This is a genomic window from Streptomyces sp. NPDC021012, from assembly GCF_044333355.1.
GTDB lineage: Bacteria > Actinomycetota > Actinomycetes > Streptomycetales > Streptomycetaceae > Streptomyces.
On sequence record NZ_JBIRQU010000011.1, the window covers coordinates 167,937 to 225,607 of the forward strand.

44 protein-coding genes and 1 other RNA gene (1 of these 45 only partly in view) are annotated in these 57,671 nt (G+C 72.5%); 13 read left to right on the plus strand and 32 right to left on the minus strand.

Annotated elements, in window-relative coordinates:
* The 9 genes from ACH4TP_RS30910 to ACH4TP_RS30950 form a co-directional block, all read right to left on the minus strand.
* Nucleotides 1-2,293 carry the 5' portion of a xanthine dehydrogenase family protein molybdopterin-binding subunit gene (locus ACH4TP_RS30910; protein WP_398188584.1) on the minus strand. 29 nt of this gene lie to the left of the window's left edge, so the window shows 2,293 of its 2,322 coding nt (coding positions 1-2,293); the start codon lies at nucleotides 2,291-2,293; its stop codon lies off the left edge, out of view.
* Nucleotides 2,290-3,690, minus strand: coding sequence for a (2Fe-2S)-binding protein (locus ACH4TP_RS30915; protein ID WP_398188581.1), 1,401 nt, complete (start codon nucleotides 3,688-3,690; stop codon nucleotides 2,290-2,292). The genes ACH4TP_RS30910 and ACH4TP_RS30915 overlap by 4 nt, the downstream gene beginning before the upstream one ends.
* The gene (locus ACH4TP_RS30920; RefSeq protein WP_398439757.1) at nucleotides 3,687-4,562 is read right to left on the minus strand and encodes an FAD binding domain-containing protein; all 876 of its coding nucleotides are present in this window, start codon (nucleotides 4,560-4,562) and stop codon (nucleotides 3,687-3,689) included. Before ACH4TP_RS30920 ends, ACH4TP_RS30915 begins: the two co-directional genes overlap by 4 nt.
* A gap of 248 nt (nucleotides 4,563-4,810) precedes the next feature.
* Nucleotides 4,811-6,445, minus strand: a complete 1,635-nt coding sequence (locus tag ACH4TP_RS30925) for a beta-N-acetylhexosaminidase (protein ID WP_398439758.1) — start codon at nucleotides 6,443-6,445, stop codon at nucleotides 4,811-4,813.
* 4 nt (nucleotides 6,446-6,449) lie between these two features.
* Nucleotides 6,450-7,301, minus strand: coding sequence for a carbohydrate ABC transporter permease (locus ACH4TP_RS30930; protein WP_398188575.1), 852 nt, complete (start codon nucleotides 7,299-7,301; stop codon nucleotides 6,450-6,452).
* Complete coding sequence (locus tag ACH4TP_RS30935) at nucleotides 7,298-8,242, minus strand: carbohydrate ABC transporter permease (protein ID WP_398188572.1); 945 nt, start codon at nucleotides 8,240-8,242, stop codon at nucleotides 7,298-7,300. The genes ACH4TP_RS30930 and ACH4TP_RS30935 overlap by 4 nt, the downstream gene beginning before the upstream one ends.
* 5 nt (nucleotides 8,243-8,247) lie before the next feature.
* Entirely contained in the window at nucleotides 8,248-9,552 is a 1,305-nt protein-coding gene (locus ACH4TP_RS30940; protein WP_398439759.1) for an extracellular solute-binding protein, read from the minus strand.
* A 233-nt stretch (nucleotides 9,553-9,785) separates the two neighbouring features.
* Nucleotides 9,786-10,073 carry a DUF3039 domain-containing protein gene (locus ACH4TP_RS30945; RefSeq protein ID WP_015033918.1) on the minus strand — a complete coding sequence of 96 codons (288 nt, stop codon included), beginning with the start codon at nucleotides 10,071-10,073 and terminating at the stop codon, nucleotides 9,786-9,788.
* A 30-nt stretch (nucleotides 10,074-10,103) separates the two neighbouring features.
* Nucleotides 10,104-10,664, minus strand: coding sequence for a YqgE/AlgH family protein (locus ACH4TP_RS30950; protein ID WP_389237348.1), 561 nt, complete (start codon nucleotides 10,662-10,664; stop codon nucleotides 10,104-10,106).
* Nucleotides 10,665-10,943: 279 nt separating this feature from the next.
* Between ACH4TP_RS30950 and murA the strand changes: the two genes are divergently transcribed.
* Nucleotides 10,944-12,284: a UDP-N-acetylglucosamine 1-carboxyvinyltransferase gene (murA, locus tag ACH4TP_RS30955; protein ID WP_389237346.1), complete on the plus strand. Its 1,341-nt coding sequence runs from the start codon at nucleotides 10,944-10,946 to the stop codon at nucleotides 12,282-12,284.
* A 289-nt stretch (nucleotides 12,285-12,573) separates the two neighbouring features.
* Here the strand turns inward: murA and ACH4TP_RS30960 are convergent, their stop codons facing one another.
* From ACH4TP_RS30960 to ACH4TP_RS30985, 6 genes are all read right to left on the minus strand, one after another.
* Nucleotides 12,574-12,855 (minus strand): HU family DNA-binding protein, encoded by a 282-nt coding sequence (locus tag ACH4TP_RS30960; protein WP_015033921.1) that lies wholly within the window; start codon nucleotides 12,853-12,855, stop codon nucleotides 12,574-12,576.
* A 312-nt stretch (nucleotides 12,856-13,167) separates the two neighbouring features.
* On the minus strand, nucleotides 13,168-14,598 hold the full coding sequence (locus ACH4TP_RS30965) for an NAD-dependent malic enzyme (protein WP_389237344.1): 1,431 nt from the start codon (nucleotides 14,596-14,598) through the stop codon (nucleotides 13,168-13,170).
* Between the two features lie 412 nt (nucleotides 14,599-15,010).
* Nucleotides 15,011-17,338 carry a HelD family protein gene (locus ACH4TP_RS30970; protein WP_389237342.1) on the minus strand — a complete coding sequence of 776 codons (2,328 nt, stop codon included), beginning with the start codon at nucleotides 17,336-17,338 and terminating at the stop codon, nucleotides 15,011-15,013.
* A gap of 84 nt (nucleotides 17,339-17,422) precedes the next feature.
* Complete coding sequence (locus tag ACH4TP_RS30975; protein WP_389237340.1) at nucleotides 17,423-18,571, minus strand: uroporphyrinogen-III synthase; 1,149 nt, start codon at nucleotides 18,569-18,571, stop codon at nucleotides 17,423-17,425.
* A gap of 95 nt (nucleotides 18,572-18,666) precedes the next feature.
* Nucleotides 18,667-20,022: a nitrate/nitrite transporter gene (locus tag ACH4TP_RS30980; RefSeq protein WP_398439760.1), complete on the minus strand. Its 1,356-nt coding sequence runs from the start codon at nucleotides 20,020-20,022 to the stop codon at nucleotides 18,667-18,669.
* Nucleotides 20,023-20,161: 139 nt separating this feature from the next.
* Nucleotides 20,162-21,124 (minus strand): LysR family transcriptional regulator, encoded by a 963-nt coding sequence (locus ACH4TP_RS30985; RefSeq protein ID WP_389237336.1) that lies wholly within the window; start codon nucleotides 21,122-21,124, stop codon nucleotides 20,162-20,164.
* Nucleotides 21,125-21,207: 83 nt separating this feature from the next.
* Between ACH4TP_RS30985 and ACH4TP_RS30990 the strand changes: the two genes are divergently transcribed.
* The gene (locus ACH4TP_RS30990) at nucleotides 21,208-22,458 is read left to right on the plus strand and encodes an MFS transporter (protein ID WP_398439761.1); all 1,251 of its coding nucleotides are present in this window, start codon (nucleotides 21,208-21,210) and stop codon (nucleotides 22,456-22,458) included.
* Here ACH4TP_RS30990 and ACH4TP_RS30995 read toward each other — a convergent pair.
* The 6 genes from ACH4TP_RS30995 to ftsE all read right to left on the minus strand — a co-directional run bounded on the left by ACH4TP_RS30995 (nucleotide 22,455) and on the right by ftsE (nucleotide 27,601).
* On the minus strand, nucleotides 22,455-23,537 hold the full coding sequence (locus ACH4TP_RS30995) for a hypothetical protein (protein ID WP_398439762.1): 1,083 nt from the start codon (nucleotides 23,535-23,537) through the stop codon (nucleotides 22,455-22,457). The genes ACH4TP_RS30990 and ACH4TP_RS30995 overlap by 4 nt on opposite strands.
* Before the next feature lie 140 nt (nucleotides 23,538-23,677).
* Nucleotides 23,678-24,071, minus strand: a transfer-messenger RNA (tmRNA) gene (gene ssrA / locus ACH4TP_RS31000).
* A gap of 80 nt (nucleotides 24,072-24,151) precedes the next feature.
* Complete coding sequence (smpB, locus tag ACH4TP_RS31005) at nucleotides 24,152-24,700, minus strand: SsrA-binding protein SmpB (RefSeq protein WP_389237330.1); 549 nt, start codon at nucleotides 24,698-24,700, stop codon at nucleotides 24,152-24,154.
* A gap of 18 nt (nucleotides 24,701-24,718) precedes the next feature.
* Complete coding sequence (locus ACH4TP_RS31010) at nucleotides 24,719-25,894, minus strand: S41 family peptidase (protein WP_398439763.1); 1,176 nt, start codon at nucleotides 25,892-25,894, stop codon at nucleotides 24,719-24,721.
* Nucleotides 25,895-25,972: 78 nt separating this feature from the next.
* A complete protein-coding gene (ftsX, locus tag ACH4TP_RS31015) occupies nucleotides 25,973-26,890 on the minus strand; it encodes a permease-like cell division protein FtsX (protein ID WP_389237326.1) in 918 nt (305 codons plus the stop codon).
* A gap of 21 nt (nucleotides 26,891-26,911) precedes the next feature.
* On the minus strand, nucleotides 26,912-27,601 hold the full coding sequence (gene ftsE / locus ACH4TP_RS31020; RefSeq protein WP_030692056.1) for a cell division ATP-binding protein FtsE: 690 nt from the start codon (nucleotides 27,599-27,601) through the stop codon (nucleotides 26,912-26,914).
* A gap of 235 nt (nucleotides 27,602-27,836) precedes the next feature.
* Here ftsE and ACH4TP_RS31025 point away from each other — a divergent pair, with 235 nt between their 5' ends.
* Nucleotides 27,837-28,019 (plus strand): hypothetical protein, encoded by a 183-nt coding sequence (locus ACH4TP_RS31025; protein ID WP_352023462.1) that lies wholly within the window; start codon nucleotides 27,837-27,839, stop codon nucleotides 28,017-28,019.
* An 89-nt stretch (nucleotides 28,020-28,108) separates the two neighbouring features.
* Here the strand turns inward: ACH4TP_RS31025 and ACH4TP_RS31030 are convergent, their stop codons facing one another.
* On the minus strand, nucleotides 28,109-28,306 hold the full coding sequence (locus ACH4TP_RS31030) for an LPXTG cell wall anchor domain-containing protein (protein WP_389237324.1): 198 nt from the start codon (nucleotides 28,304-28,306) through the stop codon (nucleotides 28,109-28,111).
* Nucleotides 28,307-28,370: 64 nt separating this feature from the next.
* Here ACH4TP_RS31030 and ACH4TP_RS31035 point away from each other — a divergent pair, with 64 nt between their 5' ends.
* Nucleotides 28,371-29,270 carry a hypothetical protein gene (locus ACH4TP_RS31035; RefSeq protein ID WP_398439764.1) on the plus strand — a complete coding sequence of 300 codons (900 nt, stop codon included), beginning with the start codon at nucleotides 28,371-28,373 and terminating at the stop codon, nucleotides 29,268-29,270.
* Between the two features lie 279 nt (nucleotides 29,271-29,549).
* Here the strand turns inward: ACH4TP_RS31035 and ACH4TP_RS31040 are convergent, their stop codons facing one another.
* The 5 genes from ACH4TP_RS31040 to ACH4TP_RS31060 form a co-directional block, all read right to left on the minus strand.
* The gene (locus tag ACH4TP_RS31040; RefSeq protein ID WP_398439765.1) at nucleotides 29,550-30,056 is read right to left on the minus strand and encodes a hypothetical protein; all 507 of its coding nucleotides are present in this window, start codon (nucleotides 30,054-30,056) and stop codon (nucleotides 29,550-29,552) included.
* Nucleotides 30,057-30,085: 29 nt separating this feature from the next.
* Entirely contained in the window at nucleotides 30,086-30,244 is a 159-nt protein-coding gene (locus tag ACH4TP_RS31045) for a hypothetical protein (protein ID WP_398439766.1), read from the minus strand.
* 158 nt (nucleotides 30,245-30,402) lie between these two features.
* Nucleotides 30,403-31,506 carry a peptide chain release factor 2 gene (gene prfB, locus ACH4TP_RS31050; RefSeq protein ID WP_398188540.1) on the minus strand — a complete coding sequence of 368 codons (1,104 nt, stop codon included), beginning with the start codon at nucleotides 31,504-31,506 and terminating at the stop codon, nucleotides 30,403-30,405.
* A gap of 41 nt (nucleotides 31,507-31,547) precedes the next feature.
* Nucleotides 31,548-32,786, minus strand: a complete 1,239-nt coding sequence (locus ACH4TP_RS31055) for a serine/threonine-protein kinase (protein WP_389237312.1) — start codon at nucleotides 32,784-32,786, stop codon at nucleotides 31,548-31,550.
* A gap of 107 nt (nucleotides 32,787-32,893) precedes the next feature.
* On the minus strand, nucleotides 32,894-34,705 hold the full coding sequence (locus ACH4TP_RS31060) for a protein kinase (RefSeq protein ID WP_398439767.1): 1,812 nt from the start codon (nucleotides 34,703-34,705) through the stop codon (nucleotides 32,894-32,896).
* 496 nt (nucleotides 34,706-35,201) lie between these two features.
* Between ACH4TP_RS31060 and ACH4TP_RS31065 the strand changes: the two genes are divergently transcribed.
* From ACH4TP_RS31065 to ACH4TP_RS31080, 4 genes are all read left to right on the plus strand, one after another.
* Nucleotides 35,202-38,951, plus strand: coding sequence for an FHA domain-containing protein (locus ACH4TP_RS31065; RefSeq protein ID WP_398439768.1), 3,750 nt, complete (start codon nucleotides 35,202-35,204; stop codon nucleotides 38,949-38,951).
* A 121-nt stretch (nucleotides 38,952-39,072) separates the two neighbouring features.
* A complete protein-coding gene (locus ACH4TP_RS31070) occupies nucleotides 39,073-40,407 on the plus strand; it encodes an ABC transporter substrate-binding protein (protein ID WP_398188530.1) in 1,335 nt (444 codons plus the stop codon).
* A gap of 7 nt (nucleotides 40,408-40,414) precedes the next feature.
* On the plus strand, nucleotides 40,415-41,716 hold the full coding sequence (locus ACH4TP_RS31075) for a carbohydrate ABC transporter permease (RefSeq protein WP_398439769.1): 1,302 nt from the start codon (nucleotides 40,415-40,417) through the stop codon (nucleotides 41,714-41,716).
* A complete protein-coding gene (locus ACH4TP_RS31080; protein ID WP_389237302.1) occupies nucleotides 41,713-42,588 on the plus strand; it encodes a carbohydrate ABC transporter permease in 876 nt (291 codons plus the stop codon). The genes ACH4TP_RS31075 and ACH4TP_RS31080 overlap by 4 nt, the downstream gene beginning before the upstream one ends.
* 85 nt (nucleotides 42,589-42,673) lie before the next feature.
* On the opposite strand, the gene ACH4TP_RS31085 is transcribed toward ACH4TP_RS31080, so the two are convergent.
* Nucleotides 42,674-43,273: a TetR/AcrR family transcriptional regulator gene (locus tag ACH4TP_RS31085; RefSeq protein ID WP_389237300.1), complete on the minus strand. Its 600-nt coding sequence runs from the start codon at nucleotides 43,271-43,273 to the stop codon at nucleotides 42,674-42,676.
* A gap of 168 nt (nucleotides 43,274-43,441) precedes the next feature.
* Between ACH4TP_RS31085 and ACH4TP_RS31090 the strand changes: the two genes are divergently transcribed.
* The 3 genes from ACH4TP_RS31090 to ACH4TP_RS31100 are packed head-to-tail and all read left to right on the plus strand — an operon-like array spanning nucleotide 43,442 to nucleotide 46,501.
* Nucleotides 43,442-44,359 carry an ABC transporter permease gene (locus ACH4TP_RS31090; RefSeq protein ID WP_398188524.1) on the plus strand — a complete coding sequence of 306 codons (918 nt, stop codon included), beginning with the start codon at nucleotides 43,442-43,444 and terminating at the stop codon, nucleotides 44,357-44,359.
* Nucleotides 44,352-45,164 (plus strand): ABC transporter ATP-binding protein, encoded by an 813-nt coding sequence (locus ACH4TP_RS31095; RefSeq protein ID WP_398188521.1) that lies wholly within the window; start codon nucleotides 44,352-44,354, stop codon nucleotides 45,162-45,164. Before ACH4TP_RS31090 ends, ACH4TP_RS31095 begins: the two co-directional genes overlap by 8 nt.
* Before the next feature lie 11 nt (nucleotides 45,165-45,175).
* Nucleotides 45,176-46,501 carry a glycosyltransferase 87 family protein gene (locus ACH4TP_RS31100; RefSeq protein ID WP_398439770.1) on the plus strand — a complete coding sequence of 442 codons (1,326 nt, stop codon included), beginning with the start codon at nucleotides 45,176-45,178 and terminating at the stop codon, nucleotides 46,499-46,501.
* Nucleotides 46,502-46,568: 67 nt separating this feature from the next.
* On the opposite strand, the gene ACH4TP_RS31105 is transcribed toward ACH4TP_RS31100, so the two are convergent.
* Nucleotides 46,569-51,536: an NAD-glutamate dehydrogenase gene (locus tag ACH4TP_RS31105; RefSeq protein ID WP_389237292.1), complete on the minus strand. Its 4,968-nt coding sequence runs from the start codon at nucleotides 51,534-51,536 to the stop codon at nucleotides 46,569-46,571.
* 430 nt (nucleotides 51,537-51,966) lie between these two features.
* Between ACH4TP_RS31105 and ACH4TP_RS31110 the strand changes: the two genes are divergently transcribed.
* On the plus strand, nucleotides 51,967-52,521 hold the full coding sequence (locus ACH4TP_RS31110; RefSeq protein ID WP_389237290.1) for a DJ-1/PfpI family protein: 555 nt from the start codon (nucleotides 51,967-51,969) through the stop codon (nucleotides 52,519-52,521).
* 106 nt (nucleotides 52,522-52,627) lie between these two features.
* Here the strand turns inward: ACH4TP_RS31110 and ACH4TP_RS31115 are convergent, their stop codons facing one another.
* Both ACH4TP_RS31115 and ACH4TP_RS31120 read right to left on the minus strand, forming a co-directional pair.
* Nucleotides 52,628-53,284: an HAD family hydrolase gene (locus ACH4TP_RS31115; RefSeq protein WP_398439771.1), complete on the minus strand. Its 657-nt coding sequence runs from the start codon at nucleotides 53,282-53,284 to the stop codon at nucleotides 52,628-52,630.
* Nucleotides 53,285-53,305: 21 nt separating this feature from the next.
* Entirely contained in the window at nucleotides 53,306-53,812 is a 507-nt protein-coding gene (locus tag ACH4TP_RS31120) for a DUF6912 family protein (protein ID WP_389237286.1), read from the minus strand.
* Between the two features lie 349 nt (nucleotides 53,813-54,161).
* Here ACH4TP_RS31120 and ACH4TP_RS31125 point away from each other — a divergent pair, with 349 nt between their 5' ends.
* Nucleotides 54,162-54,611 carry an Rv3235 family protein gene (locus ACH4TP_RS31125; RefSeq protein ID WP_398439780.1) on the plus strand — a complete coding sequence of 150 codons (450 nt, stop codon included), beginning with the start codon at nucleotides 54,162-54,164 and terminating at the stop codon, nucleotides 54,609-54,611.
* 54 nt (nucleotides 54,612-54,665) lie between these two features.
* On the opposite strand, the gene secA is transcribed toward ACH4TP_RS31125, so the two are convergent.
* Nucleotides 54,666-57,476, minus strand: a complete 2,811-nt coding sequence (gene secA, locus ACH4TP_RS31130) for a preprotein translocase subunit SecA (RefSeq protein WP_389237282.1) — start codon at nucleotides 57,474-57,476, stop codon at nucleotides 54,666-54,668.
* Nucleotides 57,477-57,671: the final 195 nt, after the last annotated feature.

The window sequence follows — 57,671 nt, forward strand, 5'->3', positions numbered from 1 at the left end:
GGGGGCGGATCGGGAGGCGGTTGACCGGGCGGCCCGTCGCCGCGCGCACCGCTGAGGCCACTGCGGCGGGTGAGGTGACGACCGGGATCGCGCTCGCGGCCTTGGCGCCGAAGGGGGCGACGACGTCGCGTTCTTCGACGAGTTTCACGATGCGAATGTCCGGGGCGTCCAGGGATGTCGGGAGTGCGTAGCCGGTGAAGTCGGGGTGGCGGACGAGGCCGCGGGTGGTGCGGAGGTTCTCGGTGAGGGCGGCGCCGATGCCCTGGGTGACGCCGGCTTCGATGCGGGCGGTGAGCTGGGCGGGGTTGAGGATGCGGCCGACGTCCTGGGCGACGGCCATCTCCACGACGCGTACGGCGCCGAGTTCGATGTCGACGTCCACGACGGCGCGGATCGCGCAGAAGGCGAGTCCGACGAAGGCGTCGCCCTGGCCGGAGTCGTCGAGGGGCTCGGTGGGGTGGGGGCGGCACTGGGCGGTGGCCCAGAGTTCCTTGCCGTCCATGGCCTCGGTGACCGTGGTGGACAGGACGCCGTCGTAGGAGGTGATCTTGCCGTCGGTGATCTGGAGGAGCTCGGTCGACATGCCGAACTTGTGGGCCAGGGGCTGGAGGAGCTGCGTGCGGACCATCTTCGCGGCACGCTCCACCGCTCCGCCCGAGACCCAGGTGTGGCGGCCGTGGGCGGCCGGGCCCGCCGGCGGCTGGTCGGTGTCGACGGGGGCCACGTGGACCTCGTCGATGCCGAGGGTCTCCTGGACGATCTGGCGGGCGAGGGTGGAGAAGCCCGAACCCGTGTCCACGGCCGAGCAGATGACCGTGGCCACGCCGTCCATGACGCGGACGGTCGCCGTCGAGACCTCGTCCGTGCCCTCCGCACCCAGCATGTGCACCATGCCGAGCGCGTAGCCCACGCCCCGCCGCACCGCGCCGGGTTCGCCCGCGCCCTCGGGGCCGCCGGGGAGGAGCCAGTCGTCCTCCGGGGTGTCCTTGGGGAGGGACGGGAGGGGGAAGTCCCGTACGGCCGCGAGGAGTTCCGCCACCGGGGCCGGGCAGGTGACCGTCTGGCCCGTGGGCAGGATGTCGCCGGTCGCCATGATGTTCCGCATGCGCAGCTCGGCCGGGTCCACGCCCAGCTTCGCGGCCAGCTTGTCCATCTGCGCCTCGTACGCCGCGCACACCTGCATCGCGCCCTCGCCCCGGACATGGCCGGAGGGCGGGTTGTTCGTACGGACGGCCCAGCCTTCCACGAAGGCGTGCGGGACCACGTACGGGCCGCAGGCGAAGGCCACCGCCGCCGCGAGCGACTCGCTCGACGAGTCCGCGTACGCGCCCGCGTCGAGCAGGATCTGCGCCTCCACCTTCACCAACCGCCCCTCCGCGTCCGCGTGGTGGCGGTAGCGCAGCAGGGTCGGGTGGCGGTGGGCGTGGCCGAGGAAGGACTCCTCGCGGGTCGCGGTGAGCTTGACCGGGCAGCCGGTGCGGAGCGCGAGCAGGCCCAGCGGGATCTGGAAGCCCGGGTCCTCGCGGTCGCCCGTCGCGCCCGGGACGCCCGTCACGACCAGCTTGACCTGCTCGGGCGGCAGCCCGAAGCAGGCGGCCGCCAGGTCGCGGTCGGTGTGCGGGTCGGTGGAGGCCGTGTACAGCTCGACGCCCCCGTCGGGGCGCGGCACGGCGAGGCCCGCCTCCGCGCCGATCGGCGCCGGGTCCTGGCGGCCGATCCGGTACAGGCCCTCGACGACGACCTCGCCCGTCGCCTCCGGGTCCCCGAAGCGCAGCGGGATGTGCCGGATCAGGTTCCCGTCGGGGTGCAGCGCCTCGGCCGCGAACGCCTTCTCCGGGTCCGTCACCGGCTCCAGGAGCTCGTACTCGACGGCGATCGCCGCGGCGGCGAGGCGCGCCGTGTCCGGGTGGTCGGCGGCGACGGCCGCGAGGGCCTCGCCGTGGTGCCGGACCAGGTCGGAGGCGAAGACCGGCCGGTCGGCGACCCGCCGCCCGTACGTCGCCGCGCCCGGCACGTCGGCGGCCGTCACCACTGCCCGTACGCCCGGCATGGCCAGCGCCGCGCTCGTGTCGATCGACACGATCCGGGCGTGCGGGTGCGGCGAGCGCAGGATCGCGGCCCAGAGCAGCCCCTCGGCCCACAGGTCGGAGGCGTACGGGAACGTGCCCTCGGTCTTCGCCCGCGCCTCGGCCTGCGGGAGCGAGGTGCCGAGGCCGTGCGCGGCCGGCTCCTGGCCGATGCTCCCGGTGACGTCCAGAGCCGTGGGAACGGCCGTGGTCGCGTCGCTGCTCACGCCATGCCTCCGTCGTGCGGGTGGGGAATCTGGTGCGGAACACGGACCTCGTCGGCGGCCTCGGGCGCGGCGGCCGCGGCACCGGCCTCGCGCTCGGCGACGACGTCCCGTACGGCCTCGAGCACGCCCCGGTAGCCGGAGCAGCGGCAGAGGTTGCCGGCGAGGGCCTGGCGGGTCTCCAGCTCCGTGGGGGCGTGGTTGCCCTCCAGGAGGTCGTGCACGGTCATGCACATGCCGGGGATGCAGAAGCCGCACTGGACGGTGCCGCACTTCGCCATCGCCCGCTGCACGTCCGAGGGCTCGCCGTCGACCGCGAGGCCCTCGACCGTCCGCACCTCGCTCCCGGCGGCGGTCGCCGCGGGCACCAGGCAGGAGGCGACGAGCCGGCCGTCGACCTGCACGTTGCATGCCCCGCACTCGCCCTGCGAGCAGCCGTCCTTGGCCCCGGCGAGACCCAGGCGCTCGCGCAGGACGTAGAGCAGCGACTCCCCGATCCACGAACCGGTCACCGGCCGGTCCGTCCCGTTGACCCGCAGGGTGTACGAGGTGTGGGGGTGCTCGTCGCTGTCCGTGGAGGCCTCGACGAACAGCGGCGCGGGGGCGGGCGGCTCCTCGGCCGGTACGGGGACCGGCGGGACCTCGTCCGACGGCGCGGCCTCCACCTCCGGAGCGAGCTCCGGTACGGGATCCGGTACGGGCTCCGCCGCGGCCTCCGGCTCCTCCGCGACCGCCTCCACGGCCTCGACCGCCTCCACGGCCTCGACGGCCTCCGCCACCGGCTCCACCGGCTCCTCCGGCAGCGCCCACGGCGCCGGCGCGCCGCCCGGCAGCGTCGCCGGGGCCTCCGTGTACGAAGCGGGCGCGGCGGGCGCGGCAGGCACGTCCGGGATCCGCCACTGGCCCGTGGCCCCCGGGTCCGGGTCGACGGCGGCGGGCGCCACGGCCTCGTCGAAGCGCCACTCGGCCGTCGCCTGCGGGTCCGGCTCGGCGTAGTCGAGGTGCTCGACGTGCCCCACGTGCTCGACGTGCTCGATCGGCGCCACGTGCTCCACGCGCTCGATGTGCTCGACCGCGTTCTCGACGTACGCGGGCGGCTGGAAGTGCTCGCCGCTCTCGTACCCCTCGAAGTACTGCGGCTGCTGCGCCTCCGTCGGGACGTGCACCGACCAGGTGCCCGTCGCCGCCGGGTCGGGTGCCGCGGGCGGGGCGAGCGGCTGGAGCGGGGTGATCATCGGCGGCACGTAGCCGTGGCCGGGGGCCTCCAGGGGGATGCCGTCCAGCATGAAGTCGGGCGGCAGCTGGACGAAGGCGGTCGCGTCGCCGTCGTACCCCTCGCTCTGCGGGAGCGGCTCCCAGCCGCCCGTCTGCTGTCCCTGTCCCTTGTGCTCGTCGCTCACGCGAGTGCCCTCCCCAGTGCCCGTCGGGCGAGTGTGGCGACCGTGCGCCTCAGGTGCAGTACGGCCGGCGGCAGCTGTTCGTTGCCCGGCGGATCCGGGATGCAGGCGGCGGCGACGTACTCGCCGAAGGCCGCGAGCGCCTCGGGGGCGAGCCCCCGGTCGTTGTCCCAGTCCACCAGCGAGGCGATCCAGCGCTCGGCCTCCAGCGGGCGCAGCGGCATGGGCGCGACGGCGCCGACCGCGCAGCGCACGCCGCGCCGGGCCGGGTCGAGGACGACGGCGACGGAGGCGGTGGCGCGGGCCGGGCCGGTGCGGCCGGTGGCCTTGAGGAAGACCTGCGGGGCGTGGAGCAGCGGGACGCGGACGAAGCCGACGAGCTCGCCGGGGGCGAGCAGGTCGCGGCCCGCGAGGAGGTGGGAGACGGGGATCTCGCGGGTGCCGAGCGGGCCGAGGACGACGAGGTCGGCCTCCAGGGCTGCGAGGACGGGCAGCGAGTCGCCGGTGGGCGCGGCGGTGACGACGTTGCCGCCGAGGGTGCCCGCGTTGCGGATCTGGGGCGGCCCGGCCGCGCGGCTGGCGGCGGCGAGGGCCGGGATGAGGGCGGCGAAGTCGGGGCGGCCCATGCGCGCGTGCGTGAGGCCCGCGCCGAGGAGGGCGTGGCCGTCCTGGTACTGCCAGCCGCGGATCTCGTTGATGCGGCTCAGGCCGACGAGTCCGGCGGGGCGGAGCTGGCCCTTGTTGACGGCGGCCATGAGGTCGGTGCCGCCGGCGACGGGCACGGCGGCCGGCATGGCGGTGAGCGCCGCGACGGCCTCGTCGAGCGAGGCGGGCAGCGTCACGGACTGCGCCGTCTGTGGTGCGTGCGTGGTCAACCCGCTGCCCCTTCCCGGTGTCCCGGTGGTCCCCGACTGTGCCCGGCCGTCGCGCCTGTGAGCGGCGGTACGACGCGCCTGCGTGTGGGCGTACCGTACGTGCTCACAGGCCGGACGTGGCAACTCTGGCACATCTTCCGAGGAGTCCGGCGCGAGGGTCCGCGAAGGACTGTTCCGTCCGTGACGTCCTCGGTGTGACGGTAACTTCCGTTTCACCACTCCTGGGTGACCGGGCGACGTCGGGTCTCTCACACGTTCGGGGGCGTGCCCTCCAGGGGCCTGCCGAGCACCCCGGGCCGCTGCTGCCAGGGGTGGGGTCCGGCGGGCGGCCGGTAGTCGACGCCGAGGGCGTCCAGGCGCCGGTAGTGGGTGCGCATGCGGCGCTCGAAACCGGCGTGGTCGCGCGCCTCCGGCGCGGGCAGCGCGGACCAGGCGACCTCGGCGAAGGCGGCGAGGCGCGGGAAGACCTGGTAGTCGACGCGGGAGCGGTTCTCCATCACCTCGGTCCAGACGTTGGCCTGGGTTCCCAGGATGTGGGCGGCGGCCTCGGGCGGGAGGCCGGGCGGGACGGGCTCGAAGCGGTAGACGTCCTCCAGGGTGCGGACGTATCCGATGGGCACCGGTTCGTCCTCGCCGGGCGCCTGGCGGTGGTCCAGGTACACGTGCTGCTCGGGGCACATGACGACGTCGTGGCCGGCCTCGGCGGCGGCGATCCCGCCCGCGTACCCCCGCCAGGACGACACGGCCGCCCCGTCGGCGAGGCCGCCCTCCAGGATCTCGTCCCAGCCGATGAGGCGGCGGCCGCGGGCGGCGAGCCAGCGGTCGAAGTGGCGGATGAACCAGGACTGGAGCCCGTCCTCGTCGCCGACCCCGAGCTCCTCGATGCGGGCCTGGGCGGCCGGGGAGGCCTTCCACTGGTCCTTGGGGCACTCGTCGCCGCCGACGTGGACGAAGGTGGACGGGAAGAGGTCGAGGACCTCCTCGAAGACGCCCTCGTAGAAGCGCAGGACGGCCTCGGTGGGGGCGAGGACGTTGGGGTTGACGCCCCAGGTGTCCCAGACGGCGAGGGCGGCGGTGTCGACGACGTCGGTGTTGCCGAGCTCGGGATGGGCGGCGATGGCGGCCTGCGCGTGGCCGGGGAGGTCGATCTCGGGGACGACGGTGATGTGCCGCTCGGCGGCGTACGCGACGATCTCGCGGATGTCGTCCTGGGTGTAGAAGCCGCCGTACGGGGTCTCGGTCCAGAGCGGCGAGGCCCGGTGCCCCCACTTGGTGCGTGCCCGCCACGCGCCGACCTCGGTGAGCTTCGGGTGGCGCTTGATCTCGATGCGCCAGCCCTGGTCGTCGGTGAGGTGGAAGTGGAAGACGTTCAGCTTGTGGGCGGCGAGGAGGTCGAGCAGGCGCAGGACGTCGTCCTTGGGCGTGAAGTGCCGGGAGACGTCGAGGAGGAGGCCGCGCCAGCCGAAGCGGGGCGTGTCCTCGACGGTCGTGTACGGGAGCTCCCAGCGCCCCTCGCCCCGTACGGGCGCCTTGCGGTACGCGTCGGGGCCGAGGAGCTGGCGGAGGGTCTGGGCGCCCCAGAACACGCCGGCGGGCCCGCCGCCCTCGATGAGGACGCCTGTGTCGTCGACCACCAGCCGGTAGCCCTCCGGGCCGCGCGCCGCGGCCTCGCCGACCCTCAACCGGATCGCGTGCGGACCGGCCCCGTCGGCGAGCGGCAGCCCGGTGGCGGCGCCGAGCGCGGTCCGCAGCCAGCGGGCGGTGGACTCGGTGCCGGGTCCGGAGTCGAGGGTGGTCCGCTCGTCGAGCGGGACGCGCCCGGCGCCGTGCCGCTCGACCGCGCGGGGTGCCGGGATCAGGTCCATGGAATCGGCAGGGGTCATCACGTCAGTCCTTCACCGCCCCGCCCAGTCCGGAGACCAGGCGGCGCTGTACGAGTACGAAGAAGACGAGCACCGGGAGGGTCATGACCGTCGATCCGGCCATGATGCCGCCCCAGTCGTTCTCGTCGGGCTTGAAGAAGACGAGCAGTGCCATGGGGAGGGTCGACTGCGAGGTGTCGCTGATGAGGAAGGACTTCGCGAAGAGGAAGTCGTTCCAGGTCGAGATGAACGAGAAGACGCTGGTCGCGACGAGGCCGGGGAGGACCAGCGGGAAGAGGATCCGCCACAGGAAGCGGGCGCGGCTCGCGCCGTCGATCTGTGCCTGCTCCTCCAGCGCCTCGGGGACGGCCCTGACGAAGCCGCGCAGCATCCAGATCGCGAACGGCAGGGAGAAGGCGAGGTGCGGCAGGACCAGCGAGCCGAGGGTGTTGAGGAGCCCGGCGTCGCGCATGAGGAAGAACAGCGGGATGGCCAGTGCCTCGACCGGCACCATCTGGGCGATCAGGAACATGACGAGCAGCGTCGTCCGGAACCGGAAGCGGAACCGGGTGACGGCCGTCGCCGCGAGGAAGGCGATGAGCGCCGAGGCGAGGACGACCGTGCCCGCGACGATCAGCGAGTTGACGAAGTACCGGCCGAACTCCTGCTGGTCGAAGACGCGCCGGAAGGAGTCCAGGGACGGGGAGAGCGTCCACGGCCGGGGGTGCGCGGACTGGATCTCGCCGGCCGGTTTGAGGGCCGAGAGGACCATCCAGTACAGCGGGAAGGCGACGGCGGCCGCGACGAGGAGGGTGACGGCCTCGGCGGCGAGGCGTCCGGGACGCCGTATCCGTATCCGTATCTGCGCAGAAGTCACAGTTCCTCCCCCTGGCGTCGCAGCAGGCGCAGGTGGACCAGCGTCACGGCCAGCAGGATCAGCAGCATGACGACGCCGATCGCCGAGCCCAGGCTGTACTGGGAGGAGGCGAAGGCCTTCTGGTAGGCGTACACGTTGAGGACGAGGTTCTGGCCGGCGATGCCGCCGCCGTTCGTCATCACGTAGATCTGGGTGAAGAGCTTGAAGTCCCAGATGATCGACTGGATCGTCACGACGACGAGGATCGGCCGGAGCACCGGGGCCGTGACCGAGCGCCAGGTCCGCCACTGCGAGGCGCCGTCGAGGGCGGCGGCCTCCAGGACCTCGGACGGGACGGCCCTGATGCCGGCGTACACCGTCACCATCACGAACGGGAACGAGCACCAGACGACTTCGAGGAGGACGAGGGCGAAGGCGCTGTACCGCCCGTACGTCCAGGAGAAGTCGCCGAGCCCGAGCAGCCGGTTGACGGGGCCGAAGTCGGGGTCGAAGAGGAAGACCCAGACGGTGGAGCCGGTGACGGCGGGGGTCGCCCAGGCGCCGAGCGCGGCCAGCATCAGGAGGAGCCGGGGCAGGGCACGCACGCGCGTGAGGAGGACCGCGAGGGAGCAGCCGACGGCGAGGGTGGTGACGACGCAGGCGGCGGCGAAGACCACGGTGGCGAGGAGGACCTGCCGGAACTGGGGGTCGGCGAAGAGGGCCGTGTAGTTGGCGAAGCCCTGGAAGGAGGTGGGTTCGCCGCCGCTGACCTGGGCCTGGGTGTACTCCAGGAAGGAGATCAGGCCGAGCTGGTAGACGGGGTAGACGAGGAGTCCGCCGAGGACGGCGAGGGCGGGCAGCAGGTAGAGCCAGGGGGTCCAGGGGCTGTCCCGCCGGGGGGTGCGGGGGGCCGGCGCGGGCTTCTTCACCGGCGCGGCGGCCCGGACGAGCCGGGTCGTCATGCGGCTCATCCCGCCGCCGCGAACGCCGCGTCCATCTTCTTCGCGGCGTCGCCGGAGGCCGTCGCGACGTCCTTACGGCCGCTGACGACCTCCTGGAACATCGTGGGCAGCACGAGGGAGGCGTCGATCCGGCCCCAACCGGGGGAGGCGGGGACGAACCTGGCGCCCGCGCCGAGGGTGTCGATGAAGGGCTTCACGAAGGGCTGCCGCTGGGCGGCGGCGGTGCGGACGTCGGTGTACGTGGGCAGGAAGCCCATCGCGTCGAACAGCTTGGCCTGGGTGTCCTTGCCGGTCAGGGACTTGAGGAGGTCGACGGCGAGGGTGCGGTGGGAGGTGCTCCTCAGGACGCCGATGTTGTTGCCGCCGGCGAAGGCGGGGGCGATGGAGCCGGGGGTGGTGCCGGGCAGCGGGACGACGGCGTACTTGCCCTTCACGGCTCCGGCCTCGACGGCGGCGTGGCTGAAGTCGCCGCCGATGGCCATGCCGGCCTTGCCGGAGGCGAAGGCGGTGACGGTGGCGTTGCCGCCCATCTGGGCGCACTTGGCGGCCGGGCAGTTGTCGTCGCCGAAGAGCGAGGTGTACGTGGCGATGCCCTTGCGGGCGGCCGCGCTGTCGACGGCGGCCTCGTACGTGTCGCCGTGCGCGGTGGCGAGTTCGCCGCCGGCGGCCCAGACGAAGGGCAGGGCGCCGTAGGTGTAGGCGCCGCCGACGGCGATGCCGTACAGCTCGGGCTTCGCCTTGCGGATCTTCCTGGCCGTGGAGGCGAGTTCGGCCTGGGTCTTGGGGGCGGTGAGGCCGAGTTCCCGGAAGACGTCGGTGCGGTAGTAGAGGGCGCGGACGCCGACGAAGAGCGGGGCGCCGTAGACCTTGCCGCCGACGGTGACGGACTGCCGGGCGGTGGGGTCGGTGTCCTTCGCCTCGTCCCAGGCGGCGAACTCGGCACTGATGTCGGCGAGTCCGCCGTCCTTCACGTATCCGGCGGTGTCGGTGTTGCCGTACTCGACGAGGTCGGGGGCGGACGCGGGGTCGTTGAAGGCGGCCTTGACGCGCTGGGCGCGGGTCTCGACGGGGATGTACTCGACCTCGACCTTCGCGTCCGCGTGCCGCTTCTCGAAGGCGGCGACGGCCTGCTCGACGACCTGTTCCTTGGGCTTGTTGCCCACCTCCTGGAAGAGCCAGACGCGCAGGGTCCCGCTCTTCTCGTCGGCCCCGGCGCCGCCCCCGGACGTCTGGGGCGCGCAGGCGGTGGCGGTGAGGCCGGCGAGCAGGAGTGCGGTGGCCGGGGTGGTGAGGCGAGCGGGCAACTTCATGGCTGAATCCCCTCCGAGCGTGCGCGTTGCAACATGCGCAATGAGCGTTTCGTGCTGCACAACACGCGTGAGGTTAGGCGCGCCCCGAGCGGACCGACAAGAGGTCTCGACCACTTCGGCCGATCCGTGACCCGATCCGTGACCCGCGAAAGCACCCCGTGCAACGCGAAACGGCCCCCGCCGCACGTACCGGAGTACGCGCGACGGGGGCCGCCCCAGACGTCAGGAGCCGCTTACTTGTCCTTGCCGCCCTTGTCCTTGTCGCCGCCGCCCGCGCCCATGGAGTCGTAGATCTCCTTGCACATCGGACAGACCGGGTACTTCTTGGGGTCGCGCCCCGGTACCCAGACCTTTCCGCACAGCGCCACGACGGGCGTGCCGTCGAGGGCGCTCGCCATGATCTTGTCCTTCTGGACGTAGTGGGCGTAGCGCTCGTGGTCGCCGTCACCGTGGGACACCTGCGGCGTCGGCTCGACGAGGGTTCCCGTACCTGCCCCGCGCTCGGGCTCGAGAGTGCTCATAACCGCCAAGGGTACTGAAAGCCCGGGGCGTCAGTTGAGGGACGGGTCGTCGGGGTACGTGGCGATCATCGCGAGTTCGCCGCGCTGCCGTCGCAGCACCTGCCGCCAGAGCGTCTCGGGGCGCGGCGAGGAGACGTCGCCGGGCTCCGACTCGACCACGTACCAGGCGCCGTCGCCGAGCTCGGACTCCAGCTGGCCGGGGCCCCAGCCCGCGTAGCCCGCGAAGATCCGGAGCGAGCCGATCGCCGGTCCGAGCAGCTCGGGCGGGGTCTCCAGGTCGACCAGGCCGATCGCCCCGTACACCCGCCGCCAGCCGAGGGGGCCCTCGTCGCCGGGGATCACGGCGACGCCGAGGGCCGCGTCGAGCGAGACGGGGCCGCCCTGGAAGACGACCCCGGGTTCGCCGGCGAGGGCGGCCCAGGGGGCGAGGATGTCGCCGACGGTCACGGGCGTGGGCCGGTTGAGGACGACGCCGAGCGAGCCCTCGTCGTCGTGGTCGAGCAGCAGGACCACCGCGCGGTCGAAATTCGGGTCCGCCAGCGCGGGGGTGGCCACGAGCAGCCGTCCTGTGAGCGAGGACACCTCGGTCATGCGACACATGATCCCGCATCTTCGGCGTCCGCGGGGGGTTGTCGGGCGGGATCCGGGGAAGCCGGTGACCACCGCAGCTCAGGAGGGCCGGGGTTGCGGCGGCGGGGCGCGTCGCGGGGAGAAGCGGACGGTGACGCTCCGCAAGATCACGGAAACAGAGGGTGTTGTGCCGAATTCATTACATCTGACAGGCCCCCCGAGGCACCCGAAGGGGGTCTCATGGACCCTTACCCTTTTCTCTGGCCACCCGTCGGACCCCCAATTCGGAACGCGAGATACATGACCGGCACAGACGATGTCCTGCTTGTCCACGGCGGAACCCCGCTCGAGGGCGAGATCCGCGTTCGCGGCGCGAAGAACCTCGTGCCCAAGGCGATGGTCGCCGCCCTGCTCGGCAGCGGCCCCAGCCGCCTGCGCAACGTTCCCGACATCCGTGACGTCCGCGTCGTCCGCGGGCTGCTCCAGCTGCACGGAGTGACGGTCCGCCCGGGCGAGGAGCCCGGCGAGCTCGTCCTCGACCCGACGCACGTCGAGTCCGCGAACGTCGCCGACATCGATGCCCACGCCGGTTCGTCGCGCATCCCGATCCTCTTCTGCGGCCCGCTGCTGCACCGCCTCGGCCACGCCTTCATCCCGGGCCTGGGCGGCTGCGACATCGGCGGCCGGCCCATCGACTTCCACTTCGACGTGCTCCGCCAGTTCGGCGCGACCATCGAGAAGCGGGCGGACGGCCAGTACCTGGAGGCCCCGCAGCGTCTTCGCGGTTGCAAGATCCGCCTCCCGTACCCCTCGGTCGGCTCGACCGAGCAGGTGCTGCTGACGGCCGTCCTCGCGGAGGGCGTCACCGAGCTGTCGAACGCGGCCGTGGAGCCCGAGATCGAGGACCTGATCTGCGTCCTGCAGAAGATGGGCGCGATCATCTCCATGGACACCGACCGGACCATCCGGATCACCGGTGTCGACAAGCTCGACGGCTACACCCACCGGGCGATCCCGGACCGCCTGGAGGCGGCCTCCTGGGCGTCGGCGGCGCTGGCCACCGGCGGCAACATCTACGTGCGCGGCGCCCAGCAGCGCTCGATGATGACCTTCCTCAACACGTACCGGAAGGTCGGCGGCGCCTTCGAGATCGACGACGAGGGCATCCGCTTCTGGCACCCGGGCGGCTCGCTGAACGCGATCCACCTGGAGACGGACGTGCACCCCGGCTTCCAGACGGACTGGCAGCAGCCGCTGGTCGTGGCCCTGACGCAGGCCTCCGGCCTCTCCATCGTCCACGAGACGGTGTACGAGTCGCGGCTCGGCTTCACCTCCGCGCTGAACCAGATGGGCGCGCACATCCAGCTGTACCGCGAGTGCCTCGGCGGCTCCGACTGCCGCTTCGGCCAGCGGAACTTCCTGCACTCGGCGGTCGTCTCCGGCCCGACGAAGCTCCAGGGCGCCGACCTGGTCATCCCCGACCTGCGCGGCGGCTTCTCGTACCTGATCGCCGCGCTGGCGGCCCAGGGCACGAGCCGGGTCCACGGCATCGACCTGATCAACCGCGGCTACGAGAACTTCATGGAGAAGCTCGTCGAGCTGGGCGCGAAGGTCGAGCTCCCGGGCAGCGCGCTGGTCTGACCCGGCACTCACGGCCCGCCGGCGACCCCCGCGCCCCCCTGCCGGGGGTCCGGGGGTCGTCCCCCGGGCAAGCACAGCATGGAGAAGCTCGTCGAGCCGGGCGCGAAGGTCGAGCTCCCGGGCAGCGCGCTGGTGTAAGGGCGTCGCGGCGGGCCCGTACGAGCGCGGTACGGGCCCGCACGGACGTCGTACGGCCCGCACGGACGCCGTACAAGGCCCGTTGAGGCGCATACGAAAGGGCGGCCACCCCCTGACAGGGTGGCCGCCCTTTCTGCGCCTCTAGGCAGCCTTACTTGCCCTTGGCGGCTTCCTTGAGCTTCGAGCCCGCGGAGACCTTCACGCTGTAGCCGGCCGGGATGTCGATCGGGTCGCCGGTCTGCGGGTTACGAGCGGTGCGAGCGGCACGGTGGGTGCGCTCGAAGGTCAGGAAGCCGGGGATGGTGACCTTCTCGTCGCCCTTGGCGACGACCTCACCGACGGTCTCGGCGAGAGCGGCCAGCACGGCGTCGGCGTCCTTGCGGGTCACCTCGGCGCGGTCGGCCAGGGCGGCCACCAGCTCACTGCGGTTCATGTTGTTACTCCCGTGTCTTTCTTGCCTGTGAGGCGTGCCACGCGGCGGAAGCCGCGCGATTGGGTACAGCGAAGCCGATGCTGCCAGGGCCCTCGGACAGTCCCCGGACCCGGGTCACATGACAGACCCTCGCGCCCAAACACGCATCCTGCCCCCACCAGCGGCGGGAACGCCAATCCGGCACCCCCGCGGGTCACACGAAAAGCGCCGGAACCCCGTGGTGGTGACGTTCTGTCGACACCGCGGAAACAGCGCGGAGCCGAAAAGCCACCCTAAAGGCGGGTTTACGGCTCCGCGAATCGCGACGCGCCGTCAGCGCCCGCTCGGCGCCACACCGGCACCGGCGGCCTTGGCCGCGTTCCGGACGGCTCCGGCGACCGCGCCGGCGACCTTGTCGTTGAAGACCGACGGGATGATGTAGTTCGGGTTGAGCTCGTCATCGGTGACCACGTCGGCGAGGGCGGAGGCCGCCGCCAGCATCATCTCCGTGTTGACCGTACGGGACTGGGCGTCGAGCAGACCGCGGAAGACGCCGGGGAAGACCAGCACGTTGTTGATCTGGTTCGGGAAGTCCGAGCGGCCGGTGGCGACGACGGCGGCGGTCTGCCGGGCGGCGGCCGGGTCGACCTCCGGGTCGGGGTTCGCGAGCGCGAACACGATGGCGCCCTCCGCCATGGCGGCGACGTCCTCCGCGCCGAGCAGGTTCGGGGCCGAGACGCCGATGAACACGTCGGCGCCGACGACGGCCTCCTTGAGGGTGCCGGTGACGCCCTCGGGGTTGGTGTTGTCGGCGATCCAGCGCAGCGGGGTGCCGGGGGCAGCCTCCACCAGGTCCTCGCGGTCCGCGTGCACGACGCCGTGGATGTCGGCGACGACGGCGTGCTTCACACCCGCCGCGATCAGCAGCTTGAGGATGGCCGTACCGGCGGCGCCGGCACCGGACATGACGACCCGTACGTCGCCGATGCCCTTGCCGACCACGCGCAGCGCGTTGGTGAGGGCGGCGAGGACGACGATGGCGGTGCCGTGCTGGTCGTCGTGGAAGACGGGGATGTCGAGGGCCTCGCGCAGCCGGGCCTCGATCTCGAAGCAGCGGGGCGCGGAGATGTCCTCCAGGTTGATGCCCGCGAAGCCGGGGGCGATGGCCTTGACGATCGCGACGATCTCGTCGGTGTCCTGGGTGTCCAGGCAGATCGGCCAGGCGTCGATGTCGGCGAAGCGCTTGAACAGGGCCGCCTTGCCCTCCATGACCGGCATGGCGGCCATCGGGCCGATGTTGCCGAGGCCGAGGACGGCGGAGCCGTCGGTGACGACCGCGACGGTGTTGCGCTTGATGGTGAGGCGGCGGGCGTCCTCGGGGTTCTCGGCGATCGCCATGCACACGCGGGCGACGCCCGGGGTGTAGATCATCGAGAGGTCGTCACGGTTGCGGATGGGGTGCTTCGACGCCATCTCGATCTTGCCGCCGAGGTGCATCAGGAACGTGCGGTCGGAGACCTTGCCGAGGACGACGCCCTCGATGGTCTTCAGCTGCTGGACGATCTCGTCGGCATGCGCCGTGGAGGTCGCGGCGATCGTGACGTCGATGCGGAGCTTCTCGTGGCCGGAGGCGGTCACGTCGAGGCCGGTGACGGATCCGCCGTGGGACTCCACCGCCGTGGTGAGCTGGGAGACCGCGGTCCCGCTCGCGGGAACCTCCAGCCGGACCGTCATCGAGTACGAGACGCTGGGCGCCGTTGCCATGGCCGAGTTCCTCTGCTTTCCCTAGCTTCGCTGCTACGTCGCCCCGGCTGGTTGCCCTGGCGGCGCCCTCCGATGGTCGCACCTACCCGCCGGTAGCAGGTAATGCGGTCATTTCGTTTTCGGAAAGTACTTTCCACCATACGAGAACCGCTGGGGAAACAGAAGAGGCCCCCGTCACCGGAGGTGACCAGGGGCCTCAACTTCGTACATACATCTAAGTGGCACCGACCCGCCATGCTCGCCTCGCGGCAAGTGGTCCCTCTGAGGGACGAAGGTTGGGCCCGGGGGCTTGGATCGAGCCGGTGCCACGACAAGGCTAACAAACCACCCTGGCTGGTGATTCCAGCGCCACAGGTTGACCTGAAATCGGCGCCGCGGGTCCGGTCGGCCCGGCCCCGCGGCGCCGGCCGACTCAGTCCCGCAGCAGGTCCGGGACCCCCGCCTCGTCCGGCATGTCACGGTCGCCCGCGAGGACCGTGAGCGCCTGGGTGGACCGGGTGAGGGCCACGTACAGCACCCGCAGGCCGGCCGGGGACTCGTCCGCGATCTCGGCGGGAGAGACGACCACCGTGGCGTCGTACTCAAGCCCCTTCGCCTCCAGGGAGCCGAGGGCCACCACCCGGTCGCCGAGGCCGGCGAGCCACCGCGCGGCCTCTTCCCGCCGGTTCATGGCGACGACGACACCGACGGTTCCGTCCACCTCGCCGAGCAGCCGCTCCGCTTCCAAACGTACGGTTTCGGCCAGCTCGCCCTTCTCCGCCACGGGGACGAAGCGGGGCTCGACGCCCGTCGAGCGGACCGCGCGCGGCGACTCCTTGCCCGGCATGGCGAGGGCCAGGACCTTGGCGGCCAGCTCGGCGATCTCGGCCGGGTTCCGGTAGTTCACGGTGAGCTCGAAGCGGCGCCGGGGCCGGGTGCCGAGGGCCTCGTCGCGGGCCTCGGCGGCCTCGTCCGGGTCCGACCAGGAGGACTGCGCCGGGTCGCCGACGACCGTCCAGGTGGCATGCCGGCCGCGTCGCCCGACCATCCGCCACTGCATGGGCGTCAGGTCCTGGGCCTCGTCCACGATCACGTGCGCGTACTCGGTGCGCTCGGCGGCGAGCCGCTCGGCCCGCTCCCGCTGGGTCTCCTCCCGTACGGGCATCAGCTCCTCCAGGCCCGTGAGCTGGTCCAGCGGGTCGTACTCCCGCTTCTTGCGGGGCCGGGCCGGGGCGCCGAGGAGGGTGTTCAGCTCGTCGAGGAGGGCCACGTCGTGGACGGAGAGCTCCCGGCGGCGCAGCGAGCGAGCGAGCCGCCGCACCTCGCCCGGGTTGAGGATCCGGCGGGCCCAGCGGCCGAGCCGCCGCTCGTCGGCCATGGCGTCGAGGACCTGCCGGGGCGTGAGCTCGGGCCACCAGGCGTCGAGGAAGGACAGGAAGGAGTCCTCCGTCGACACGTCCTCGTCGAAGGAGGACCGCAGCTCGGCGGCGAGCTCGGGGTCGCTGTGCCGGCCGGCGGCGCCGGACTTGGCGTACAGCGCGTCGAGGAGGAGCCGGCGGGCGCGGGGCCGGAGCAGGTTGACGGGGGCGGTGCCGCCGAGGACGTTGTGCCGGATGCGGCGGAGCTCGTCGGCCTCCAGCTCCAGGCGCCGCCCGAAGGCGACGACGCGGAGCCGGGTGGGGGTCCCGGTGGAGACGGGCTCCTCCTCCCCGAGCTCGGGCTGTGCCTTGGGGGCGGGGGTCTCCAGGGCGCCCCGGGCGGCCTTCCGCAGCACGTGCACCATGCGGGAGGAGCCCTTGATCCGGGCGACGGCCGGCTCGTCGTAGGCGGTGGCCTCGGCGCCGTCGACGAGCGAGCCGACGGCGCGGATCGCGACCTGGCCCTCCTCGCCGAGGGAGGGCAGGACGCCCTCGGTGTACGAGACGAGGAGCGGGGTCGGCGAGACGATCAGGATGCCGCCCGCGTAGCGCCGCCGGTCCTGGTAGAGCAGGTAGGCGGCCCGGTGCAGGGCCACGGCGGTCTTGCCGGTGCCGGGCCCGCCCTCGACGTACGTGACGGAGGCGGCGGGCGCCCGGATCACCAGGTCCTGCTCGGCCTGGATGGAGGACACGATGTCCCGCATGGTGTGGCTGCGGGCCTGGCCGAGGGCGGCCATCAGGGCGCCGTCGCCGATCACGGGCAGCTCGCGCCCGTCGAGGGTGGCGCGCAGCTCGGGACGCATGAGGTCGTCCTCCACGCCGAGGACCTGGCGGCCCTTGGAGCGGATGACACGACGGCGCACGACGCGGCCGGGCTCGACGGGCGTCGACCGGTAGAACGGCGCGGCGGCGGGCGCGCGCCAGTCGATCACCAGCGGGGCGTAGTCGGAGTCGAGGACGCCGATCCGCCCGATGTGGAGGGTCTCGCCGATGTCGGCGGTGTTGTCGGGACGGATGGCGTCCTCGGCGGGCTCGACGGACGTGTACGCCCCGTCGGGGCCCTTCTTCCCGTCCTTCCCGTACAGCAGGTCGATCCGGCCGAAGAGGAAGTCCTCGAACTCGTTGTTGAGCCGGTTGAGGTGGATGCCGGCCCGGAACACCTGGGCGTCCCGCTCGGCGAGGGCGCCGGGCGTGCCGACCTGGCCCCGCTGGGCGGCGTCGTTCATCAGGAACTCCGCCTCGTGGATCTTCTCCTCCAGACGGCGGTAGACCTGATCCAGATGTTCCTGCTCGACACCGATCTCACGGTCTCTGACCGTGTCCACGGCTTCCTGCGCGGCCACCTACGGCCCCCTTCTCACGTGCACTGGGCAGCCGTCGAGCGTACGCCACGAGGGGGCACCGTGTCAGGCGCGCGTCGACGGGGCTCAGTCGTCGTACTTCTGCTCCGCCCTCGGGTCCACCGCCAGCCGGTATCCCCGCTTCACCACCGTCTGGATCAGCTTCGGCGTCCCGAGGGACGTGCGGAGGCGGGCCATCGCCGTCTCGACGGCGTGTTCGTCGCGCCCGGAGCCGGGCAGGGCGCGCAGGAGGTCGGCGCGGGAGACGACCCAGCCGGGGCGGCGGGCGAGGAGGCCGAGGAGGGCCATTCCGGCGGGCGGGACGGGCCGCAGGGAGCCGTCGACGAGGGCGGCGTGGCCGCGGACCTCGACGCGGTGGCCGGCGACGGGCAGGACCCGGGCGCGGGCGGGCAGCTCCTTGCAGAGGAGCTGGACGAGCGGGCCGAGCCGGAAGCGCTCCGGCTGGTGGGTGTCGATGCCCTCCGCCTGGAGCGGCAGCGCCGTCACGGGCCCCACGCACATCGCGAGCACCTCGTGCCGCAGGGCGGCGACGAGTTCGTCCCGTACGCCCCGCTCCCCCGCCCGGGAGAGCAGCGACGCGGCCGCGGGCGCGCTGGTGAAGGTGACCGCGTCGAGCCCGCGCGAGAGGACCGCGTCGAGGAGCCGGTCGAGCGGCCCGAGGTCCGCGGGCGGCATCCAGCGGTAGACGGGGACGCCGACGACCTCCGCGCCGCCCGCCGTCAGGGCCTCCACGAAGCCCGGCAGCGGCTCCCCGTGCAGCTGGAGCGCGATGCGGCGGCCCGCGACGCCCTCCGCGAGGAGCCGGTCGAGGACCTCGGCCATGGACTCCGAGGAGGGCGACCAGGACTCGGTGAGCCCGGCGGCCCGTACGGCCCCCTTGACCTTCGGGCCCCGGGCGAGGAGCTCGACGCGGCGCAGCACGTCGAGGAGCTCCTCCCCGTACCCCCACCCCTCCGCGGCCTCGATCCAGCCCCGGAAGCCGATCGCCGTGGTGGCGACGACGACGTCCGGGGCGTGGCCGATGAGTTCCTTGGTGGCGGCGAGGAGTTCGGTGTCGTCGGCGAGGGGCACGATCCGCAGGGCGGGCCCGTGGACGACGGCCGCGCCGCGCCGGCGCAGCAGCGCGGTCAGCTCGTCGGCGCGGCGTGCCGCGGTGACGCCGACGGTGAAGCCGGCGAGGGGGCCGTGTTCTTGCTCGTCCCGGGGGTCGTCCATGGGGTCCGAGCCTGACGGGGGCGCGTGACGGTCCGGGTTCGCCCGTATTTCCTGGTCGTTACGGTCCGCGCCGGACGCCGGGGAGGCCACGGGGGTCACACCCGCGCGGCGGCGGGCCGGGGCTCGCGCTCCGTGACCGCCGCGGCGGTCACGGAGGCGGCGGCCGGGCTCCGAAGGTATACCGCCCAGGTGACGGCCATGCAGGCCGCGTAGAAGGCGAGGAAGGCGACGAAGGCGGCGGTGCCGGTGCCGGCGGTCTGGAAGGACTGGCGGAAGGCGAGGTTGATGCCGAGTCCGCCGAGCGCGCCGACGGCGCCGATGAGGCCCATGGCGGCCCCGGAGAGCCGCCGTCCGTAGGCTTCGGCGGCCTCGCCCGCGAGACCGCGGCGGTGGCCCTGGGCGAGGAAGATCGCCGGGATCATCTTGTACGTGGAACCGTTGCCGAGGCCGCTGAGGACGAAGAGGCCGATGAAGCCGACGAGGAAGACGGCGAGGGACTCGATGACGGAGGCGTAGACGACGACGCCGGCCGCGGCGGCCATCGCGGCGAAGGTCCCCAGGGTGATGCGGGCGCCGCCGTGCCGGTCGGCGAGGGTGCCGCCGACGGGCCGGACGAGGGAGCCGAGGAGCGGGCCGATGAAGGTGAGCGATGCGGCCTGGAGCGGGGTGCGGCCGAACTGGGTCTGGAGGACGAGGCCGAAGGCGAAGCTGTAGCCGATGAAGGACCCGAAGGTGCCGGTGTACAGGAAGGCCATGATCCAGGTGTGCCGGGCCCGCACGGCCTCCTTCGCGGCGCCGGTGTCGTTCTTCACGGGGGCGAGGTTGTCCATGAAGAGCGCGGCGCAGACGGCGGCGACGACGATCAGGGGCAGGTAGACGCCGAGCACGATCCTCGGGTGCAGGGCGCCCGCGGTGCCGATGACGAGGAGGCCGACGAGCTGGACGACGGGGACGCCGATGTTGCCGCCGCCCGCGTTGAGGCCGAGCGCCCAGCCCTTCTTCCGGAGCGGGAAGAAGGCGTTGATGTTGGTCATCGAGGAGGCGAAGTTGCCGCCGCCGACGCCGGTGAGCGCGGCGACGAGGACGAAGACGGTGTACGGGGTGCCGGGCCGCGTCACCGCGAGGGCGAGGCCGGTGGGCGCCAGGAGCAGCAGGGCGCTGAGGACCGTCCAGTTGCGGCCGCCGAAGCGGGCGACGGCGAAGGTGTACGGGACGCGGATCAGCGCGCCGGTGAGGGTGGCGGTGGCGATCAGGAAGAACTTCCCTGCCGGGTCGATCCCGTACTGGGGGCCCATGAAGAGGACCATGACGGACCAGAGGCTCCAGACGGAGAAGCCGATGTGCTCGGAGAGCACGGAGAAGAGGAGGTTCCGGCGGGCGATCCGCTCTCCCTTCTCCCGCCAGAAGGTCTCGTCCTCCGGTTCCCAGTGTTCGATCCAGCGGCCACCCATCTCGCACCTCCACGGAGTCGGATCCCTGATGCGACCGACGCTAGGAAGGACGCGTTTCAGGCCGGTGCCGTGAGGTGACGGTGGCGGAACCTTGCTCTCACCCGGAGCGCGCGGCCCCTGTGAGCGCCCCCGTGCGGGCCTATGCGGGCCTGTGCGCGGGCAGGCCGGGCTCCCCCTCGGGCAGCCAGGAGCCGGGGGGCCTGGTGAGCCACCCCTCCCGGGCGCCCAGCTCCTGCGCCGCCCGGCGCAGGGCGTCCAGACCGGGGTGGCGGAGCCCCTTGCGCCACACCAGGCTCACGGGCGAGAGCGGGACGGGGTCGACGAGCGGCCGGGTCACGCAGTCCGGCATGGGCGGGAAGCCGACGACGGCGAGGACCGGGTGGCGATGCTTGGCCATGAGCCGGCGGAACTCCTGGCGGCCGACCGCGAGGGGCGCGGGCGGGGCGATCTCGATGCCCCGCCCGGCGAAGAGGCGGGCGGCGAGGTCGGTCCACTCGGGGGTGCGGTCGTTCCCGGCCCCGGCGTAGATCCGCTCGCCGGCGAGGCGGGCGAGCGGCACCTCGGGCAGGGCGGCGAGCGGGTGGTCCCCGGGGAGGACGACGGCCATCGGCTCGTACCGGACGAACTGGGAGTCGAGCCGGGCCCTGAGCCGGGCGTCGAGCCCTCCGTACCGGCCGAAGGAGGTGTCGATCCGGCCGGCGAGGATCTCCCGTACGGCGCCGGTGAGTCCGCTCTCGTAGCGGGCCATCAGCTCCTGTTCCGGGGCGAGTTCGCGGGCCCGGAGGAGGACGCGCTCGTGGACGAGGTCGGGGCTGTTGAGGTCGACGAGGAGCGGCCGGGGCGCGGCGCGGAAGGCGTCGTCCAGCTCGTCGTGGGCGGCCAGCACCCGGCGGGCGTACGGGAGGAGGCGTTCGCCGTCGGGGGTGAGGGAGACCTGCCGGGTGGTCCGTACGAAGAGCTCGGCGCCCAACTCGCGCTCCAGGCGCCGGATGTCGCGGCTGAGGGCCTGCTGGGCGACGTAGAGGCGGGCGGCGGCGCGGGTGAAGTGCAGCTCTTCGGCGACGGCGGTGAAGGAGCGCAGCAGACGCGGGTCGACGGACATCGTCGCAGTCAACAACACAGGCGCGTGAATCACCACCGAGTAGGTGTTGGACCGCCAGGGCCGTGCCCACCCACCCTTGGTCCATGCCGCAACCGGACCTCACCCTCACCCCGGCGGGCCCGGCCCTCGCCCCCCGCTACCGCGAAACCCCCCGCACGCTCCCCGCCAACCCGTACCTCCGCCTCTTCACCCGCCCCGGCACCCGCGCCTTCACCGCCGGGAACCTGATCGCCCGGCTGCCCATGGGGATGTTCGGCGTGAGCGCCGTGATCATGATCTCGGCGGGGTACGGCTCGTACGCCCTGGCCGGCGCGGTCACCGCCACCGGTCTCGCCGTCGGCTCGGTCACCGGCCCGCTGATCGCCCGGCTCGTCGACCGGTACGGGCAGGCCGGGGTCGCGGTCCCGGCCACCGCCTACGCGGTCCTCGGCCATCTGGTCCTGGTGCTCTGCGTCCACGCGAAGGCCCCGGTCTGGGCGCTCTTCCTCACCGCCGCCCTCACCGCGACCACCCCGAACACGGGCGGGATGTCCCGGGCCCGCTGGGCGCACCTCCTCCGGGACGACCCGGACGCGCTGCACACCGCGAACGCCTTCGAGCAGGCCGCCGACGAGCTCTGCTACATGCTCGGCCCGGTGCTGGCCGCCGTCCTCTGCTCGGCGCTCTTCCCGGAGGCGGGCACGCTCACCGCCGCCGCGCTCTTCCTCGGCGGCGTCCTGCTCTTCGCCGCCCAGCGCTCCACCGAACCCCCGGTCGCCCCCCGCACCTCCTCGGGCTCCCCGCTGCGCGCCCCGGGAATGGCACCGCTGCTCGCGGTCTTCCTCGCCACGGGAGCGGTCTTCGGCGCGATGGAGGTGGTGACCCTGGCGTACGTGGACGGGCCGGTCGCCGGACCGGTCCTCGCCCTCCAGGCGGCCGGCTCCTGCGCGGCGGGCCTCCTCTACGGCCGCGCCCGCCGCGCCGCCCGTCTGCGCACCTGCCTGGCCGCGATGGCCGCCCTGATGTCCCTGCCCCTCCTCGCCGCCTCGACCGGCTCCCTGCCCGCCCTGGCCGCCGGCCTCCTGGTGGCCGGCATGGCGACGGCGCCGACGATGGTGACGGGCATGGGCCTGGTCCAGCGCCTCACACCCGCCTCCCAGCTCAACGAGGGCATGACCCTCGCCGTGACCGCCCTCCTGGCCGGCATCGCCACCGGCTCGGCCACCGGCGGCTGGGCCGCCGACCACGCCCCCTTCGCCTCCTTCGGCTTCCTGATCCCGGTGACGGCGGCGACGACGGCCTTCGCCCTGTGCGCGGCGACCGGGGTGGGCCGCCAGGCACCGCTCAGGTCCTAGCTCTGCCGCAGCGGAGCCATCGGCACCTGCACCCCGTACGCGGTCGCGCCGGCCCCGGCGCCGCCCGCGCAGCCGTTGGGCTCCTGGGTGCCGAGGCCGCGCGTGGAGGGCTTCTCGGCGGCCCAGAACATGTAGCCGAGCAGCCCGGCCGTGGTCCCGGCCCCGTTGGGCGCCGCGTTCCGTACCCAGTCCCCGGTCGCCTTCTGGAGCGAGTTCGCGAAGTCGGTGCACTCGGGCAGCGGACTGCGCCCGTACGCGAGGTAGAGACCGGCCGTGAGTTTGGCGGGGGCGAGCGGGGCGACCGGCGGCGAGAACTGGGACTTGCCGTCGAGGTGCTCCTGCCAGTTCGCGATGTGCGAGCTCGCCGTGGTGGGCCGGGCGGTCACCATCGCGTTGGCGTAGTCGAGCACCGGCTTGTCGGTGCGCAGCCAGTCGGCGGTGGCCTTGCGGTTGATGTCGATGAGCCAGCGGTCACCGGCGGCGGTGTCGATGGTGAGCCGCGCGGCCGGCCTCGTACCGGAGGCGTCGTAGGGGTGGACGGACCGGTAGGCGTCGATGAAGGCCTGGAGCCCGGTGAGGTTCGGGCCGGTGTTCTGCTCGTAGTCGATCTCGATGCCGACCCCGAGGTCGGCGGCGACGGCGGCCGCGTCGAGCCCCAGCTGCGTGGCGTTCTCGGCGAGGGCCGCGTCCCAGGCGTCGGTGTACGTGATCCCGCCGACCGACAGCATCACGCGAATGCCGTGCGAGGTGAAGTACTGGACGATCTCGCGGCTCATGCCGACGGGGACGCCGTTCGCGGTGGTGGCATCGGTGGTGCGGTGCAGCAGCTTCAGCGGGTCGACGAAGCTGAGCACGACCAGGTTGACGGAGGGCCGTCCGTCGCCGCGGTCGATCAGCCAGTGGTTCTCGGCGTCGAACTCGGCGACGTCGCGGACGGTGGACCAGGTGCAGTAGTCGTCCCCGCAGTGCCAGGCTCCGTAGACCTGGACGGGCGCGGGCGCGGCGGCGCCGGCGGGCAGGGTGGCGGGGACGAGGAGGGCGAGGAGCATGAGCAGGACCGCGAGGGGTCTGTGACGCATACGTACCTCCGGGAGTGCCGTGGCGTGGGGGGCGGCGACCGCAGGGTGTCAGGTCCAGACCAAGCCCACAAGAGGGGCGACGGCATGACAAAGGCCCGGCAGTCGCTCGCGCGACCACCGGGCCTGTGCCCACATGGGATGAGTGGAGATGGCGGGAATCGAACCCGCGTCCAACGGTGCGGAATCAGGGCTTCTCCGTGTGCAGTCTGGTACGAGTTTCTCGGCCCTCCGGATCACCCAGACAAGTCCGGAACGGGCTCAGCCACTGTTTGATTTCCCTCCAACCCCCGTGACCGGGGCTGGAGGTTTAGATCCCTAAATGACGCCAGGATCCGGGTCGGGACCACCCCCGGGCTGACGCTCCTCACAGAGGCTTCTTGTCGTTACCTAAAATTAGGCAGCGAGGGCGAAGCGGGAGTTATCGCTCTTGGTGTTGGCGATTATTGGTTGCGACATATGGTTTACGAGATCATTGCCGCTTCCTCGACACGCTTCCCACTGCTTCGACATCCGCTGTCGAAACCGATCATCCCCATGTTGTTTTTTCAAAGGTCGCACCCTCTTGGGGTGCTGGTTCCCATCGTACGCGACCGACGGGTGCCGTCGCCAGCGTATTACCCGCGCTCGGCGGCCTGAGCCGCCCGCTGCTTCCGCCGGGCCGACGCGATCGCGCGGTTCGTCTCGCGCGTGTCCTGCTTCTCCCGCAGGGTCTGGCGCTTGTCGTACTCCTTCTTGCCCTTGGCAAGCGCGATCTCGCACTTCACCCGGCCGTTCAGGAAGTACAGCGAGAGGGGCACGATCGTGTGACCCGTCTCCGACGCCTTCGACTCCAGCTTGTCGATCTCGGCCCGGTGCAGCAGCAGCTTCCGCTTCCGCTTCGCGTGGTGGTTCGTCCAGCTGCCCTGCATGTACTCGGGCACGTGGATGTTGTGCAGCCACGCCTCGTGGCCGTCGATCTGGACGAAGCCGTCGACCAGCGAGGCCCGGCCCATCCGCAGCGACTTCACCTCGGTGCCCATGAGCACCACACCGCACTCGTACGTGTCGATGATGTGGTAGTCGTGGCGCGCCTTCTTGTTCTGCGCGATGAGCTTCCGCTCGGGCGCCTTGTCCGATGCCTTCTTCGCAGGCTTGCCCTGCACGTTCACGAGTCCCTTTGCCATAGTGCGGTCATTTTCGCACTACGAGCCCCCTCCGAGGCCACTCAATACCGTTCTCGCCCGCTCCTCGGCCCGCTCCCCCGCCGCCAGGTCCGGCGTGATGCCCCGGCCGTCGACGGCGTGCCCGGCGGGGGTGCGGTAGTGGCCGACGGTCAGCTCGGCCACGGAACCGTCGGGCAGGGCGCTCGGCATCTGCACCGACCCCTTGCCGAAGGTCCGCGAGCCGACGGTGACCGCCCGGCCCCGGTCCTGGAGGGCGCCCGTGAGCAGCTCGGCCGCACTCATCGTGCCCCCGTCGATCAGCGCCACCAGGGGCCTGCCGGTGTCGCCGCCGCCCTCCGCGTACACGGCCCGCTGCTCGCCGTCCACGTCGTACGTGGCGACCAGCCCGCCGTCGAGGAAGGCGGAGGCGGCCACGGCGGCCTCCTCGACCAGGCCGCCGGAGTTGCCGCGCAGGTCCAGGAGGACCCCGGCGCCGGCCGGGGCGGCCCGCACCGCGTCACGCACGCGCGTGCCCGCGCCCTTCGTGAAGGCGGCGACCCGGATCAGCACGGTCCCGTCGTCGAGGCGGCGGACGGTGACCGGGTCCGTCGCCAGCCGGGCCCGGCGCAGGGTCTGCGTCCAGACGGCCCGGCCGCGCTCGACGCGCAGGCCGACGGCCGAACCGGGCACGCCGTCGCCCCGCAGCAGCGAGACCACCTCGGAGACGGAGAGCCCGTCGACCGACCGCCCGTCGACGGAGACGAGCCGGTCGCCGGCCCGCAGCCCGGCCCGCTCGGCGGGCCCCCCGGGCTGCACCCGCGTCACCCGCACCCCGCCCGCCCCGGAGCGCCCGGCGGAGAGCCCGACCCCGGTGTAGGCGCCGTCGAGGGCCTGCTCGAACTCGGCGTACTCCCTCTTGTCGTACACCGCGCCCCAGCGGTCCCCGCTGCGGCTGACGAACTCCTCCGCCGCCTGCTTGCCCGACTTCCCGTCGGCCATGGCCGCCGCGGCGGCCCGGCTGAGCGCGGCACTGTCGACGGTCGCCCCGCCCGGCGTACGGGCCGGGGCCTGCCGCTGCGCGCCCCCGGACTCCTGCCGGGGCAGCGCGCCGGTGGCGGCCGCGGTGGCGAGGACCCCGGCGAAGACCAACGTCAGAACGGCCCCGCGGACGACTCCGCGGGGCCGGATACAGAAGGGTGCGGGCCCGGCCGGCATGGCGCCCACTCTAGGACAAGGCGATGGCGCCGCACGGGCTTTGCCCGCACGACGCCATCCACCGTCACAGGTGTCTTGTCACACCTTCAGGTACTTGCGCAGCGCGATGAAAGCGGCCACGGCGGGCATGAGCAGTCCGATGACGAGCACCAGCGGCAGCTTCGCGAGGACGGCGTCCCAGCCGATGAAGTTGACCAGCTGCATCTTGTCGGCGAGCGCGATGCCGTGGTCGATCAGGAAGTACCGGCCGACGAGCAGCAGCACGCAGGCGACGCCGCCGCCGAGGAGGCCGGCGAAGGCGGCCTCCATGATGAACGGCATCTGGATGTAGAAGCTGGACGCGCCGACGAGCCGCATGATGCCGGTCTCGCGGCGGCGGCTGAAGGCCGAGACGCGGACGGTGTTGACGATCAGCATCAGCGCGATGACCAGCATCAGGCCCATGACGCCGAGGGCGGCGATGTTCATGCCGTTCATCAGGTCGAAGAGGTTCTGCAGGATGTTCCGCTGGTCCTGGACCGACTCGACGCCGTCGCGGCCGGCGAAGGCCGTGGCGACGACCTTGTACTTCTCCGGGTCCTTGAGCTTGACCCGGAGCGACTCCTGCATCTGGTCCGGCGTCACCACGGAGGCGATGGCGGTGTCGCCGTACTGCTCCTTGTAGTGCTTGAACGCCTCGTCGGCCGTCTCCCGGTGGACGGACTCGACGATGTCCATCTTCTTCAGATCGGCCTCGATCTGGTCGATCTGCTGGTTGGTGACCGCACCCTTGGCGCACTTGCCCGCCGAGGCGGCGTCCGCCTTGTTGCAGAGGAAGATGGAGACGTTGACCTTGTCGTACCAGTAGTCCTTCATCGTGCTGACCTGCTCGCGCATGAGCAGCGCACCGCCGAAGAGGGCGAGCGAGAGGGCCACGGAGACGATGACGGCGAAGGTCATCGTGAGATTGCGCCGGAGACCGACACCGATCTCGGAGAGCACGAACTGAGCGCGCATGGTGTTCTGGATCCCCCGCCGTCAGTGCTGGTAGCCGTAGACGCCGCGCGCCTGGTCGCGGACGAGGCGGCCCTTTTCGAGCTCGATGACGCGCTTGCGCATCTGGTCGACGATGTTCTGGTCGTGGGTCGCCATGACGACGGTGGTCCCTGTCCTGTTGATCCGGTCGAGCAGCTTCATGATGCCGACGGAGGTCTGCGGGTCGAGGTTGCCGGTGGGCTCGTCGGCGATCAGCAGCATCGGCCGGTTGACGAACGCACGGGCGATGGCGACGCGCTGCTGCTCACCGCCGGAGAGCTCGCCCGGCATCCGGTCCTCCTTGCCGCCGAGCCCGACCAGGTCGAGCACCTGCGGCACGGCCTTGCGGATCTCGCCGCGCGGCTTGCCGATGACCTCCTGCGCGAAGGCCACGTTCTCGGCGACGGTCTTGTTGGGCAGCAGGCGGAAGTCCTGGAAGACGGTGCCCAGCTGGCGCCGCATCTGCGGCACCTTCCAGTTGGAGAGCCGGGCCAGGTCCTTGCCGAGGACGTGCACCTGGCCCTGACTGGCGCGCTCCTCACGCAGGAGCAGTCGCAGGAAAGTCGACTTTCCGGAGCCGGAGGAGCCGACGAGGAAGACGAACTCCCCCTTCTCGATCTCCAGGGAGACGTCCCGGAGCGCGGGGCGGCTCTGCTTCGGATAGGACTTGGAGACGTTGTCGAATCGGATCACGGATGCACCACGGTCGGCCGGGAGTAGGTGTGCGTGACCTTACGCGACCGGGGATGGCCCGCGCAGTCGCGGTCCTGGCTTGCGACGTTTATCCTTTTCGCCCCCGGGGGCGGACGGCGGCCGGTCCGCCGGGGCGCGCCGAAACGCCCCGGAGCTGGCACAGTGGTAGGGGGAACGTCCGGGTCCCTCCGGACGTTGTCCTGGTGTGTACCCCAGTGCGGGAGGAGGAGAGCGCATGACCTACGACCGACTGGTGTGCGCCAACTGCGCGGCACCGGTCGCCGAGGGCCGCTGCCCCGTCTGCCGCGCCAACCGGGAGCGGCTGACCCCCCAGGGGCTGTCACCCGCGATGCTGCTGACGCTGGCGATCGCACTGCTGGCCGCGATAGCGCTGCTCGCCGCGATCCAGGCCGCCTGACCGGAGGGCGCACGAAGCCCGCACGAGCCGGAACCACACGAAAGGGCCGGGGAGCGAACGCCCCGGCCCTTCGTCATGCGTCACGCGCCTCAGACGGCGGCGCGACCGCCGCCCACGAGACGCGGCAGCATCCGGAAGCCGATGCCGCCGGCGATCATCGTCGCGGCACCGATGATCAGGAACGAGGTCTCGGCCGCACCGGTCTCGGCGAGCTCCTCCTTCGCCGCACCCTGCTGCACCGGCTGCGAGCCGCCCTGGTTCGGGTCGGCGTTGTTCGGGGTGTCCACGCACTCGGCGCCGTCGAGGTCGACGGTGCAGGTGCCGGCGCCACCGTCGGTGGACGGACCGCCCGTGCTGCCCGACGAGGTCTGCTCGCCGTTCGACGAGGACGACGAGTTGTTGCCCGAGCTCGACGACGAGTCGTTGCCCGAGTTGCCCGAGTTCGAAGACGAGTTGCTACCCGAGCTGTTGCCCGAGTCGTTGCCCGAGTTCGAAGACGAGTTGTTGCCCGAGCTGTTGCCCGAGTTCGAGGACGAGTCGCTCGACGACGAGTTCGAGGACGAGGACGAGGAGTCGCTCGACGAAGAGGACGAGTCGCTCGACGTCGACGAGGAGTCGCTCGAGGAGGAGGACGAGTCGCTCGACGAAGAGGAGGAGTCACTCGACGAGGACGACGAGTCGCTCGACGAGGACGAGGAGTCGCTCGACGTCGACGACGAATCGGCCGACGAAGAGGACGAGTCGCTCGACGAGGAGGACGAGTCGGCCGACGAGGACGAGGAGTCCGTCGACGCCGCGGACGAGTCGCTCGACGAGGACGAGGAGTCCGTCGCCGACGAGGACGAGGAGTCGGCCGAGGACGAGGACGTGTCGCCCGACGACGTGGTGGTCGTCGTGGCGCTGCCGCTGATCTCGCCGAGGCTCGTGTTGCCGGTGTCCTCCTCGCCCTCCAGGATGCCGAGACCCGCGTCCTGGGTCTGGTTGGAGTCGGTTCCGAATCCGCCGACGGCCTGCGCGGCACCGGCCGCCGTCAGGGACGCACCGGCGATGATCACGGCACTGGCCGCGACCCGCACCAGGCGGACTCGCGTCTTGTTGGTCATCTGGCTGCTACCCCCAGTAGCTCATCTCGTCATGGGGCAGCGCTCATGGCCTCGCGCAGCAGGAGCGTGTCACGACTGGACCGGCCCCCGTTCACACGCGTCCCAGAAAAGCGCATGCCAGTACGCCACCCTTCCGAGTTTCCGATGAGGCGTCAAGGCCGTTGCGCGCGCAATGCCCGAAACCTCACGGCTTGACTGCCATGCGGGGATGCAACTGTGACGTAAACCCGGAACTCGCGCCTTCCCGAGAGCAATTGCCGTGTCGACAAAGCGAGGAAACCGCGGGGATTCCACTTGCTCCAGCGAATCAGCCCGCCGTTCGACGGGCGAGCGAAGCCCGTCACTCACCCATGGCGACGCCCTCGATTTCGCTCACCCCGGGCCAGTACGACCCCTCGGGCGTCACAGGGCACGCCCGAGGGACAGTTCACTCCTTGCAGTACGCCTGGGAGTTGATCTCGTCGCGGGTCAGGACCTTGCCCTTGTCCGTCGACCACTCGTCGGCAGCCGGCTTCTTCCCCTTCAGGAGGGAGGGGACGACCCAGTGGTCCCGGCCGTCCTCTTGCTTGCCGCCGGACAGTTCCTTCACCGAGACGTAGAAGCCGTCCTCCGGGAGGCGGGCCTTCAGGGGGCGGGTCTCCTTCGCGAAGTCGGCACTCGTGCCGACTGTGAAAACGCCGCGCTTCGCCTCCTTCGTCTTCGGGCCAGTCGCGCTCCACAGGGTGGTGAAGCCGTTGCCGTCCTCGCCCTCACCGGGCACGTCCACGTAGACGGACGCGCCGGCGATCTCGTTCGTGGCGCACAGCGGGTACGCGACGATCACGTTGCCCGCCCCGTCCAGCCGGAAGCCGAAGTCGATCTGATGGGGGCCGGGGCCGGTCAGGGTGCAGGCCGAGGCGAGGGGGAGGGTGGCGGTCAGGACCGTCAGCAGCACCGCCGCCCTCCTCGTGCGGGGGGCGCCTGTCACGGGAAGCACCCGTCGTAACCGTCCGACCCCGGGTCCGCCGCGATCTCGTAGCCGTTCGTGCACGGGTCCACGCCTTCCATGAGGAAGTACTTCCGGATGCCGACCGTCGTTCCGCCCCGCGCGCAGAGCGGGATGTCCGTCGTGCGGACGACCATGCCACCGTCGGGCAGGCAGGCGCCAGGGCCTGCCACCCTGTGCGTGAGGCATGGCCGGGCCGCGCGTCGGTCTTGTGCCACCCGGCGGTACGACGACGGCGCCGCCCCCGAGCAGGGGCGGCGCCGTCGTACGGGCGGTGGTGGGGCAGGGCTCCCGACTACTTCTCCTGCTGCTTGCGCCAGCGGATGCCCGCCTCCAGGAAGCCGTCGATCTCGCCGTCCAGGACGGACTGCGGGTTGCCGACCTCGAACTCCGTACGGAGGTCCTTGACCATCTGGTACGGGTGGAGCACATACGAACGCATCTGGTTGCCCCAGGAGCTGCCGCTGTCCTTGAGGGCGTCCATCTTGGCGCGCTCCTCCTGGCGCTGGCGCTCCAGGAGCTTGGCCTGGAGGACGTTCATGGCGCTCGCCTTGTTCTGGATCTGGGAGCGCTCGTTCTGGCAGGAGACGACGATGCCGGTCGGGAGGTGCGTGATGCGCACGGCCGAGTCGGTCGTGTTGACGCCCTGGCCGCCGGGGCCGGAGGCGCGGTACACGTCGACGCGCAGGTCCGACTCGTCGATCTCGACGTGGTCGGAGGACTCGACGACCGGGAGGACCTCGACGCCGGCGAACGAGGTCTGGCGACGCCCCTGGTTGTCGAAGGGCGAGATGCGGACGAGGCGGTGGGTGCCCTGCTCGACGGAGAGCGTGCCGTAGGCGTACGGCGACTTCACGACGAAGGTGGTCGACTTGATGCCGGCCTCTTCCGCGTACGAGGTCTCGTAGATCTCCGTCGCGTAGCCGTGGCGCTCCGCCCAGCGCAGGTACATGCGCTGGAGGCGCTCGGCGAAGTCGGAGGCGTCGACGCCGCCGGCCTCGGCCCGGATGTTGACCAGGGCCTCGCGCTCGTCGTACTCGCCGGAGAGGAGGGTGCGGACCTCCATCTCGTCGAGGGCCTTGCGGACGGAGACCAGCTCCGTCTCGGCCTCGGCGAGGGTGTCCGGGTCGTCCATCTCCTCGGCGAGCTCGAAGAGCACCGCGAGGTCGTCGATCCGGCCGCGCAGGGTCTCGGCCTTGCGGACCTCGGCCTGGAGGTGCGAAAGCTTGCTCGTGATCTTCTGCGCCGCCTCCGGGTCGTCCCACAGGGACGGGGCCGCGGCCTGCTCTTCGAGCACGGCGATGTCGGCCCTCAGCTTCTCGAGGTCCAGGACGGCCTCGATCGACCCCATGGTCGAGGAGAGGGACTTCAGCTCTTCGGATACATCGACGACTGCCACGCGTCCAGCGTAACGGCTCCGGGCCTGGAGCCGAACCTCTGCTAGGGGTGGGAGGACTGCTTGGAGTCCTGCGGCGGGGCGTCCCCGTCCCCGGAGGCCGCCAGGTAGCCGCCGGTGCCGAGGGCGCCCGCGATGACGAGCGCCGCGACGGCGAGGGTGATCCGTCTCTTGCGGACCGTGCCGGCCTTGTGGCGGGCCGAGCCGGGGCGGCGGGCCCCGGAGGGGCGCGGGGCGCGGGCGGTGCCGAGGGGGCCGCCGGAGAGCTCGTCGGGGGCCGGGACCCGCATGGAGGTGTGGGTGTCGCGGTGGGAGTCGGCGGAGGCGCCGGGGACGAGCGGGACGGCGGCGCGGCGCGGGCCGGGCTCTCCCGCGCCCGTGCCGGTGGCGTACGCGTCCTCCTCGTACGGCTCCGGGGCCGGCTCCGCGCCGGGCTCGTCGACGTCCAGCGGCGGGATGCCCTTGAGCAGCGGCAGGACGTCGCCGAGGCGGGCGGCGAGCTCGGAGGCGCGCAGCCGGGAGGCGGGGGCCTTGGCGAGGCACTGGACGATCAGCTGCCAGAGCTCCTCGGGGATGCCGGGCAGCGGGACGACGGTCTCGGTGACGTGGCGGCGCAGGACGGCGCCGGGGTGGCCGCCGCCGAACGGGGTGAAGCCGGCGAGCAGCTCGTACAGGACGGTCGCGAGGGCGTAGATGTCGACGGCGGCGCGCGGCGGGAGGCCCTCGACGATCTCGGGGGCGAGGTAGTCGGGGGTGCCGATGATCCGGGTGGCCTTGGTGCGGCCGGGGGTGTCGATCAGCTTGGCGATGCCGAAGTCGGTGAGGAGGGCGGGGTGGGCGCCGCCGGGGCCGAGCGGGCCCTCCATGTCGAGCAGGATGTTCTCCGGCTTGACGTCCCGGTGGACGACGCCGGCCTTGTGGGCGACGGCGAGGGCCTCGGCGACGTCCCTGACGATGGCGACGGCGGCCTCGGGCGCGAGCCGGCGCTCCCGGTCGAGCCGGGTGCGCAGGTCGGTGCCGCGGACGAGGTCCATGACGAGGGCGAGGTCGGTGCCGTCGACGACGAGGTCGCGGACCTTGACCACCCGGGGGTGGTCGAGTCCCAGGAGCGCGGTGCGCTCCTGGACGAAGCGGCCGACGAGCTCCTGGTCGGACGCCAGGTCCTCGCGCAGCAGTTTGACGGCGACGGGTCCTTCGGGTCCCTCGCCGAGCCACACCGTTCCGGCGCTGCCCCGTCCGAGGATCTGGTGGGCGGTGTAGCGGCTGCCGATGTTCCGTGCCAAGACTGCTCCCTCAGCGGCTGCGGTTCTCGACAAAGCTACGCGTCCACGGCCGCCGGTCTCGACCTCCGAGGGGAAATCACCCCTCGGAAGTCGATAAATCGGCAGGGTTACTGTCCCGTACCGCCGGTAGTACCCCCGGAACCGCTGGAATCGAGGAGCGAGGAGACCCAGTCGGTGAACCACGAGATGCCGTCGCCGATGGCCTGCCAGTAGCCCTTGCCCTGGGCGACCCAGTCCTGGAGCGGGGTGAGCTCCCAGATGAGCCAGCCGCCGATCACGAACAGGACGATCATGATCAGGCAGCCCTTGAGGCAGCCGAGACCGGGGATGTGCACCGGGTTGGCGCTGCGCTGGCGCGGCGGGCGCGGCTCGCGCGGCGCCGGGGCCTGGGGCGGCGGCTGCGGCGGCTGGTACTGCTGCTGGGGCTGGGCGTACTGCTGGGGCGGGGGCGGCGGGGGCGCGTACTGCTGAGGCTGCTGCTGGTACGGCGCGGGTCCGGGGCGCTGCGGGGCCGGGCGGGGCTGCTGGTACGGCTGGGGCGGCTGCTGGCCGTACTGCTGCTGGCCGTACGGGCCGGGCCGGGCGTCCTGCGGCGGCTGCTGCGGGCGCTGCGGCTGGCGCTGCGGGCGGCGGCGCAGCGGGTCCTCGCTCGGGTCCAGGTACTGGACCTGCGTCTGCTCGTTGCGGTCGCGGACCTGTCGCAACTGGCTCTGCCAGGGGTGCGGCTCCTCCGGCTGCCCGGTCTGGGGGGCCTGGGGCGGCACGGGGGGCATGACGGCCGTCGGGTCGGCGGCGCCCTGACCGGAACCGGTCGCGGGCAGGACCGCCGTCGGGTCGGCGGCGCCCGCCGGGCCGCCGGTCGGCATGACGCTGGTCGCGGCGGCGGGGTCGTACTGCGGGGGCATCCCGGCGCCCGCGCCCGCACCGGCGGCGCCGGTGGGCAGCACCTGGGTCGGGTCGGCGGCGCCCGGCGCCTGCGCCTCGGGGGTCCCCGGGACCGGCGCGGGAGCCGGGTCCGGGGCGAGGAGCGCGCCGACGCCCTCCGCGGCCTCGATCTGGGCGGGGGTGGCGTGGACGCCGATGCCGGCGGCGACCGCGCGCAGGCCGCGGGCGAGGTTCACGGCGCTCGGCCGTTGCTCCGGGTTCTTGCTGAGGCAGCGCTCTATGACCGTCCACAGGGGTCCGGGCACGGTCGAGGGGCGGCGCGGCTCCTCGCTGAGGTGCCGGTGGAGGACCTCCAGGGCGGTGCCGCCGGCGAACGGGGGCCGGCCGGTGACCAGCTCGTAGAGGAGGATGCCCGCGCCGTAGATGTCGACGGCGGAGGTCTGCGGGCGGCCCTCGGCGGACTCGGGCGCCACGTACGCGGGCGTGCCGACGAACTCGTGGGTGCGGGTCAGGCCCGGGGAGTCCGCGAGGCGCGCGATGCCGAAGTCGGTCAGCATCGGGTGCATCTGGCCGCCCTGCTCGGCGAGCAGGACGTTGGCCGGCTTGAGGTCGCGGTGGACGACGCCGTCGGCGTGGCTGGCGGCGAGCGCGTCGGCGATCTGGGCGGTGAGGAGGGCGGCGGCGACCGGGGTGAGCGGGCCGCTCTCCCGGATGTACCGGTGCAGGTCGGGGCCCTCGACGAGGTCCATGACGAGGGCGAGGACATCGCCCTCGACGACCAGGTCGCGGGTGCGCACGATGTTCGGGTGGGTCAGCCGGAGGAGGACGGACCGCTCGCGCAGGAAGCGCATGACGATGTCCGCGTCGTTGGCCAGCTCCTCCTTGAGGACCTTGATCGCCACGGTCTCGCCGGGCTCGCCGGGCACGGCCGCCTCGGCGCCCGCCGCCTCCCGCTGGCGGGCTCGCCAGACGGTGCCCGTGGCGCCGCGGCCGAGCGGCTCCTCGAGCAGGTACTTGCTGCCGATAGGCCGCACGTCACGCGCTCCCTGCTGATCGTGGTCCTGGGGTGGTTCCGGAGGTGTCCCCGGTGTCCCTGTCCTCTGTTGTGACCCGTCCGGGTGTCCGACCCACTTTAGTGCCGCCGTACGGGTCACAGACCGGTCGTCCACAGGCCGGTTCCGCTGCCGTGCGCGGGCCCCGCCGGGGGCCCGGAGCGAACGGAACCCGTCCGGAACTTGTCCGGAAGAAGACGCTCCACGGGGGTCGACGGTTGCCACGCATGCTCCGAAGACATGCCCAACCAGGCCATTTCTCGTCCACGGCCGACCGTTCAAGATCACTTCTGGCCGACCCGTGGGCGTGTTGTCGGCGGCAGGTGCGAGGATGCCTCCAGCACGTCGTGTCGACGGGGTCGGGAGCCCCCGCGCCGTGCCGACCTGTACCGGGCGACGCGCCCGTGCCGGGTGGGGGGAGACACAGGGCGGTTCCCCCCTGCCGGGCCGGCTCGCGCAGAAGGGACCGCTGACGGCGATGCAGATCCGGCTGACCGTCCTCGCGCCGTACGCCGGCCACGGCACCGGGCGCGCCTGCGACGTGCTCGTCACGGCCCCCGCCGGGACGGCGCTCGCCGCCGTCGCCTCGAACCTCGCCGCCGCCGTCACCGGCCCCGACACCTCCTCCTCGGGCACGACCGTGCTCTACGCGGGCGCGGAGCGGCTCGACGGCCGGCGCTGCGTGCTCGGCGAGCCCCCGCTGGTCGACGGCGCGGTCCTCTCCCTCCAGGTCCCGGGACCGGACGACCGGGCCGACGAGACGGCCTCCGCCCGGCTGCACGTGGTGGCGGGCCCGGACGCGGGCGGGGTGCACCTGCTGCACGGCGGAGCGATCAGAATCGGCCGTTCCGTCGACGCCGACGTGCCGCTCGACGACCCCGACGTCTCCCGCTCCCACTGCACGGTGACCGTCGGCGCGGACGGCCGCGTCACGGTCGCCGACCGCGGCTCCACGAACGGCACGACGCTCGACGGCATGCCCGTCGGCGAGCGCCCGGTCCCGCTCCGCCCGGGCGCGCTGCTGCGCCTCGGCGAGTCCGCCCTCCGCCTGACGGGCCCCGGCGGCGGTGGTGCGGAGGCGGTGGCGACGGCCCCGGACGGCGAGGGCCACCTGCGGGTCGCGCACGCGACGGACCACCTGCCCGAGCGCCCGGGACCGGCGGACGACGCCACCCACGGCGGGGCGCGCGGCATCGCGTACGGCGAGGCCCACGCGCACGCGGGGCACCCCCATGACGGACCCGACGGATACGACGACCACCTCGGCCACGACGGCGACGAGCCGCACGGCGGCCCCCTGGGCGGGGCGCCCGCGGCTCCGGCCGCGCCCGCGCGCGGCGGCAGGCGCGGGCTCGGCGCCTGGGCCCGGCGGCTGGCGGGCGGCCGCGAGGAGCTCCCCACCACCGAGGTCCCCACCTCCCCGGCCACGCACGCCGGCACCCGGCCCGGCCCCGGCGCGCGGGACGGCGCCCCCGGTCCCGTACCGGTCGCCGACACCTGGCCCGACCCGGCCACCGTGCTGCTCACCGCCCTCGGCCCCGGGCCCCGGCTCTGGGAGCGGCCCCAGGACCACCCCGAGGCGCTGGTCGTCCGGCTCGGCACGGCGGACCGCGCCGAGCTGTCCGGCGTGCCGGTCACCGTCGGCCTGCGCGAGGTCGGCTCCCTCGGTCTGGCGGGCCCCGGCGACCGGCTCACCGGGCTCGCGCGCTCGGTCGTGGCCCAGCTCGCCGCCCTGCACTCCCCTTCCGACCTGGAGATCGTCCTCGTCAGCGCCGACCGGAACCGGTCCCTCGAAGAGCGGCGGCGCGCCTGGGGCTGGCTCGGCTGGCTCCCGCACGTCCGCCCGGCCCACGGCCAGGACTGCCGGCTGCTCCTGGCGTACGACCGCGAGCAGGCCCAGGCGCGTACGGCCGAGCTGACCCGGCGGCTCGACGACGGCCCGCTCGGCCCCGGCTGGCCCAGCGCCGACCGCGCGTCCGTCGCCGAGGCCGCGGCCCGACACGACGGGCCGACGACGGTCGTGATCGTCGACGGCGACCCCGGGACGGCGGCCCTGCGCGAGACGGTCGCGCGCCTCGCGGGCGTCGGCGCGGCGGCCGGCATCCACCTCCTCTGCCTCGCCGAGGCGCCCTCCGCGACCCCGGACTCGCCGGTGGCCGCCACGTACGAGGCCGCGTGCTCCGCGTCCCTCGCCTTCCGCGAGTGCGGGGCCGCCGCGCTCCTCAGCGGCGACGTGGCGACGGCGCTGCGGCTGCTCCGGACCTCCGGCGGACGGCTCGCGGGCCACGGCACCGTCGGCGTCGTCGACGCGGTCTCCGTCGCCTGGGCCGAGCGGTTCGGCCGGGCCCTCGCCCCGCTCCGCCCGGAGACGGCGGCCGCCCCGGGCGCCCGGACGTCCGCGCTGCCCCCTTCCTCCCGCCTGCTCGACGAGCTCGGGCTCGCCCGCGCCACGCCCGCGTCCCTGATGGCCCGCTGGGCCTCCGCCGGCGACGGCACGGCCGTCCTGGGCGCGGGTCCGCGCGGCCCCCTGTCCGTGGACCTCACGGCGGAGGGCCCGCACCTGCTGATCGAAGGCCCCGCGGGCAGCGGGCGCACCGAGCTGCTCCGCTCCATCGCCGCCTCCCTCGCAGCGGGCGGCCGTCCCGACCGGCTCGGCCTGCTCCTCGTGGACGGCGCGGGCGGCGAGCGCGGCGAGGGCCTCGCGGCCTGTACGGAGCTGCCGCACGTCACCGAGCACCTCGTCGCCTCTGACCCGGTACGGATGCGGGAGTTCGCGCAGGCGCTGGGCGCCGAGCTGAAGCGCCGGGCGGAGCTCCTGGGCGACGGCAGCTTCGCCGACCGCCGGGGCACGGCGCGCGCCGCCGACCGCCTGATCGGCCAGCGCTCCCCGAGCCCCGCGGAATCCGTCCCCCAGACCACCCGCGCCACCGTCCGCGTCCCCGACACCACCGACCTCACCGACCGCCCCAGCGGCCGCACCCTCCGCACCGGCGACGGCCCCATCGGCGCCCTCCCGACCAGCCGCACCGGCCGGAGCCCGTACGGCGGCGCGGACGACGTCACGGGCCGTTCGAGCGGCCGCGTGCCGTACCCGGGCGCGGACGACGTGACCGGCCGGTCCAGCGGCCGGATCCCCCACCCCGCTGCCGGTGACGTCACCGGCCGCCCCAGCAGCCGCACCCCGTACCCCAGCGCCGACGACCTCAACAGCCGCACCAGCGGCCGCGTCCCCTACCCGGGCGCGGAGGACGTGACGGGCCGTTCGAGCGGCCGCGTGCCGTACCCGGGCGCGGACGACGTCACGGGCCGGTCCAGCGGCCGGATCCCGTACCCCAGCGCCGACGACCTCAACAGCCGCACCAGCGGCCGGATCCCCCACCCCGGTGCGGGTGACGTCGCCGACCGCCCCAGTGGCCGGGTCCGTCGTTCCGGGGACGGGGCGTTCGAGGAGCGGTCCGGGGCGTGGGGGCGGTCCGGTGGGGACGCGTTCCTGGGGGACACGCCCAGTGGGAGGCTGCCGCGGCGGGACGGCGGGGGGCTCGACGAGCGTCCGAGCAGCCGGACCCTCCGGACGCACGAGGGCGAGCTCGCGGAGCACCCGAGCGGCCGTATCCCCCATCCCGCGTCCGAGGACGCCGCCGGGCGGATCCCGCGGCCCGCTTCCGGGGAGCAGGCGCCGGTGCGGGCGGGCGGGCAGCTGCCGCGGCTCGTGGTGCTCGTGGACGACTTCGACGCGCTGGTCGCGCCGGCGCTCGGCGCCCCCGGCCGGCCGGCCGCGGGGTCCGTCGTGCGGGCGCTGGAGGCCGTCGCGCGGTACGGGGAGCGGCTCGGGGTGCACCTGGTGGCGACCTCGGCGCGCCCGGACCGCACGGCGGACACGGAGCTGGCGCACGGGGCGCGGCTGCGGATCGTGCTCGACGCGCCCCCGGTGGCGGCGGGCCCGGACGTGCCGGCGGCCGGGCGGGGCCGTCTCGGGCATCCGGACGGCCGGGTGACCCCGTTCCAGGCGGGCCGCGTCACGGGCCGGATCCCCCGGACGGCGACGCTGCGCCCGACGGTCGTGCCGCTGGAGTGGGAGCGGATGGGCGATCCGCCCACCCGTCGCCCGGTCCGTGAGCTGGGCAACGGTCCGACGGACCTGGCGCTCCTGGCGAGCGCCCTGGACCGGGCGGCGCGCTCGGTCGAGGCGGCTCCGGTGCCCCCGCTGACCCCCGCCTCCCACGCCTGACGGCACGTCACGAGGGCATCACGATCCCCCGTTCGGGGCCGGAGGCGGTATTGCGGGGCCCCGCACCCGGGCGTAGACCTGTCGGACGGACAGCGAAACGCACGGGAGAGACGGGGCAGCGATGCGTACAACTCTTCGTCCACACAAGGGCCTGTTAACGGCGACCGTCCTCGCCCTCGCCCTCGCGGGCTGCGGCGGCGGGTCCGCGGAGGACCCGCGACCCGCGCCCGATCGCGAACTCTCGCTCAAGGGCGAGAAGATCGAGGTCGCCGCCGTGTGGACGGGCCCCGAGCAGGAGAACTTCACGAAGGTCCTGAAGGAGTTCGAGAAGCGCACCGGCGCGACCGTCACCTTCGTGCCCGCGCAGGACCCGATCGTGAACTTCCTGGGCACGAAGATCGCCGGCGGTTCGCCGCCCGACGTGGCGATGCTCCCCCAGGTGGGCGCGATCCAGCAGGCCGCCGCCCAGAAGTGGCTGAAGCCGGTCGGCCCGGAGGCCAGAGCCGCGCTCGCCGCCAACTACTCGCGCGGCTGGCAGGAGCTCGGCGCGGTGGGCGGCACGCAGTACGGGGTGTACTTCAAGGCCGCCAACAAGTCCCTGGTCTGGTACAACTCCGCCGTCTTCGAGAACGCGGGCGCGTCCGAGCCGAAGACCTGGAAGGACTTCCTCGCCACCGCCGAGACGATCTCGGCCTCCGGCGTGACCCCGGTGTCGGTCGGCGGCGCGGACGGCTGGACCCTCACCGACTGGTTCGAGAACGTCTACCTCTCGCAGGCGGGCCCGGCCAAGTACGACCAGCTGGCGAAGCACGCGATCAAGTGGACGGACCCGTCCGTCGCCGCCGCGCTGAAGACCCTCGCCGAGCTCTTCGGGAAGCCGTCGCTGATCGCGGGCGGGTCGTCCGGCGCGCTGCAGACGGAGTACCCGGCCTCGGTCACGCAGACGTTCACGGGCGGCGACCAGCCCAAGGGGGCGATGGTCTTCGAGGGCGACTTCGCCGCCGTCAACATCGCCCAGACGAAGGCGGAGATCGGGAAGGACGCGAAGGTCTTCCCGTTCCCGAAGGTCGGCGACGGCGGCACCTCCCCCGTGGTGACGGCCGGCGACGCGGCCGTGGCCCTGAAGGACACCAAGGGCGCGCAGGCGCTGCTCGCCTTCCTCGCCTCCCCGGACGCGGCGAGGATCTGGGCGGCCGAGGGCGGCTTCCTCTCCCCGAACAAGAACCTGGACCCGGCGGCGTACCCGAACGACGTCCAGCGCGAGATCGCCAAGGCGCTCATCGGCGCCGGTGACGACTTCCGCTTCGACATGTCGGACCAGATGCCGCAGTCCTTCGGCGGGACGCCGGGCAAGGGCGAGTGGAAGGCGCTCCAGGACTTCCTGAAGAACCCGAAGGACGTCGCGGGGACGCAGGCACGCCTGGAGGCGGACGCCGCGAAGGCGTACAAGGGCTGAGGTCGACGTGCCGGCCACCAGGACCAGGCCGAGGACCAGGACCGTGGCGGCGGCGTTCCTGCTGCCCGCCCTGGTCCTCCTCGGCGCGCTCGTCGTCTACCCGATCGGGTACTCCGTCCGGCGCTCGTTCTTCGACCGTACGGACTCGTCCTTCGTCGGCCTCGACAACTACCTCGCGCTGGTCACCGACGACTCGCTCCGCACCGCCGTCCGCAACAACCTGGTCTGGCTGGTGGTGGCCCCGGCGGTCGCCACCGCGCTCGGCCTCGTCTTCGCGGTGCTCACCGAGCGCGTGCGCTGGGGCACGGCGTTCAAGCTGGTCGTCTTCATGCCGATGGCGATCTCGATGCTGGCCGCCGGGATCATCTTCCGGCTCGTGTACGAGCAGGACCCGGACCGCGGGGTCGCCAACGCCGTCTGGGTCGGGGTCCACGACACCTTCGCCGAGGCCTCCGGCTTCCCGCGGGCCAGGCCGCTGCCCGTGCACCCGTTGAAGGCGGCGGGCGGCGGCGCGTACGTGACGAAGGAACCGGTCCACGCGGGCGTGCCCGTGCGGCTCCCGCTGGTCGGGGTGGCTCCGGCGCGGATGCCGGAGGGCGCCCGCCCCGCGCACGCGCCGGCCGCGAAGGACGACGAGATCACCGGTACGGCCTGGCTGGACTTCACCCGGGGCGGCGGCGGGAAGCCGAACGCGGTCGACCCGGGGGAGCTGGGGCTGAAGGGGCTGCGGATCGAGGCCGTACGGGACGGGAAGGTGGTCGCCACGGCCACGGCGGCGGCCGACGGCGGCTTCGCGCTGCCCGCCGACCGCGCCGACGGAGCCGTACTGCGCCTGCCCGCGAGCAACTTCCGGGAGCAGTACGACGGCGTGGAGTGGCTGGGCCCCTCGCTCGTCACCCCGGCGGTGATCGGGGCGTACGTGTGGATGTGGGCCGGGTTCGCGATGGTCCTGATCGGCGCCGGGCTCGCGGCCGTACCGCGTGAGCTCCTGGAGGCGGCGCGGGTGGACGGGGCGAACGAGTGGCAGGTGTTCCGGCGGATCACGGTGCCGCTGCTCGCGCCGGTCCTCGTGGTCGTCCTCGTCACCCTGATGATCAACGTGCTGAAGGTCTTCGACCTGGTCTTCGTCATCGCGCCGGGCTCCTCGCAGGACGACGCGAACGTGCTCGCGCTCCAGCTGTACCGCTCGTCCTTCGGCACGGACGCGGACCTCGGGGTCGGCTCGGCCATCGCGGTCGTCCTGCTCCTTCTCGTGCTGCCGGTGATGGTGGTCAACATCCGCCGCATCCGAAGGGAGTCCCGACGATGACGAGCTCCGACGTCCCGCCGGTGAAGGGCTTCGCGACGAGAGCCGCGGCCCGCGCGGCGTCCGGCGCCGTCCGGGTCCTCCTCCTGCTCGCCGGCCTGTTCTGGCTGCTGCCGACGGTCGGGCTGCTGCTCTCCTCGCTCCGCTCGCCGTCCGACATCGCGGCGAGCGGCTGGTGGGAGGTGTTCGCGGCCCCGGCCCGGCTGACCACCGAGAACTACGCGCACCTCCTCGCGAACCACACGATCACCGGCTCCCTGCTCTCCACCGTGCTGATCACGGTCCCGGCCACCCTGCTCGTCCTCGTCATCGGCTCGCTCGCGGGTTACGCCTTCGCGTGGCTGGAGTTCCCGGGCCGGGACTGGTGGTTCCTGGGGGTGGTCGCGCTCCTCGTGGTCCCGGTGCAGGTGGCGCTGGTGCCGGTGTCGAAGCTGTTCGGCGCGGTGGGGCTCTTCGAGACGACGGCCGGGGTGGTCCTGTTCCACACGGCGTTCGGCCTGCCGTTCGCGATCTTCCTGCTGCGGAACTTCTTCGCGGAGATCCCGCGCGAGCTCCTGGAGGCGGCGCGGCTCGACGGGGCGGGCGAGATCCGGCTCTTCACCCGGGTGGTGCTGCCGCTGGGCGGTCCGGCGATCGCCTCGCTGGGGATCTTCCAGTTCCTGTGGGTGTGGAACGACATGCTGGTCGCGTTGATCTTCGCGGACTCGCAGTCGCCGCCGATCACGGTGGCGCTCCAGCAGCAGGTGCGCCAGTTCGGGAACAACGTGGACGTGCTCGCGCCGGGGGCGTTCGTGTCGATGGTGGTTCCGCTGGTGGTGTTCTTCGCGTTCCAGCGGCAGTTCACGACCGGGGTGATGGCGGGCGCGGTGAAGTGACCGCCGGAACGCCCCTCCGCGCGGTGAAGTGACCGCCGGAACGCCCCTCCGCGCGGTGAGGCGGTGAGGCGGCGCTCCGGAGCAGTCAGGCCTTGAGCGCCGCGACCGCCGAGCGGGCGAGCTCGTCCAGGTACCCCTTGGGCAGGGGCGTGCGGACGACCACGAGGCGCCAGTAGAGCGGGCCGACGGCCACGTCCAGGGCCTTGCCGGGGTCGGTGCCCTCGGGGAGTTCGCCGCGGGCGACGGCCTCGCGGACGACCTGGGTCATGACGCCCTGCTGCCCGTCGAGCAGCACGGCCTTGACGGTCTCGGCGATCTCGGGGTGCCGGGCGGCCTCGACGAGCAGGTCGGGGATGACCTGGGAGGCGACCGGGTGCCTCAGGGCGTGCGAGGCCACTTCGAGGAGGACGCGGAGGTCTCCGTAGAGGGAGCCGCTGGCGGGTGCCGGCAGGCCCTGGGCGGCGAAGGCGCCGACGAGGTCGAGGACGAGGGAGAGCTTGGACTTCCAGCGCCGGTAGACGGCCGTCTTGCCGACTCCCGCGCGGCGCGCGATGCCCTCGATGGACATCCGGGCGTAGCCGACGGCCGCGAGCTCCTCGAAGACGGCGGCGCGGATGGCCTCGGTCACGTCCTCGCGGAGTACGGCGGCTCCGGCGGGGGCGCGGCGGGGGGTCGGATCGGTCATGGACGGCATCCTAACGAACCGCGATGCCCCGAAAGCGTTACGACGATACGGTTGCGTTCCGTCGTGTGGGCGTCCTAACCTCCCCGTAGCGACGATACGGACCCGTTCCATCGCCGACGACCTCCCGTGCGCCCCGCGCACCGCACCCCTCGTCGAAAGTGCCCGCCCGTGACCACGACCCTCGCCCCACCCGCGCAGCCGGCCGCCCCCGCGGAGCGGGAGGACCTCGCCGCGCTCGCCCGCCGGCACGGCCTGAGCGTCAGCGGGGCCCGCCCCTCGCTCCCCTCCTACGTGCGGCAGCTCTGGTCCCGCCGCGACTTCATCGCCGCCTTCGCGACCGCCCGGCTGACCGCCCAGTTCAGCCAGGCCAAGCTCGGCCAGGTCTGGCAGGTGATGACCCCGCTGCTCAACGCGGCCGTGTACTACCTGATCTTCGGCGTCATCATGAACGCGAAGAACGGCGTGCCCGACTACGTCCCCTTCCTCGTGACCGGCATCTTCGTGTGGACCTTCACCTCCAACACGGCCATGGCCGGCACCCGGGCGATCAGCGGCAACCTGGGCCTGGTCCGCGCCCTGCACTTCCCGCGCGCGAGCCTGCCGATCTCGCTCGCGATCCAGCAGCTCCAGCAGCTGCTGTTCTCGCTCGCCGCGCTCGTCGTGATGCTGGCCTGCTTCGGCCAGTTCCCCGGCTGGAGCTGGCTGCTCGCCGTCCCCGCGCTGCTCCTCCAGGCGCTGTTCAGCACGGGCCTGGCGCTCTTCCTGGCCCGGATCTCGGCCCGCACCCCGGACGTCAGCCAGCTGATGCCGTTCGTGCTCCGCACCTGGATGTACGCCTCGGGCGCCATGTTCTCGATCCAGAACCTGGCGCACAGCGGACGCTTCCCGCACACCGTGGTGCTGGCCCTCCAGTGCAACCCGGCGGCGGTCTACATCGACCTCATGCGCTTCGCGCTGATCGACAGCTACACGGCGGCGCAGCTGCCGCCGCACGTGTGGGCGCTGGCCGCCGGCTGGGCCGTGCTGGCCTTCGCGGGCGGTTTCATCTGGTTCTGGAAGGCGGAGGAGACGTACGGCCGTGGCTGAAGACCCGAAGACCCCCACCGTCATCGCCGACGACGTCCACATCACGTACACCGTCAACGGCGGGCACCCCGGCGGCCGGGGCGGCGCCACCGCCGCGCTGAGCCGGATGGCGCGCCGGCGCCCGGCTCCGGCCGCCCGCCGGGTCCACGCCGTGCGGGGCGTCAGCTTCGTCGCGTACCGCGGCGAGGCAATTGGCCTGATCGGTTCGAACGGATCGGGGAAATCCACCCTCCTGAAGGCCGTCGCGGGCCTCCTGCCCGTGAACCGGGGCCGGATCTACACCCATGGCCAGCCCTCCCTCCTCGGCGTCAACGCGGCCCTGATGAACGATCTGACCGGCGAGCGGAACGTGATCCTGGGCGGCCTCGCGATGGGCATGAGCCGCGCGGAGGTCGGGGAGCGGTACGACGGGATCGTCGACTTCTCCGGCATCAACGAGAAGGACGACGCGATCTCCCGCCCGATGCGGACGTACTCCTCCGGGATGGGCGCCCGGCTGCGCTTCTCCATCGCCGCCGCCAAGAGCCACGACGTGCTCCTGATCGACGAGGCCCTGTCGACCGGCGACGCCCGCTTCCGCCGCCGCAGCCAGCAGCGGATCGACGAACTGCGGGCGGAGGCGGGCACGGTCTTCCTGGTCAGCCACTCCAACTCCACGATCACGGAGACCTGCGAGCGGGCGCTGTGGCTGGAGGCGGGCACGCTGCGGATGGACGGCCCGGCGCGGGAGGTGGTGGCGGCGTACGAGGAGTTCACGGCCAAACCGGACACGAAGAAACCGGTCAATAGGGGCATCGCGGTCTAAAGTGCGGTGGGATGACGAACGATCACCCCCACCTCGATCACCCCCGTCCCACTCCCCCGCAGCCGCCGCCCCGCTCCGCGAGCGAACCCCCCACCCTCACCAAGTCGCCCTTCGACTCGGACACCTTCACCTCCGCCACCTTCGTCACCGTCGGCCGCACCCGCTACCTCGCCCTCGCCGTCGTCTGGCTCCTCACCCGGGCCGGGATGCTCCTGCTGCTCTCCCGCGACGACCTCGGCATCGGCGGCGTGGGCCGCGAGGTGGGCCTCTACCAGTACTGGTACGGGAAGTTCGCCGAAGGCACCTTCCCGCCCGGCGACGTCACCTGGCAGTACCCGCCCGGCGCGGGCCTCGTGATCATGTCGCCGGGCGTCCTCCCCTGGCTCACCTACTTCCAGGCCTTCGTCGCCCTCACCCTCCTCGCCGACGCCGTCGTCACCGCCGCCCTCGCCCGCGCCGACAGCGACCGGCTCACCCACGGCGCCCTGGTCTGGGTCTGCGGCCTCCCCCTCCTCCTCCACCTGCCGCTCGCCCGGTACGACGTCCAGAGCACCGCCCTCGCCGTGCTCGCCCTGCTCGCCCTCGGCGCCCGCTCCACCCGCGCCCACCAGCTCGGCGGGGCGCTCGCCGGGATCGGCGCGATGGTCAAGGTGTGGCCGGCGCTCGCCCTGATCGGCACGCCCCGGGGCCGTACCACCCGGGAGGCCTGGACCGCCGCCGCCGTCACCGCGCTCGTCCTCCTCGCCACCCTCGCGCTGTTCTTCTCCGACGCGCTGGGCTTCCTGCGCCAGCAGGGCAGCCGCGGCATCCAGATCGAGTCCCTGTGGGGCACGGCCCTGGCGCTGTCCGGCGCCGGCGGCGTCTGGCCGGGCCGGGTCGAGTTCCGCTACGGGGCCTTCGAGTACGTCGGCCCGTACGTCTCCAGCCTCGGGCACCTCGCCCTGCTGCTCACCGTCATCGCCTTCGGCTGGCTGCTCCTGTGGCGCCTGAGGGCCCGCCGCTGGACCCCCGCCACCCCGCTCGACGCGGCCCTCGCCGCCGTGCTGCTCTTCACCGTCACCAGCCGGGTGATCAGCCCCCAGTACATGATCTGGCTGCTCGGCCTCGCCGCCGTCTGCCTGACCTCCCGCCGGACCGTGATGGGCCCGGTCGCCCTGCTGCTCCTCCCGGCGGCCGCCCTCAGCTCCCTCGCGTACCCCGTCCTCTACGACGAGGTCGTCGCCGGCACCCCCACCGGCCTGGCCGTCATGGCCCTCCGCAACGCCCTGCTGCTCACGGCGGCCCTGCTCGCCGCCCGCCGCCTGTGGACCTCGACGGTGACCCCCGTCGAGGAATGAGGAACGGGGAAGGGCCCCGCCGGAAAACCGGCGGGGCCCTTCCTCATGCACGGATCACACGGACGGATCAGCTGTGCGAACGGAGCAGCGTGCGCATCGTCCGCATGGCCACCGACAGGTTCGCCAGGTCGAAGGTGTCCGAGCCCTGGATCTCCTCCAGGGTCGTCCGCGCACGGCCCAGGATCGCCGCGTTCTTCTCCTCCCAGGCCTTGAACCGCTCCTCGGGGCTCGTCGTGCCGTTGCCGACCGTCAGGACGTCGGCGGTCAGCGCCGCGTGCGCCGCGAACAGGTCCTCGCGGATCGAGGCGCGGGCCATCGACTGCCACCGGTCGCTGCGCGGCAGCTCGATGATCCGGTCCATCAGGTCGGTGATCCGCAGCCGGTCGGCCAGGTCGTAGTAGACCTCGGCGACCGCCAGCGGCTCCTTGCCCGTCCGGTCCGCGATCGCGACGATGTCGAGCGTCGGGAAGGCGGAGGAGAAGCCGGCGACGCGGACCGCGAGCTCCTCCGGCACGCCGACCTCGGTCAGCTCGTCCAGGATGCCCTGGTACCACTCCAGGTCCGAGCCGCGCAGCAGCTGCGGCAGCTGCGCCCAGACCTCCTCGACGCGGTCGGCGAAGAACTCGATGGTCTCGGTGAGCTGGAGCGGCTGCGGCCGGTTGTTGAGCAGCCAGCGGGTGCCGCGCTCGACGAGCCGGCGGGAGTGCAGTCGCATCTGCGTCTGGATCTCGGCCGGGACCTGGTTGTCCAGGGCCTCGACGGCGTCCCAGACCTGGCCCAGGCGGAAGACCGTCCTGGCGGCGGTCTGCGCGCGGACAATCTCCTCGATGGACGCGCCGGTCTCCTCGCGGAGGCGGTGCAGGAAGGTCGAGCCACCGGTGTTGACGGTGTCGTTGACCAGGACCGTCGTGATGATCTCGCGGCGCAGCGCGTGGTTGTCGACGGCCTCGGTGAACTTCTCGCGCAGCAGCGTCGGGAAGTACGCGTGGAGCAGCCCGCGCAGGTACGGGTCGTCCGGCAGCTCCGTACCGATCAGCTCGTCGGCCACCGTGATCTTGGTGTACGCGAGGAGGACGGCGAGCTCGGGCTGGCTCAGTCCCTTGCCGCTGTTGAGGAGCTCGCGGACCTGCCGGTCGTTGGGCAGGAACTCCAGGGAGCGGTCGAGGGCCCCGTCGCGGCCCAGGCGGCGCATGAACCGCTGGTGGGCGTGGAGCAGGGACGGCGACTGGGCGACGGCGTTGGCCAGGGCGGTGTTCTGCGCGTAGTTGTTGCGCAGGACGAGCGCGCCGACCTCGTCCGTCATCTCGGCGAGGATCTTGTTGCGCTGCTTGACGGTCATGTCGCCCTCGGCGACGAGCCCGTTGAGCAGGATCTTGATGTTGACCTCGTGGTCGGAGGTGTCGACGCCGGCGCTGTTGTCGATGGCGTCGGTGTTGACCTTGCCGCCCTGGCCCTCGGGGCCGCCGCTGCGGGCGAACTCGATGCGGCCCAGCTGGGTCGCGCCGAGGTTGCCGCCCTCGCCGATGACCTGGGCGCGGACGTCCTGGCCGTCGACGCGGATGGCGTCGTTGGCCTTGTCGCCGACGTCGGCGTTGGACTCGGCCGAGGACTTCACGTACGTGCCGATGCCGCCGTTCCACAGCAGGTCGACGGGCGACTGGAGGATCGCCTTCATCAGCTCGGCCGGGGTCAGCTTGGTGACGCCGTCCTCGATGCCGAGGGCGGCCCGCATCTGCGCGTTGACCGGGATGGACTTGGCGCTGCGGGGGTGGACGCCGCCGCCCGCCGAGAGCAGCGAGGTGTCGTAGTCCGCCCACGAGGAGCGCGGCAGGTCGAAGAGCCGGCGGCGCTCGGCGTACGAGACGGCCGCGTCCGGGTTCGGGTCGATGAAGATGTGGCGGTGGTCGAAGGCGGCGACCAGGCGGATGTGCTCGGAGAGCAGCATGCCGTTGCCGAAGACGTCGCCGGACATGTCGCCGACGCCGACGACGGTGAAGTCCTCGGTCTGGGTGTCGTGGCCCAGCTCGCGGAAGTGCCGCTTGACGGACTCCCAGGCGCCGCGGGCGGTGATGCCCATGCCCTTGTGGTCGTAGCCGGCGGAGCCGCCGGAGGCGAAGGCGTCGCCGAGCCAGAAGCCGTACGACTCCGCGACGCCGTTGGCGATGTCGGAGAAGGTCGCGGTGCCCTTGTCGGCGGCGACCACGAGGTAGGTGTCGTCCTCGTCGTGGCGGACCACGTCGACCGGCGGGACGACCTCGCCCGCCACCAGGTTGTCGGTGATGTCGAGGAGCGCCGAGATGAAGGTCTTGTACGAGGCGATGCCCTCGGCCAGCCAGGCGTCGCGGTCCACGGACGGGTCCGGGAGCTGCTTGGCGACGAAGCCGCCCTTGGCGCCGACCGGCACGATGACGGTGTTCTTCACCATCTGCGCCTTGACCAGGCCGAGGATCTCCGTACGGAAGTCCTCGCGGCGGTCGGACCAGCGCAGACCGCCTCGGGCGACCTTGCCGAAGCGCAGGTGGACGCCCTCGACGCGCGGGGAGTACACCCAGATCTCGAAGGCCGGGCGCGGGGCCGGCAGGTCCGGGATGGCCTGCGGGTCGAACTTCATCGACACGTAGGAGTGCGGCTTGCCCTCCGCCGTGGTCTGGAAGAAGTTCGTCCGCAGCGTCGCCTTGATGACGGTGAGGAAGGACCGCAGGATCCGGTCCTCGTCCAGGCTCGCGACCTGGTCGAGGGCGGCGTCGAGCTCTTCGAGGAGCGCGTCGATCAGCTCGGTGCCGGCGCGCTGGCGCTCGGGCGCCATGCGGGCCTCGAAGAGGTTGACCAGCAGCCGGGTGGTGTGGACGTTGTTGCGGAGGGTGTCCTCCATGTAGTCCTGGCTGAACGTGGCACCGGCCTGGCGCAGGTACTTGGCGTAGGCGCGCAGCACCATCGCCTCGCGCCAGGTCAGCCCGGCGGAGAGGACGAGGGAGTTGAAGTTGTCGTTCTCGGCCTCGCCGGTCCAGGTGGCGGCGAAGGCCTCCTGGAAGCGCTCGCGGGCGTCGTCGCCGAGGTAGTCCCCGCCGTTGCCCGTCGCGACCGGCATCCGCAGGCCGAAGTCGTAGATCCAGGCGTGGGTGCGGTCCGAGCAGCGCAGCTCGTACGGGCGCTCGTCGGTCACCTCGACGCCGAGCCGGTTGAGGACCGGCAGGACGGCCGAGAGGGAGATCGGGTCGCCCGTCTTGTAGATCTTGAAGCGGCGCTCGCCGGGGCCCGCGACGACGGGCTCGTACAGGGAGAGCGCGAAGTCCTTGCCGCTGCCGGCGAGGGCCTCCAGGTGGCACAGGTCGGCGACGGCCGCGCGCGGCGAGTGGTCGGCCTTGTAGCCCTCGGGGAAGGCGTTGGCGTAGCGGCGGAGCAGCTCGGCGGCGCGCTCCTCGCCGAGCTCGGCGTTGAGCGCCTCGCCGAAGCCGTCGGCCCAGGAGCGGGCGGCGTCGACGAGCCGGTTCTCGATGCGGTCGACGTCGGCGTCGGTGAGCTTCGCCAGCTCGGTGCCGGGCTTGACGCGGACGACGAAGTGCAGCCGGGAGAGGATCGACTCGGTGTTCCAGGCGGTGAAGTCGACGCTGGTGCCGTCGAGCTCCTCCTTCAGGATGTCGATGAGCCGCAGCCGGACGCGGGTCGTGTAGCGGTCGCGCGGCAGGTAGACGAGGGCCGAGTAGTAGCGGCCGTACTCGTCCTGGCGCAGGTAGAGCCGCAGCCGGCGCCGCTCCTGGAGGTACAGGACGCTGGTGACGATGGACTGCAGCTGGTCGACCGGGGTCTGGAAGAGCTCGTCGCGCGGGTAGGTCTCCAGGATCTGGAGCAGGTCGCGGCCGTCGTGGCTGTTCGGCGTGAAGCCGGCGCCGTCCAGGACCTCCTGGACCTTGCGCTTGACGACGGGGACCCGGCGGACGGACTCCGTGTAGGCGGCGGAGGAGAAGAGGCCGAGGAAGCGGCGCTCGCCGATGACGTTGCCCTCGGCGTCGAACTTCTTCACGCCGACGTAGTCGAGGTACGAGGGGCGGTGGACGGTCGCCCGGCTGTTGGCCTTCGTCAGGATCAGCAGCTTGTGCTCGCGCGCCTTGGCGCGGGCGTCGGCGGGCAGCCGGCTGAAGGAGGGCGAGACGGGGTGGGCGTGGTGGCCCTCGTCGTCGGCGCCGTGCTGCGGGTCGGAGCGCAGGATGCCGAGGCCGGTGCCGGGCACGGCGGACAGGGCGTCGCCGTCGACGAGCTCGTACTCGCGGTAGCCGAGGAAGGTGAAGTGGTCGTCGGCGAGCCAGCGCAGCAGCTCGCGGGCCTCCTCCACCTCGGTGGGCCGCAGGTCGGAGGCGGTGGGCTCGGCCGGGAGGCCCTCGGCGATGCGCAGGGCGGCATCGCGCATCTTGTCCCAGTCCTCGACGGTCTCGCGGACGTCGGACAGGACGCGCAGCAGGTCGGCGGTGATCTGCTTGAGGTCGGCCTTGTCGGTCTCGCGGTCGATCTCGACGTGGATCCAGGACTCGGTGAGCGCGTCGTGCGGCAGCTCGCCGTGGATCTGCGTCGACAGGACCTCGATGAGCTTGCCGGCGACGTCACGGCGGACGAGGACCTGCGGGTGGATCACGACGTGGATCCCGCGGTTCTGGCGGGACAGCTCGTTGGTGACCGAGTCGACGAGGAAGGGCATGTCGTCGGTGACGACCTCGACGACGGAGTGGCTGCTGGTCCAGCCGTTCTCCTCCACCGTCGGGGTGTGGACGCGCACGCTCGCGGTGCCCTGCGGGCGGTTCTCCGCGAGCCGGTAGTGAGAGAGCGCGGCACCGAACACGTCGACCGGGTCGCGGTCGGCGAGGTCCTCGGGCGCGGTGTGCAGGTAGTAGCGCTGGAGGTAGGCGAGCACGGTGTCCCGGTCCGGGCGCTCCCCCGCACCCTCCGGGCCCGTCGGAAGTCGCCCCCCGACCGGGCTGTGCTCAGCTACCCGGGCGGCCCTCTCGAGCAGCTCGGCCTTTGCTTCGTCCAGCTTGGTCTGCATGTCCTCTGACTCCTGTCGCGCGCCGTTGCGTGACGTCGGTGGAAGAAAGGGCACAACGCCACGACGCGGTGATTCCGGTCGAAGTCGACGTTATGCCCGGATGGGAGATGCCCGGGCCGTTATCGGCCACGGAACGTGGCGCGCCCGGACGGAGAGGATCGGCGAACGCACGGTCGACCCGGCCGCTGTCGCGTGCCGGGCGGCAGCCGGGGGCTTCACTGCCCCCCTGGCGTATCGCGCTGATCACGGCAAAAGCCTATCGCCCCCGACCCCCGAACCGTCATGAGCCGTATGCGTACAAAAGAGCGAGGGAAGTTTGACGATATGGACAGCGACACGTGTCGTCTTGGCAAACCACCCCGCCGGAGGGGGCGGGTGCGCGAGCATGGGCACAGCACGGCAGACCGACCATCTGTGATCTGGGAGAGCCATGGCGAAGATCCTGATCGTGACCGGGGACGCGGCGGAGTCGCTGGAGGTGATGTACCCCTACCAGCGGCTTCTGGAGGAGGGTTACGAGGTCGACATCGCGGCCCCGGCGCGCAAGACGCTCCGCTTCGTCGTCCACGACTTCGAGCCGGGCTACGACACGTACACGGAGAAGCCGGGCTACACCTGGCCCGCCGACCTCGCCTTCTCGGAGGTCGACCCGGGCGCCTACCTGGCGGTGGTGATCCCGGGCGGCCGCGCGCCGGAGTACCTGCGCAACGACCCGGAACTCCGCAAGATCCTCAAGGCCTTCTTCGACGCCGACAAGCCGGTGGCCCAGATCTGCCACGGCCCGCTCCTCACGGCGGCCATCGGCAGCCTCGAAGGCCGCCGCGTCACCGCCTACCCGGCCCTGGAACTCGACATGCAGGCCGCCGGCGCCACCTTCCAGGACAGCGCCGCCGTCGTCGACGGCCTCCTCGTCTCCTCCCGCGCCTGGCCCGACCACCCCACCTGGATGCGCGAATTCCTGAACGTCCTCCGCGCGAAGGGCTGACGCCGGTCGTGGGCAGGCGTTCCGCAGGGGCGGAACCGGTGGGCACAACCCACCCACCGGGCCGCACCCGGCCGGACCCCGCCTGCCCACCACCGTGCAGACGCCGCTAGACCAGCTCCTCCGCGACGGCGACGGCCTCCTCCAGCGAGTCCACCACCGGCACACCGACCCGCGAGAGCGACGCCCGGCTGTGCGAGCCCCCGGTATAAAGCACGGCCCGCGCCCCCACGTGCGCCGCCGCCACCGCGTCATCCGCGGCGTCACCGATGACGACGACCCGCTCGGCCGGGACGCCCAGCGCGGCCAGGTGCCGCACCATGTGCCCGGACTTCCCGTCCGTCGACGCGTCGACGCGCCCGTCCATGCGGACGAACCGCTCGGCGATCCCGTACCGCCGCACGAGCGGTATCAGGTCGGCGTGCGGCGCGAGCGACAGCAGCGACTGCGTGAGCCCGGACTCCTGCCGCGCCGCGAGCAGCTCCGCCGCCCCGGCGGTGAGCCCGCAGGACTCGGCCCGCTGCCAGTAGTGCCGGTGGAAGGCCCCGTCCATGACGGTCCACTCCTCGTCCGTGGGCAGTCGCCCCATGATCCGCTCGTAGAACTTCGGCACCGGCACCGTGTACAGCTCGCGGTACCGCTCCAGCGTGATCGTTTCGAGTCCGAGCTCGGTGAAGGCCGCGTTCGTCGCGCCGATCACCGCGCCGATGTCGTCGAGCAGCGTGCCGTTCCAGTCCCAGACCAGGTGTTTTCCGTGCTTCCCCATGGGGAGACGGTACCGGGCGGGTCAGCCGAGCAGGGAGGGGATCTCCTGCACGCCGAACCACAGCAGCTCGTGGTCCTCGGCCCCGTCCACCACGAACTGGGCGTCGTCGTCGCCCTGGTCCGCCGCGCCGAGCGCGCCCGCCGCCGCCGCGACGTCCGCCTCGGCGTCGTCCGCGTCGGCGTGCACGGCCGCTGCCTTGGCCAGCGGTACGGCTCCGGCGATGCGGACCTCGCCGATGGAAGCGGCGTCGAGCCCCCGGGCGGGGTCGACGGTCGCGTCCTTGTCGGCCACGTCGACGGCGACGACGATCCGGCGCCTGGGCGCCTCGGGGTCGCCGGCGAGGAGCCGCAGGGAGGCGGACGCGGCCCGGTTGAGCGCCGCGTACTCCAGTTCCTCGATGTCGTCGGAGACGTACCACTCTCGCAGCGCGGGGGTGACGGCGTAGGCGGTCAGCGGACCGGGGCCCAGCTCGCCCGCCTTGTGCGCCTGTGCGAGACCGGGGAGGGTCAGGGGGACGTAGACGCGCATGGCAGGCCGCTTTCGTAGACGGAGAGGCCCTCAGGATACGTGCGGAGTCCCCCTTCGGGGCGGCGGGCCGGACCGGCCGTCCGTCCACCGCGAAAGGCCGCCCTCGGAACCGCCGGAGACCCGTTTTTCCACCGCGTCACCCTGATAGGTGATCCGTTTTCGGGACCGCCCCGCCCCGGCCGCCTCCTTGCGGAGCCCCCGACTCCCCCCGTACAAGATCCTCAACGAAAGTTACCGACTGGTACCGATCGATTACGCAGCGCCAGGTGCACGAGAACAGGGGCCCGCCATGAACACCACGCTCACCACCACCCCCTCCCCGCTCCCCCGCCCCCGCACGGCCCCCGGCATGCCCGGCGGCCCCGCCGGCACGCGCCCGCGCGGCTCCGCCGGAGCCCGCCCCCGGGGCCCCGCCGGCACCCGCCCCCGCACCCCGGCCCAGGGCGGCCGCGCCCGCACGCTCCCCCCGCACACCGTCTTCGCCGAGCGCCTGCTCGCCGTGCTCAGCGGGGAGCGGCCCGTCCACTGGATGCTCGGCCACACCGTCGGCGACGCGTACGAGCAGCTCGTCCGGCTCGCCCCGGAGACGCCCCTGCGCTCCTTCGGCCCCCGCCCGGTCCTGCGCGGCTGCGCGATCCAGGTGCACGAGCCGCAGACCGCGATCGAGGCCTTCGCGACCATCGCGACGGGCGTCCGCGTACGGGCCATGGCGTTCCGCCTGGAGCGCGGCGAGGACCAGCGCTGGCGCTGCGCGGCCGTGGAGCTGGACGGCCTCGGCGCCGCCTCCCGCCGCCCATGACGAAGGGGCCGGCCGCCCTCCCGGGCGACCGACCCCTTCCGCACACTCAGAACGTCACTTCTTGCGGCGACGCCCGCCGCCCGCGTTCTTCTGCGCCTTGCGCCGCTCCGCGCGGGTCAGCCCGTCGCCGGAGTCCAGGTCGTCGGAGGCGAAGTCGCCCTCGACGACACCGCCGTCCCCGTCCACGGTCGGCGCGGAGAAGTGCAGCCGGTCCGGCCGCTGCGGGGCGTCGAGCCCCTTGGCGCGGATCTCCGGACGCCCGGCACCCGCCGGCACCGCGTCCTCCTTGTCCAGCGACGGCGCGGACGCCTGCACCGGGACCTCCTCGACCTGCTGCTCGACCTGGACCTCCAGGTTGAACAGGTAGCCGACGGACTCCTCCTTGATGCCCTCCATCATGGCGGTGAACATGTCGAAGCCCTCGCGCTGGTACTCGACCAGCGGGTCCTTCTGCGCCATGGCGCGCAGGCCGATGCCCTCCTGGAGGTAGTCCATCTCGTAGAGGTGCTCGCGCCACTTGCGGTCGAGGACGGAGAGGACCACGCGCCGCTCCAGCTCGCGCATGATGTCCGAGCCGAGCTGCTTCTCGCGCGCGTCGTACTGCTCGTGGATGTCGTCCTTGATGGACTCGGCGATGAACTCGGCGGTGATGCCCGCCCGGTCACCGGCCGCGTCCTCCAGCTCCTCCACGGTGACCTTCACCGGGTAGAGCTGCTTGAACGCGTTCCACAGGCGGTCGAGGTCCCACTCCTCCGCGAAGCCCTCGGCGGTCTCCTGGCGGATGTAGTCGTCGATCGTGTCGTCCATGAAGTGGCGCACCTGCTCGTGCAGGTCCTCGCCCTCCAGGACGCGGCGGCGCTCGCCGTAGATGACCTCGCGCTGCCGGTTGAGGACCTCGTCGTACTTCAGGACGTTCTTACGGGTCTCGAAGTTCTGGGTCTCGACCTGGGACTGGGCGGAGGCGATGGCGCGGGTGACCATCTTGTTCTCGATCGGCACGTCGTCCGGCACGTTGGCCATGGCCATCACGCGCTCGACCATCTGCGCCTTGAACAGGCGCATCAGGTCGTCGCCGAGCGAGAGGTAGAAGCGGGACTCGCCGGGGTCGCCCTGACGGCCGGAACGACCGCGCAGCTGGTTGTCGATGCGGCGCGACTCATGGCGCTCGGTGCCGAGGACGTACAGCCCGCCGAGCTCCTTGACCTCCTCGAACTCCGCCTTCACGGCCTTCTCGGCACGCTCCAGGGCGCCGGGCAGCGCCGCGGCCCACTCCTCGACGTGCTCGACCGGGTCCAGGCCCGCCTGGCGCAGCTCGGCCTCGGCGAGGTCGTCCGGGTTGCCGCCGAGCTTGATGTCCGTACCGCGACCGGCCATGTTCGTGGCGACGGTGACGGCGCCGCGGCGACCGGCCTGGGCGACGATCGAGGCCTCGCGCTCGTGGTGCTTGGCGTTGAGGACCTCGTGCGGGATGCCGCGCTTGGCGAGCTGCTGCGAGAGGTACTCGGACTTCTCGACGGAGGTCGTGCCGACGAGGACCGGCTGGCCCTTCTCGTGCTTCTCCGCGATGTCGTCGACGACGGCGGCGAACTTGGCGACCTCGGTCCGGTAGATCAGGTCGGACTGGTCCTTGCGCTGCATCGGCTTGTTCGTCGGGATCGGGACGACGCCGAGCTTGTAGATCTGGTGGAACTCGGCGGCCTCGGTCATGGCCGTACCGGTCATGCCGGAGAGCTTGTCGTAGAGGCGGAAGAAGTTCTGGAGGGTGATCGTGGCGAGGGTCTGGTTCTCGTCCTTGATCTGCACCCCTTCCTTCGCCTCGATCGCCTGGTGCATGCCCTCGTTGTAGCGGCGGCCGGCGAGGATGCGGCCGGTGTGCTCGTCGACGATCATGACTTCGCCGTCCATGACGACGTAGTCCTTGTCCTTCTTGAACAGTTCCTTCGCCTTGATGGCGTTGTTCAGGTAGCCGACGAGCGGGGTGTTCACCGACTCGTAGAGGTTGTCGATGCCGAGCCAGTCCTCGACCTTGGCGACGCCCGCCTCGTGGATGGCGACGGTGCGCTTCTTCTCGTCGACCTCGTAGTCGCCGGTCTCCTCGATGCCCTTGAGCGGGTTGCCGGGCTCGCCCTTGCTCAGCCGGGTGACGAGCTTCGCGAAGTCGCCGTACCACTTGGTCGCCTGGTCGGCCGGGCCGGAGATGATCAGCGGCGTACGGGCCTCGTCGACGAGGATGGAGTCGACCTCGTCGACGCAGGCGTAGTTGTGGCCGCGCTGGACGAGCTCGTCCTGCGACCAGGCCATGTTGTCGCGGAGGTAGTCGAAGCCGAACTCGTTGTTCGTGCCGTACGTGATGTCGCAGGCGTACTGCTCGCGGCGCTGGGCCGGCGTCATGTTGGCCAGGATGCAGCCGACGCTCAGACCGAGGAACTTGTGCACCCGGCCCATGAGCTCGGAGTCGCGCTCGGCCAGGTAGTCGTTGACCGTGATCAGGTGCACGCCCTTGCCGGAGAGCGCGTTCAGGTACGCCGGGAGCGTGCCGACGAGGGTCTTGCCCTCACCGGTCTTCATCTCCGCGACATGGCCGAGGTGCAGGGCGGCGCCGCCCATCAGCTGGACGTCGTAGTGGCGCTGGCCGAGGACGCGCTTGGCCGCCTCGCGGACGGTCGCGAAGGCCTCCGGCATCAGGTCGTCGAGGCTCTCGCCGTCGGCGTACCGCTGCTTGTACTCCTCGGTGAGCGCCCGCAGGTCGGCGTCGGAGAGGTTGACGAAGTCCTCTTCGATGGAGTTGACCTGGTCCGCGATGCGGTGCAGTTTGCGCAGGATCTTGCCTTCGCCTGCACGCATGAGCTTGTTGAAGACGGACACTGAGGCTGGTCTCCTTGCCGGTCGGGCCTGGCACTGGGTCTTGTGATGGACGCGAGCGCGGGCACGGCAGGTGGTCCCCACCGCAACGGCCATCGTAAGCGAGACAGCCCTTGCGCAGGGAGGCCCGCAGTACCGGAGCCGTACGTCCGCCCGTATGGAGAACGCACGAGGTGGGCGGAAGGTGCCGCCCCATCC

Bases quoted from the DNA above. Each gene is read 5' to 3' on its own strand.
- ACH4TP_RS31010 (WP_398439763.1), bottom strand. From the start codon at position 25,894: ATGCCGGCCGGGCCCGCACCCTTCTGTATCCGGCCCCGCGGAGTCGTC.
- ACH4TP_RS30985 (WP_389237336.1), bottom strand. From the start codon at position 21,124: ATGTCCGTCGACCCGCGTCTGCTGCGCTCCTTCACCGCCGTCGCCGAA.
- ACH4TP_RS31070 (WP_398188530.1), top strand. From the start codon at position 39,073: ATGCGTACAACTCTTCGTCCACACAAGGGCCTGTTAACGGCGACCGTC.
- ACH4TP_RS30960 (WP_015033921.1), bottom strand. From the start codon at position 12,855: ATGAACCGCAGTGAGCTGGTGGCCGCCCTGGCCGACCGCGCCGAGGTG.
- ACH4TP_RS31100 (WP_398439770.1), top strand. From the start codon at position 45,176: ATGACGAACGATCACCCCCACCTCGATCACCCCCGTCCCACTCCCCCG.
- smpB (WP_389237330.1), bottom strand. From the start codon at position 24,700: ATGGCAAAGGGACTCGTGAACGTGCAGGGCAAGCCTGCGAAGAAGGCA.
- ACH4TP_RS31045 (WP_398439766.1), bottom strand. From the start codon at position 30,244: ATGGTCGTCCGCACGACGGACATCCCGCTCTGCGCGCGGGGCGGAACG.
- ACH4TP_RS31025 (WP_352023462.1), top strand. From the start codon at position 27,837: ATGACCTACGACCGACTGGTGTGCGCCAACTGCGCGGCACCGGTCGCC.
- ACH4TP_RS30935 (WP_398188572.1), bottom strand. From the start codon at position 8,242: ATGACGACCCGGCTCGTCCGGGCCGCCGCGCCGGTGAAGAAGCCCGCG.
- ACH4TP_RS31080 (WP_389237302.1), top strand. From the start codon at position 41,713: ATGACGAGCTCCGACGTCCCGCCGGTGAAGGGCTTCGCGACGAGAGCC.
- ACH4TP_RS30945 (WP_015033918.1), bottom strand. From the start codon at position 10,073: ATGAGCACTCTCGAGCCCGAGCGCGGGGCAGGTACGGGAACCCTCGTC.
- ACH4TP_RS31125 (WP_398439780.1), top strand. From the start codon at position 54,162: ATGCCCGGCGGCCCCGCCGGCACGCGCCCGCGCGGCTCCGCCGGAGCC.
- ACH4TP_RS31085 (WP_389237300.1), bottom strand. From the start codon at position 43,273: ATGACCGATCCGACCCCCCGCCGCGCCCCCGCCGGAGCCGCCGTACTC.
- ACH4TP_RS30950 (WP_389237348.1), bottom strand. From the start codon at position 10,664: ATGACCGAGGTGTCCTCGCTCACAGGACGGCTGCTCGTGGCCACCCCC.
- ACH4TP_RS30995 (WP_398439762.1), bottom strand. From the start codon at position 23,537: ATGCGTCACAGACCCCTCGCGGTCCTGCTCATGCTCCTCGCCCTCCTC.
- ACH4TP_RS30965 (WP_389237344.1), bottom strand. From the start codon at position 14,598: ATGGCAACGGCGCCCAGCGTCTCGTACTCGATGACGGTCCGGCTGGAG.
- ftsX (WP_389237326.1), bottom strand. From the start codon at position 26,890: ATGCGCGCTCAGTTCGTGCTCTCCGAGATCGGTGTCGGTCTCCGGCGC.
- ACH4TP_RS30990 (WP_398439761.1), top strand. From the start codon at position 21,208: ATGCCGCAACCGGACCTCACCCTCACCCCGGCGGGCCCGGCCCTCGCC.
- ACH4TP_RS31105 (WP_389237292.1), bottom strand. From the start codon at position 51,536: ATGCAGACCAAGCTGGACGAAGCAAAGGCCGAGCTGCTCGAGAGGGCC.
- ACH4TP_RS30980 (WP_398439760.1), bottom strand. From the start codon at position 20,022: ATGGGTGGCCGCTGGATCGAACACTGGGAACCGGAGGACGAGACCTTC.
- ACH4TP_RS31065 (WP_398439768.1), top strand. From the start codon at position 35,202: ATGCAGATCCGGCTGACCGTCCTCGCGCCGTACGCCGGCCACGGCACC.
- ACH4TP_RS31110 (WP_389237290.1), top strand. From the start codon at position 51,967: ATGGCGAAGATCCTGATCGTGACCGGGGACGCGGCGGAGTCGCTGGAG.
- ACH4TP_RS31120 (WP_389237286.1), bottom strand. From the start codon at position 53,812: ATGCGCGTCTACGTCCCCCTGACCCTCCCCGGTCTCGCACAGGCGCAC.
- murA (WP_389237346.1), top strand. From the start codon at position 10,944: ATGACCGGCACAGACGATGTCCTGCTTGTCCACGGCGGAACCCCGCTC.
- ACH4TP_RS31115 (WP_398439771.1), bottom strand. From the start codon at position 53,284: ATGGGGAAGCACGGAAAACACCTGGTCTGGGACTGGAACGGCACGCTG.
- ACH4TP_RS30975 (WP_389237340.1), bottom strand. From the start codon at position 18,571: ATGGACGACCCCCGGGACGAGCAAGAACACGGCCCCCTCGCCGGCTTC.
- ACH4TP_RS30940 (WP_398439759.1), bottom strand. From the start codon at position 9,552: ATGAAGTTGCCCGCTCGCCTCACCACCCCGGCCACCGCACTCCTGCTC.
- ACH4TP_RS30925 (WP_398439758.1), bottom strand. From the start codon at position 6,445: ATGACCCCTGCCGATTCCATGGACCTGATCCCGGCACCCCGCGCGGTC.